Source organism: Spirosoma utsteinense, from assembly GCF_014282275.1.
Taxonomy (GTDB): domain Bacteria; phylum Bacteroidota; class Bacteroidia; order Cytophagales; family Spirosomataceae; genus Spirosoma; species Spirosoma utsteinense.
Genome location: NZ_VFIA01000017.1, coordinates 57672 through 115342, shown reverse-complemented (window position 1 = coordinate 115342; position 57671 = coordinate 57672). Strand labels below are relative to the sequence as shown.

Genomic DNA, 57671 nt, shown 5'->3' with positions numbered 1-57671 from the left:
GTAAGTTCGCAAGGAATACGTGTACTGATTGCGTCGCTGGTGCTGATGTGGGCCTGCGATCGGGACATACAGCTGCAGACCGATTAACCTTCCGGAGCACGATTCGGAGCAATCAGAGTACAAGGGAGGTGGTCGTTAACTCACCTATTTTCACGTTTCTGGAGGCAGCAATGGGTACGCGGGTGCTGGTGCCTGATCGATTTGCGGTCTCTTAGTCGGGCGTAATAGGCTGGGACAAATCAATTACAGCTAGATCTATCTAGTTGATTCTGTGACGTATATACTCACTGAAACGAGTGCTAAATTTGGGTCTTTTCACCGGTCACTGATGAAGAAAGAAAGGTTATATGATCAAATCATTAAATTATGGGTAGACCGTGTAGCACTGGCATCGGTATCGAAAGGGGAATACTCTACTAAAATTGTAGAAAAAAATAAACACAATTAATTATCTCTATAAGCTAACATTCACAGGATCAGCAGGTGGCATGGTTTTAGTTAATAAGATGTGTAAACTCAACAACTAACTTTAAAACGATACGATTATGGCAACTTTCGGAGAGCGCATCGCAAACTTTTTTGGTGGAACCGATACGGACACACGTGAAGGCTTGCATGGCTTATTTGTGACGGAGTTAAAGAACATTTACTACGCGGAAAGACAAGCAATTGACGCGTTGGGAACACAGGCAGATGCGGCAACGACCGATGAAGTACGTAACGCTCTCTTACAGCATCAGGAAGAAACCCGTGGTCAGGTAATGCGGCTCGAACAGGTGTTCCAAAGCCTGGGTCTGGATGCAGACGAGGGTGCATGTGCCGCTATCGACGGTTTAGCCGACGACGCAGAAACTATTATTTCGGCTACTGAGTCTGATTCGCTTACCCGCGATGCCGGGCTGATCATTGCTGCTCAGAAAGTGGAGCATCACGAGATTGCTTCTTATGGTTCAGTTGTTACACTGGCGCGGGTAATGGGTCATACGGAAGTTGCCCGCCTGTTACAGCAAACACTGGAAGAAGAGAAAAATACAGACCGCAAACTGACGCAGTTAGCTGAGTCGTTCATCAATGATCGGGCTAGCGACGAGTCAGGCGATATGGGCTCTGACAACATGAACCAGAATTCATTCAACGATTCCACCGTGAACGCCGACGGCACCCGTTACGCTGATCGGAGCAGCACGGGTCAATCGACTTACCAGTCAGGACAGTCTTATAGTGGTACCCAAACGGGCAGCAACGATGCCACAACAGGTGGTACGCTGGGTATATAAACGACCTGAACTGCTTAAGATCCAACTTATTTCGAACGTTCCTTTACAAAACAGGCACCACCTTTAAGAAGTGGTGCCTGTTTTGTAAAGGAACGTTCGAATTTATGCTAGAACTAGTTCGATCCGGAGTCAAAGGCTGGATCGACCTGTTCAGGGTCTGATTCAGTTCCGTCGTTATTACCAAGGGTATCGCCGTTTCCGTAGTTGAGGGTGTCAGGTTCCATATTAGGACTACCTGAAGCCATTCCACTACCATCACTACCCATTGCCGCTTCCTCCTCATCAGTCAGTGTAGTTGGCAATGTGTTTGCGTTGCCAGAGAGGTCGGTTGGATTGTATTCTTCGTTTAGCATCGTATTCTGGTCGGGGGCTTGTATAACGCCACCGGTATCGGGACTAAACGTCTTCGATTGTTCATTGAGCATTGCATCCTGATTTGGGCTTTCCATACGGTTGAGTTTTAGCGTTGTCGTTTCAAGATCTTGGGTTAGCCTCTGGTAAATACTTCCCAGAGCTGATTGTAAAGTTTGGCGGCATACGTTTTTACGTCGAGGTGTGAGGCATGGATGGTAAAGGGCGAAAACTGGTGATCGGCCGAGGGTAGAGGTTCTACCCGGATGGTGCGCCCGGTTGTCCACCGTCCCGCCAGTCGGCGAACCGATCCATTCAGCCGTAATCCTGCATCGATAAGGTCTGCCTCACACGTTTCCGGATGCTGGGTCGTAGCTAATGTCTGCGAAAACTGTTGCAGCCTGCTGGCATCAAACCACGTCAGCATAGGTATATGAAGATGACGGTCATACCGGTCAGTGTGGCACAGGAAACGCAGCGATAACAGGGAACGGCCCATTGTTCGACGGGTCGATACCTGTAGGTCAAGCACTTCTACTGGTGCCGTTTCAAAAGAAGTAGCAAGTTCTATGTTCATAAATGATGAAGTAGGGTAGAATTAAACTATGTAGGTATTAAACCCGACAAGGAAGGCTGATGTTTGCACCGTTGTGGACTTGTTGGCGAATGCGCCCGAGCCGGAACCGTATTCGCCAGCAAGTCCACTGCTATATTCAGAGATAGAAGCCGTTAGACATAGATCATTTTAGCCGTCATACCCCCGTCGACGGTAAAGTTTTGGCCCGTAATGAACCCGTTTTCGGGAGCAATCAGGAAGAGGATCATGCGGGCAATGTCGTCAGCCTGTCCAACACGACCCGCCGGGTGCTGGGTATGGTCTTCGGGCCGGAGGTCATCGGGCTTGGCTTTCGCTTTCTTTCGTAGAGCCGACACATCGATCCAGCCAGGGCTGATAGAATTGACACGAACATCGGGTCCCAGACTAACGGCCAGTGAATGGGTGAGGGCTAACAGGCCACCTTTGCTGGCTGAATAAGCGAAGGTATCCGGTTCTGACTGAAATGCGCGGGTCGAACACATGTTGATGATCGTACCCTTCTGGGCTGCAATGTAAGGGGCGGTATGTTTGGCACACAGGAAAGCCCCTGTCAGGTTGGTGCCGATAACCCGGTTCCATTCTTCCAGCGTAAGCTTATCGAGTGATTTCTCGATCATAACGGCAGCGTTATTGATGAGCGCATCGATCTGCCCGAAATGGCTGATCGTTTGCTCGGCAGCCTTGCGAACATTGGCCTCGTGCGAGACATCGCAGGAAACAAATAGAATCTGGGCCGACGATGCCTTGAAGGCTTCACGCAATTCGGCAAGCGCGTCGGTATCGGCCTCCCAAATGGCCACTCGGTAACCGTGAGTCAATAAATACTGAGTTGTAACGCGGCCGATGCCTTGCCCTCCGCCGGTGATAATGGCTGTTTTCATGTATACTGGATAAAGCGTTCCAACCACAAACTACAGGGTTTGGTAACACAAGCCCTCATCCGTGGGTTACCTAATCTCGAATCCTTATCGAACGGGACGCCCTTGAAACGCCCGAACCGTTACATGCTCCAGATTGCTTTTTCGCCGGTTTATCGGCTCCGGTTGCCGGAAGGCCACCGGTTTCCAATGCTAAAATATGAGTTGATTCATGAGCAGTTGCTTTACGAAGGCACCTGCACTGATGCCAACTTCTTTGCTCCTGCTCCCGTCGATGATCGCTATGTATTGGGCGTGCATACGGCTTCGTATGTACAGGATCTGAAAGCGATGACCGTTGACCCGAAGATGGTACGCCGGATCGGGTTTCCGCTAACGCCTGATCTCATTGAACGGGAGTGGATAATCACGCAGGGTACGATCGATTGTACATCAAAAGCCCGGCGCGACGGGGTGGCCATGAACATAGCCGGAGGAACGCATCACGCCTTTCCCGATCGGGGTGAAGGCTTCTGTATTCTGAACGATGTGGGGGTAGCGGCTCATTATCTGCTCGAAACCGGCCAGTCGAAACAGATGCTGGTGGTCGATCTTGACGTACATCAGGGAAACGGCACGGCTGTTATGTTTCAGCATGAGCCACGCGTGTTTACGTTCAGTATGCACGGGAAAGACAACTACCCACTCAAAAAAGAGCAGTCAGATATTGACGTGGAACTGCCGACAGGCGCAGAGGATGATCTTTACCTGAACAAACTGTATGATGTATTGCCCGGATTGATTGACCGCGTCCAGCCCGATTTTCTATTTTTTGTGTCTGGTGTCGATATTCTTTCTTCCGATAGACTAGGAAAGCTGAGTGTTAGCCGGGAGGGTTGCAGGCAGCGCGATACGTTCGTGTTTGAGCAGGCTATCCAGCGCGGCTTACCTATTGTCGTGTCGATGGGGGGAGGCTACTCCCCCCGCCTGACCGATATTGTCGAAGCCCATTGTAACACGTTCCGGATAGCGAACAGCCTGTTTTTCTGATCGTCGACATCAAGTGTCGAGGCTATCTGTATGCACGGTTAAACTGGCCAGGCGGACCAGGAGTGGCTGGACTTCTATTGTTTTTGTGGGAAACGGTAAGCAAGCGCAGGTACCTCGTTGGTTCTTGTCAGGGCACCGGTCGTAAATGACTCAAAAACAAATCCGGTCGGTCTGATGCTTAATCCACTCGTTGGCGATTCTAAATTTGGGTTTTGCCGATGAGTCGATACGGGTTCGGTGACTAACACGGTAGTTTAGCTTCAGTATCCTTCCTGAAAAGGTAGCCGTTTACCCTCGTTGTCGAGGGCGTATATAGGCCTGAACGAATCACTCCGTCAGACATAGTGACTCCGGCATTCTTCGGGTACCGGCCCATAAAGCGCCATTGGGCGTTTATCCGATAGCCTGAATCTCTCCTTTGCCAATGGTTGTCGTGTCTGGCTCATCGAAGCGGTAATTACTGAAGTGCGCTCTATCGAAGCGATTCAGGCTCCAGGCCCAGACAAACCCACGGGAATCCTTTCGTTTGTAAGCGCAAGACTTTTGGTAATTCGATCTGTTAAAATGAGTAGAATAAGGCATTTACGTTTCGTCCTGATGGACAACTAGTAAGGGTTATTTGCTTTTTCCTGTTCAATCAACAATCTTACCACCTCATTGCAGAGCGTTACTACTAACTGCCTGCTTACAACCCATGGCATGAAGCAGAATATTATAAAAACCCGTCTTTTAAACAATCAGCCCGTTTTAGGTATCATTTCAAACAGTACTGATCCAACCGTAGCTGAGTTGTGCGGTTTCTCGGGACTGGATTTTTACATGATCGATGGCGAACACAGTGCTGTCACGACCGCTCAGGTTCAGGATATCGTGCGTGCCTGTGAAGTAAGTGGTATCACCCCCCTGGCTCGCGTGCGCAGCAACGATCCAAAGTTGATTTCCCAGTTTCTGGATGCGGGCGTAATGGGTTTGATGATGCCGGGTATAAAAACCGCCGATGATACGGACGCCTTGGTGCAGGCTGTGATGTACCCGCCGATGGGGTCGCGTAGTTTGGGGCCTGTCCGGTCGGCTGATTACCTACAGGGAACTATGAGTCAGAGTGAGTACGTACAGTTTGCCAACGAACAGCTTTTGGTATTGCCACAGATCGAGGATAAAGAAGCCGTAGAGAACCTGGATGAGATTCTGGTGGTAGCTGGTATTGATGGTTTTGTGATCAGCCCTCGCGACTTGGCCATGAGTATGGGTTATTACGATGGTCCCGGCCATGACGAAGTAAAGAAAACAATTGGGAGCGTGGTTGAGAAAATAAAAAAAGCCGGACTCATTGTTGGTACAACAGCTGCCACCGGAGATCAAGCCAAAGTATTGGTGGAGCGGGGCGTCTTATTCTGCCTCAACTCATTTGCAGGTCTGCTCAAATCGGCCGCCGGGGATTTTATGAAAGGTCGGTCTTAAACCCGTTGTTGGCAGAAGTTTCCGGCTGGCCGTTACAAATTGGAAGTTACTTCGTCAATATATAGCATGCCTGAGGTCACTCTCGAATAGCCAATAAGAGTCACACCCTGCTTTGGACTGCTTTTCACGTATAGTCTGAAATTGGCGGGTCGTTTAACAAGTTTAAACGCTTTTGAAAAAACTTTGCTCTTAGTTATCAATCTATCCAATATAGGTTAATTGGTTGATTTTTAGTTTTATATTGTATCGTTTTCAGTGATAGGGCCTACTTTTTCTGGGAACATCATCCTGTAAGGGAGTGGCTGGACAGATGATAAATAGAACAATGACTGTGTTGGCGGAGTTAGCGCGTTGTCGACAGGCACTTTGAAGGCAGCCAATCCAACCAAGAGACCGTATCAGGATAACAACTGTAGATGATGCAATCACAAAACGACACAGGCAAAGAAAGTCAGCAAATTACTGCACCTTCTATGGCTCGTTTTTTGCGTAGCAATTACAAAAACTGAACGGCTGCTACAGTCCTGATAAAAAAGCCAATTGATAGAAAGAATACTAAAACGGGATGTAGCGTACAGGAATGGGTTATCCGTGAAGTTAACGTAGATAACAATAATTTTTATATCCCTGTTTAATCACTATCATTGGCAAGCATTTGAAGCCAAATGAAATTACAAACTATGATGAAGGCAGATAATCGGTATGATGGTGGCAGCACACTGACGGCTGTTCCGATCGACCGCCTATCGGGCAAGACACATGCATGGAATGCTGTATAGTCTCTGTTGCGGGGCAATGAGTCACAAAAAAATCTCAATGAGATAGCAGGACTTTTGCAAATCGCCGTTAACATTGCAAAAAAAATGAGAATCAGAGGGTCTAATAAGCGATATGCCAGAGCCGATAGCTCAAAAGAGTAGGGAGCTAGCTTATCGCTTTTGTGCAGAAAAAGCCCTTTTTAGTACGAATCTGCGCTACGTTCGTGATGAAGCCCGAAAAAATAGTGGATTAAAAAAACGCCACCATTCCAACCCGGAAGCACTCACAGAATCCTATAGCATAGACGGTTGACTAAGGAAGTGAAAAAAAACACCGAAATGGTGGATTGACCGTTCCCTAAGTTTCCGGAGATGCGTTTGGGAGAATTACAGTTTAGTTAGAAACATTGCGTCAAAATTAACTCAATAAATATGCGAACATTTATCCAACAACACCCCGCACGGATGCTGGCTGGACTCGTGTTGCTAGGTTTTGCAATGCCCTCCGTTAGCTTTGCTCAACAAGCTGACACGGTCCGATCGGCCACAGTTCAACAAACTTCCCCAGTTCAACAAGGCACCTCGACTACAACAAGAAGAGAAGACCCACGTGAAAAGATTTATCGCCTGGGCAAAGGGGTTTACACCGACACACTACGCCGGGACGAGTTCAAAGCCCAAGCCAGCGATGTAGCTGAGCTTGATGACTGCGACACAACCTTCCAGACGTTTATTCTGGTCCGTCGCCTTTCTCCGTGGCGTATCGGTTTGTATGCTGGCCCTAACTTTGCATATTGCGGAACCTGGGAAAATACGTTTGGACCAACCCGTCGTGACAATACGCTTTATAACGGAGCTGGTTTCAACATCACAGGTAACGTCGATTATTATCTGACGCCTGCTACCCGTCGCCTTCGTTTCGGTTTGGGAACAGCGTTTGGTTATCAGAACTACGTTACACGTGGTGATTACCGGAACTACCTGTACGGCCTGGCCGCAGCCCGCACACCGAGCGTAGGTCGCGATCAGGTAACAATCAAACAGCGTGCTTCGGAAGATATGTTCCTGACTGTTGGACCGGTTGTTCAGTTCACACTGGCCCGTAGCCGTCGCAATCCGGATGCCAGCACGTTCATCGAATTAGGCCTTCGTGGTGGCCTGTTCCGTACGGAAGCAGCTACAATTGCCGCCTTCATCCCGTCGCAGGGTACTATTGCACCAACCGGTTCGCTGGTAACAGGTGGCGCGTTGATTCGGTCGGTTAATCCTAGCGCCAGCCTTTATCATCCAGGTGGTCTGTTGTCGCTGGGTGTTTTCTTTCCCTTGCGCAACAACTGGAACATTGGTGTACAGGCACAGGGTTTCTATACCCAGTTGAACTACATCATTGTCAACGGTCAGCAGGATCAACTGTATGAATTCAAGCGTAAACACGGTGGATTCAACGCTGGTCTGGCGGTTCGGAAAGGATTTGTTCAGAAGAAGCTGATCCCGAAAACACCAACGGTTTGCCCAACCTGCGATTCGATTCCTCAGTTGAACGTACAGTTTAACAACGCATCGCTCAAAGGTGCTTCACTGGCTTACGTTGACAGCACAAGTGCACAACAGACGGCTCCAGTCAATACGGGCGCAACGGCTCCGGTTATCAGCTGGAAGAGCACGACCCCGAATCCGAAGAACGAAACCTTTACTGCTCGTCTGTACTACCGTGCCGATTCAGTAGTTGCTGGTAACACGGATCAGGTAATTGCTCAGTTGGAAAACACGACAGACACGACGCTGACGTTCCCAACAGCTTTCTTCTCGAACGGTCAGATAACGCCTGGTTTCTATTACGTAACGGTTCACAATCAGCAAACAGCGAAGTGTGGTACCTGTATGAGTGAAGTGGCAACAACCAGTTTCTCTAGTGTTCGTCCTGCGAAAGTGCTCCCAGATTGCCAATATCGTCACAAACTGGAGCGTCTGGAAGTTTACTACCGCACTCCATACACGCGTGAAGTGGCTAACGTCTGCTACTGTAACGGTACAATTACTTCGGTTGGCGACACGACGACCCGTCTGCGCTACCGTGGCTTGAACCGTAGCTTGGCTACGAGCACGGTCGAGTTCGATACGAACACGGTTATCCTCAACCTGCGCGATCTGCCAGGTGGTCTGGCTCAACAACTGCAGGCTGAGAAGGCTAAAATCGAAAGCGGTAACGCAATTCGCTTCAAAGGCCGTCGGGTTCGCCCACAAGTACAGTACTTCCGCGCGGTGTTCACCGTTACGAAACTGCCTTGCAACGGTCAGCCTGAACAGCAAGTTGGTAGCTTCAACACGACGATTAGCGACAACAGCTACTCGATCACTGATCTGAAGCCCCTGACAGACGCTCAACGCACGAAACTGTTAGCTCCACCAGCACCCGTTAAGAAGAAGTCAACCCGTCGTCGGGCTGGCAACAGCGGTCGCCGTTCGGATGCACTGTTCGGTGTAGAATAAGCGAACAACACAACACAAAAAAACCGGGGGCCAACGCTCCCGGTTTTTTTGTGTTTATGTAGTAAAGAGGAAACAAGGAGCAGATAAGGTTAAACTTATGCAAAAGGGATGCGTAGTAAACCTATGATCTAACAATAGCCTTACCTACTACCGTTGGTTTTAGCCATCAACCGTTAGAAAGGCGTTGCTATTGATCAGATCGCAGACGCGGGATCACAAGCCTGGTCTGGAACGCGTAGGAAAGGAAGGTGTAGCTGGTGATTACCCTTTCATAACGGTAAACGAAGCAATTCCTTCATAGGACTTCACCCGTTCTGGTTGGGCACCTTTTGGTTTGGCAAACAACAGTAGAGTCGAGTTACCGCGTTGCGGTACGGCAATGGTGAGCCGATAGGTTTCGCCGGAACGCTGAACGCTTACCGGAACGGTAGTTGACTCGGCACCACCGACCCGACCAAGGGCACACATAAACTCAACATCCTTCCCGTTCCTTAACGTCAAAGTCAGCGCATCGCTGGCGCGAATCAATCCGCTTTTAGGGAAGTTGTTATCGAACCCAAGTCGGAAATAAGCGTCGTAAAGCTTCGGGAACTGATCGAACTGTGCTTTGCTGACAGCCGTATCCAGCAATTGCCAGCGTGGGTCGATCGGGAAATGGTTGGCCGAAAACTCAACCGGTTCGGTAAGGAAGAAATAATCGTTGGGCTTACCCCCTTTGGCGGTTGTCTGAGCCCAGGCAATATCCAACAAATACCAGTCGCCATCGAGACGAACGGCATTCCATTCGTGATCGACCCGCTGGATAGGGTGCCCGGCTTCACTGTCGAACGTTCGGGCGTATCCTTTTATATTGGCGACCTCGATGCCTGCCGGTTTCAACAGGTGTTTGAAAAGGAGGGCGAAGCCCGTACAGACCGCTCTTTGACTTCGTAACGACCGAGTGGCGTATTCTACTTCAGACGAATATTTTTGACCACTGAATGCCTGTTCATCATAACGGATATGTGATGTGATCCAGGCGTAAACGGCGCGTGCTTTAGCCAGATCAGTTTTGGCCGGGGAGGTCAGATAAGCACTGAGCGTAGTCAGCGAACGAGCGGCTGATGCCGGTGTGCTGCGGGCATATTTATCGATCTCGCTATAGTCGATTTCAACGTACTTCGACGGGCGGGGGATTTGCTGACTAGTAGGCACCGATGGTGTCCAGGCAGCACTCAAAAATAAAAAGAAAAGAGCCAATACAGGCCGGGTCATTGCTGGTTGGATTATGTAGTTTCGCATTCCTCAATTCAGTTTCACGAATTCATAACACGGATGCACATTCTTTTATTGCTGACTCTATTATTCTCGTATATGAACACTCCTCCAAGTTCTGCTCAACCTGTTACTATTCCTGTGGAGGCTGTTGCTGCGCCCATGCAAACGTATTCATTCCGGCTTCGGCCGGGTCAGGATTTGAAGGCTGAACTTGACGCGGTGGTAAAAAAGCAGCGTGTTGGAGCAGGTGCTGTACTGACTTGTGTGGGTAGCCTGACCGATGTGAGCCTGCGATTGGCGAACCAGGATGGGCCAAGTGTCTGGAAGGGATATTATGAAATTGTATCGCTTGTTGGAACCTTGTCGGCTAATGGGAGCCATGTCCATTTATCGGTGTCGGACTCGACGGGACGGACACTGGGAGGGCATCTGCTGGAAGGTTGTAAAATTTATACAACGGCTGAGATCTTAATTGGCGTTATGCCCAGCCTTGACTACGTCCGGGAAGTGGATCCGACCTTCGGCTACCGCGAGCTAGTTGTCCGGAAGCGCAAACTAAAATAGGTTGAACAACAGAAGCCGCTCGACTTGAGCGGCTTCTGCTGGTAAATGGATATAAACCTGATTGATTAATTACGCTTACTCATTTCGTCGCGAATTTTAGCGGCCCGTTCGTACTCCTCATTGCCGAGGGCTTCTTCAAGCAGTCGCTGTAATTCTTCTGCCGACGAATTTTTCAACTGGTCGCCGAAAGATTTTGCCGATGGACGATTCGATGAACGTACTAACTCCTCCTGTTCATCTTCTTCTTCACTTCCACTGGCTGTAATGCCAGCTTCTGACAAAATCGATTCATTGGTATAAATCGGTACGTCGAACCGAATGCCAATGGCAATGGCATCGGATGGCCGGGCGTCGATAATTGATTCCCGAACGCCGTCGAAGCATACGATTTTAGCGAAGAATATACCTTCACGGAGGTCGGAGATCATGATCTCACGAACCGTGAATTTGAATTGTTCGGCAAACTGCTTGAACAAATCGTGTGTCATTGGCCGGTTCGGCACAATCTTTTCTATTTCAATGGCAATGGCCTGCGCTTCGAACATACCAATGATGATCGGTAACCGACGGTTGCCGTACTCTTCTCCCAGCACCAGCGCAAACGAACCCGATTGCGACTGGCTGGGTGACAGTCCTAATATTTCCAGCTTAATTTTATCCACGGCGCAAATTTAGTCGTAAGTCGTAAGTCAACAAGTTGTAAGTGAAAAATAGGCGTAGTCACTTACGACTTACGACTGCTACAACTTACAACTTTTTACAGAGCCTGTGCCGCTTTTGTCAGCCGCGGCAGCACGTCGAATACATCACCAACAATGCCATAGTCTGCCGACTTGAAGAACGGCGCATCAGGGTCTTTGTTGATAACAACAATTACCTTCGAGGAGTTTACACCAGCTAAATGTTGAATAGCTCCCGATATACCCGCTGCGATGTATAAATTAGGGCTAACCTTAATGCCGGTTTGACCTACGTGTTCGTGGTGAGGGCGCCAATCCAAGTCCGACACCGGTTTTGAACAGGCTGTAGCAGCATGCAAGGCGTTGGCCAGGTCTTCTACGATACCCCAGTTTTCGGGGCCTTTAAGCCCACGACCAGCTGAAACAACAAGGTCTGCTTCGGGCAGAAGAATGTCGCCGGTTGCTTTCTCGGTGCTTTTTACGTTGACAACAAAATCGGCGTCGTTAAGTGTAGGCGTGAAATTCTCAATGGTAGCGGAAGCCTCTGTTTCTTCGGTTACAATCGTATTTTTCTTGATTGCCAGAATCTTTATATCAGCTTTCAGATCATTGTAAGCAAATGCTTTGCCGGTGTAAATGCTGCTCTTAACGCGAAAGCCAGTCGATAAATCCGGTAGCTCAATAACGTTGGCTGCCAGACCCGCCTTTAGCTTTCCCGCCAGTCGTGCCGTCATGGCATCGGCTAGTGAGGACTTGGCCAGCACGATAACTTTAGTGCCTTCCTGCTGAGCCGCAGCTGCCACAACGGTAGCATAAGCCATACCATTGGGCTCATTCAGTTTCGTGTCGGTAGCATGGAGAACTTTAGCCGCGCCAAAACGACCGGCCAGGGCCAGTTCGCTATCATCGGCCGCGCCAAGTACAATCGCAGTCGCCGATGTTCCCAGCATACCAGCAACCTTGGCACCGTAAAATATAGCTTCCTGTGAAGATTTTTTAAGTTTACCCTCGTCTAATTCAGCAAAAATAAGAACGGACATAATATCGATGTTAGTGAGTTGGTTCAATAATCAGGTAAAGCCCTTAAGATATTGGTCAGTTAACGAGATGGCCACCGCGTGTAAGCAGATAGTTATGCTTACTAATATGGTAAGCTCCTGACTCACCAGCTGGCAAGGTCGTTAACGGCGCTGATCAGATAACTTTTGCTTCGGTGCGGAGGAGCTGGATCAGCATTTCAGCGTCTTCGGCCTTAATCATTTTAACGGCTCCCCGTGGAGCTGGAAGTTCATAACTACCAACAGCGGTCAGCGTTTGAGTGCTAACGGGTTCAACTATTCTAAGCGGTTTGGTGCGGGCAGTCATAATACCACGCATGTTCGGTATTTTCCATTCCGCAATTGGCTCCTGACAGCCTAATACGAGGGGCAGCTTCGCTTCGAGGCTCTCCTTACCACCTTCAATTTCGCGGGTAATACTGGCGGTATCCCCATTGATATCGAGTAGCATGACAGGGGAAATCGATGGCATACCGAGCATTTCGCCCACAATGCCATGGACCTGACCACCATTATAGTCGATAGACTCCCGGCCCATCAGAATAAGGTCGTAATTGGTTTCTTTTGCAATAGCCGCGATTTGTTCGGCTACAAAATAAGCATCGGTCGGCTCTGCGTTAACCCGAATCGCATCATCCGCGCCAATTGCCAGGCATTTGCGAATCACAGGTTCAGCATCGGCACCCCCTACGTTCAGGACAGTTACGCTGGCTCCAAGCTTTTCTTTAAGTTCAACGGCCCTCGCCAGAGCATAGTCGTCATAAGGGCCGGTAATGAACGTTACACCGGCTTTGTTAAGTTTGGTGTTATTGTCCGTGAAGGCGATTTTGGTGGTGGTGTCGGGCACACTCGTCACACACACTAAAATTTTCATTGGTTATGTGGTTTTAGTTCGTGGAAATCGGGTCGTTACCGACCAACTTTACGGCGCAAAAGTACAAAATTCACCTAGAAAGTATGCATGCATACTATTTTTTCCTGCGCGTATGAATAACGACCGTATCCAACAATTAATTCGATTTGTACAGGAAGAACCCGGCGAGCCTTTCAATGTTTACGCCCTGGCTATGGAATTCATAAATGGCAGGTCCGAACAGGCACGGCCGTATTTTGATCAGCTACTAACCGAACATCCTGATTACCTGCCAACGTACTATCACGCGGCCGCCCTATACGCTGAACTGGGCGAACGTGAACGGGCGGCTGAGCTATACGAAAAAGGGATTGTGCTGGCAGGAGCGCAAAATAATGCCAAAACAGTACTGGAGCTGGAACGGGCGCAGCGTGCTTTTGAAGAAGATGCCTGGTGAGCGGTATAGCGTTACTATCGCCGTTTTTTCTTGTTCTTAACAAGTTCCTGTTTAAAAAGTAACGGGACGCTGGCCTGCTCGGGTACTGTATATCTGATGGCCAAATACCGGGCTCCCAACACTTTGGGAAGGTAGACAAATCCGCGAACCGACTCACCGGAAGCGAGAGCGTTTTCGCGTAGAGCCAGTTCGCGCCACCGGTATTCTTCATAATCATAGCGTTGCATACGATTGGAAAAGGTGCTGTGGTCAATGACCCGTTTGGCCGCAATAGCCTGATAGGCAACATCGTGGGAAACACGTTTTGCCGCCCATTCGCGATAAGAGCGGCTGCTGCTCGTAGCAGAAACGTCTGAAGCTACTGCTGCCACCAGAAGGATCGTATTGATTACTTTTGCCCGTTTCAGTCGCTTCTCTTCAAGTTTACGCTTCATTCCCATACGACCCATTTCATAAGTTGGGTTAGCCGCTGTACGGGCTATGAGCAGACCGGTGCTGTTCGAATTTTTGAGCGTATCCTGCATAGCATCAAGTGCGGTAAAGTGAAAATCAGCCGGATTCACGTCAATAGAATGAGAAGTGTGGTTTTTGACTTCGACGTCAAGAACCACAAAATCCATGTCCTCTCGCTCAAACGAAGCAACTACCCCTACACCATCACGTTCGGCTTTGGTAACGACCCGCCCGTCGATCGTCGCCAGATCACCTGATATGGGTTCGAGCCGGTGGGTCATAACTGTTGGCACACAGCCCGTCAGCAGGCTGGCTGGCAGTCCGATTAGCAGAAGAAAAAGAGGTAGAGATGAAGTCTTCATAAACGAATTGACTGTCAGGGCTTAGCGTGCGTTCGCCGATGTAAATATACAGGAATAGGGGTTTGATAATCGAAGGGTACGGTTACTTTTTACGGCTATATCAACAAGTTGTTTTGGGCCAGCAACCAGATGCCGACTTCGTCTTCCGGTTACTGGCCCCGTTGACGTTTACACCGGTATGGTCTTTAGAGTAGGCGAAGGAGAAGAGAATTTTAATCGATCTGTTTTTGTGGTCTGGCAAGGAAAATGTAACAACTTTATTTAAAGCTGAAAAAAGTTACTTGCCGGATTCGGTGCGTCTAAGATTGCATTGATCCTATAGTGTTCGATTCTTCTGTGATACCAATATGCCCACCTATACCCCGCCAGATCACACTTGTTATTCTATCGAAAACACTGCCTGTTCCTCTGAGCTGGTACCGGTTCGCAAACGGGTTATCAGCTTGTTTCTTACCCTTCAGTCTTATGATGCGTTTATTCGGGACGTACTTCAGGTAGCCCAGCTACGGCGCTCTGCTTATGTTTGCTGCGCTAATGCGCACATGGCAGTAGAAGCTGTTCGTGATCCTGCCTTTGCCCGTTCGGTCAATAGTGCCACTTGGGTAACAGGTGACGGTGTGCCGCTACTTTGGGCATTGCGGGCTCTTTATAAAGTACGTCAGGAGCGCATAACGGGTCTGGATGTACTGCCCACGCTGCTGTATGAAGCGGCTCGTATGGGGCTACCCGTTTTCTTCTATGGTAGTACCCCCTCTATTTTGAAACGGTGTTCGGCCTTCTGTGCTGAACATCACCCCACGCTTCAGGTAGCAGGCCTGATTTCTCCCCCGTTTCAGCCGCTTACGTCTGGCGAAGAGGCCCACATTGTTGACGCTATCGTCTCGTCGGGCGCTGGCCTGGTGTTTGTTGCGCTGGGATGCCCTAAACAGGAAAAATGGATGGCCTCAGTTTCTGGTCGCATTCCGGCCGTTTTGCTGGGTATTGGGGGGGCGCTTCCCGTACTGGTTGGCGAGCAGCGACGCGCGCCCAACTGGATGCAACGAGCTGGGTTAGAGTGGCTCTTTCGATTTGTACAGGAGCCCCGCCGGCTGTTTGGTCGGTATGTTACTACGAACTTCTGGTTCATTTGCCACTTTTTCAGACAGTTGTATTCGCACTACATGCATCCCTGATCCTGCCATATGGCCGGTTGGATTTGCTGCCTCCACTTACTTCTTCACGTCATGCCTGCCCCCGTAATTCTTTTTGCTTTTAAACGTGCTTTGGAATTAAAACAGACACTGGCCGCTCTACAAGCCAACTATCTGGCCCCCCAAACCGACTTATACGTATTCGTCGATGGCCCCCGTCATGCCGACGAGGTTTCCAAAGTAGAAGCCGTTCGGGCACTAGTGGATGATGTTAAAGGCTTCAGTAGAGTTCATACGTCCTATAGCCCTACAAACATTGGTTGCGCCAATTCCATCATAGCCGGAGTAACCCAGGTTCTGAAACGACACCCGTCGGTGATCGTACTCGAAGACGATGTCGTGACAACCCCCAACTTTCTGGATTTTATGAACCAGGGATTGAATCAGTTTGGTCATGAACCAGCCGTTTTTTCGATAGGGGGATATACGCTCCCGCTTAAACGGCCCGTCGATTATATACCTGATGGCTATTTTTTTCAACGAACCTGCGCCTGGGGTTGGGCAATCTGGGCCGACCGATGGCAGCAGGTCGATTGGGGCCTTCGAGACTTTGATGAGTTCATGAACGATCCCGGGGCTCGCCAACGGTTCAATAGAGGAGGAAGTGACCGGGTTCGGATGCTGAGACGGGCAAAAACACGGGAGATCGATGCCTGGGATATTCGGCTGTGTTATAGTCAGTTCAAATCGGGTGGTTATACACTCTACCCAACTGTTTCTAAAACCATCAATATTGGAGTCGACTCGCCTGACTCAACTACCGAAGTTGTCTACGACCGCTACCAGCCAGTTTTAGACACCGGCAGGCAACGGCTCTTTACATTTCCTCAGACGGTACAAACCAATCCACGGTACGATCGTCAGTTCCGCAGGAAGTTTAGTGTTCCCGTTCGCATCTGGAACAAACTTCTGACGTATGGTATGACTCTCTTTCGAGGGACAAAACTTGCCTGAAGAATTGTCATTTATTCCATTTCAGCCATAATCCTGTTTATTATCCAACCCAATCATGCGCCTATTACTACTACATAATTATTACCAGCAGGGGGGCGGAGAAGATACTGTTTTTGAACACGAATGTGATTTACTTCGAGACAATGGAATTACGGTAGAAACCCTGATATTCAACAACGACAGCTTTGATGGGACGCTACTGGGTAATGCCCGTTCGGCAGTTCAATCCCTGTATAACCTACAGTCGGCTAGTCGGCTTAATCAGGCTATCGATCGATTCAAACCCGATATTATACACATTCATAACCTGTTCTATACGGCGTCGGCATCGGTTATCAGGGTCGCTAAGAAACGACAGCTACCTGTTGTAATGACGTTGCACAATTACCGGTTAGTGTGCCTGAATGGCCTGCTCATGCGTGAAGGGAAAGTATCCTGTGAAATATGTCTGACCCAGACATTGCCGTTGGCTGGTATAAGAAATGCCTGTTTTCGTGATTCCCCGGCTCAATCGGCTCATCTAACAGCAATTACGTCGCTTCATAAACTGACTGGCATCTGGAAACTTGTGGATCGCTTTATCGTGGTGACAGACTTTGCCCGACAGAAAATCCTCAGTTCATCACTGAAATTACTACCGGAACAGGTAACCGTTAAAGCCAATTTTGTTGCCGATGCCGGATATACCCGGCCCGACGAACGAAGTGATTTTTTCCTGTATGCCGGGCGGCTCACAGTTGAAAAAGGAGTTGGTGTATTACTGATGGCTGCCGAAACAGACGGCTTCCCTCTTGAAATCATAGGTGATGGGCCTTTAGTACCCGATGTGATACGGGCATCTGAACGGACGCCAACCATTCGCTATCGGGGAAAACAACCTCGTGCCGTTGTGCTCGATGCCTTAAAACGATGTCGTGCGCTGATTGTACCATCCCTCTGGTATGAGGGGCTTCCCACGGTCATTCTGGAGGCTTTTGCTTCGGGTACGCCCGTTATTTGCTCGGACCAACACAATCTCAATCAGATTGTACGAGATGGGGATACAGGCCTTTTATTCCGAACGGGTGATAGTCTCGAATTAGGCCGAACGATCCGTATTTTTAACCACGATTCGCTAGGGCGGCATCGATGGGGACAACAAGCCTATGGGGAATTTCAGGCTCGCTACACGAAAGACGTTTCGCTACAGACGACGCTAACCCTATACAGTGAACTAATCGGAAAACAAGCGCTTACCGATCCATTGCTAAAGTCGCTTTGATCTGCCTGATTACATAGCCACCAATAATTCGAAGCATGTCAATCCCAATATAGAGGTAAGGGAAAGGAGCGTGTTTCAGGGCAAAGTGGTGTCGAACTTGATAGTTGATAGGTGATTTAATGGCCGATAAGGCTTGCCAAAAAAGCCGTAGGGACATGGGTTTCGACACATCTACGCCGGTTGCATCACTATACTCATAGACTACACTGGCTGATGAAATAAGCAAAGGAAAACCTGCCTTACGGGCACGAATCGAAAAGTCGAGGTCGGCCATATGGTGGCAGAACCGACGGTCATCAAAGACACCAATGGCCCTGAAAACCGGTATAGGTACTAACATACCTCGGCCTGGCAGACTATCTGAGCCAATACACGAGCTGTTTTGGAGCAACGAAGCGTACTTATTAGTGAAACGGGTAGTGGCCTGGTCCTCAATTTTTGCAACAAGAAAATTGTGGCGTGTGCCAGCGTAAAGCAATGCGTGAGGTGGCTTTACATCGACCGATACTGATCCGATCAGGCAACGCTGGTTGGCCTTAGAAGCTATCAGCAGGTTCGCCAGATAACCTGAATTAATGCTTATGTCGTCGTTCAGGGTGAGAATAAAATCATCTGCATCAGGGTCCAGCGTGTCGAGCACATACCGAACGCCCAGATTAGTAGCACCCGCCCACCAAAGGCTGCCGTTGCCCGTTAGCACCACTACATCAGGAAACTGTTTCCTGACCTGTTCACCGGTACCATCGGTAGACCCATCGTCGACTACAATTACCAGCCTGTCCGTAACCGTTTGCTGGGCCAGACAGTGTAAACAACCCAGCGTGAAGGCTTTACGATTATGAACCGGAATCACAATATAGATCATGTCGTCTGCGGTTGTGAATCCGCCGGATGGCGATTGAAAAATTTCACCAGAGCAAACAGGCCGTATAGATAGAGCAGGACGCAAAGACACCCCACCGTCACAGAACTCTGGCCAAAAGCAGTTAGTACAAGTAGGCCGAAGATCGTACTTAGAAAAAGTAGGCTGGACTTTTGGGACACGCATACCAATCGATACGAGAGGTAGCTGATTAACCATCCGAAAAGGATCATGAACAGCAGGCCATAAAAGCCGTAAGCAAAGTATAATTCAGACGTGAGACCGGTGCGTATACCCAGCGTGTTTTCGCTGTCGAAGAGCTTCATGAACGTATACGCACTGTCTTTATGTACCAGTTCGGATTTATCGAAACCAGCCAGCTTGAGCAGGAATGAATTAGCAAACGCACCTACCGTGCTTGATGCCAGATCATATCCAGGAATCTCTCCGGGTTTAAATTCATTAACGGCACGAATGTATTCACGAAATTCAGCCCCCAAGGGAAAGCCGTCGCGCTCAAAGGGGGAATCCGTAGCGCTGCCCAGTCGAATGTTCTGGAGACCTACATATAAGATTACACCACTGATCATGAGTAGAATCGTTTTCGTATTGATGGTCAGCGAACCAGCCAGCAATTTGTCATAAACGAATATGGCAAGCAGTGATACCAGTAAATACAGCCGTTTGCTGTCGGCGGACATAATCAGTATGATCAGTAGCAACATAACCAACCACAACGCTTTGCCTGTCCTGGAAGGGCACCGAAGAAATCGATCGTAAATCAAAACCGCTGACAGGCAGTTAAAAAAACCAAAGTTATAGACGTAGCCATAGTTGAGGCCATACATCGTATCGGTAACGTCACTGCCCGAAAAAATAGGGATAAAGCCTACGTTACGCACAAAATCGGCAAGCCAGATCAAGGGGAAAGCCAGCAGGAAATACTCCAGCCAGCCCAGGTCGTCGTAAAGTGGTCGACCGATGGCTTTGTCCTCGGGCGACGGTATAGGTATGCGGGTGTTAGTGTCATGAACGAGCATACCTATACTCATGAAAATCAAATAGATATTGTAGATTATACACCCTTCGTCCATGGCTATATAGTAAGGGTTAATGGCGTAATAGGTCAGAATTTTTAGCTCGCCAACATACAGCCAGGCTATCCAGATGACTAAAAAAGCTTTGCTATAGCGATTTTTGAGAAGAAACAGTACGATAATCGGTATACTGAGCAAGGTATGGCTCAGCATTGACGGATAGATATAGTATTCGCCATATTCGAACAACGTTTTGTAGGCTACCGGCGTCAGTTGAGCCAAGGCACAACATACGAGCATTAGTAAGTTTTTACTCATGGACAGATGGATCGTCAAGAAGTCGAAGAAATTTAGCCGGATTTCCCCCCCATATCTGGTTGGGTGGCACATTTTTTGTCACGACAGAGCCAGCCGCAATAACGGCGCGCTCACCAATAGTCACACCTTTCAGGATGGTTGCATGGGAGCCAATAAAGGCGTGAGCCTGAATAAAAACCGGTGCTGTCCTGGCCAGGTGATTATCCTGGAAGCCAACGCGCCTGCCCGAATTGAGCGAGTGAAAGTCGGTATCATAAATTACGGTATTGCCTCCAATCGTTACATCATCGCCAATTGTAATGGCGTTATGACAAACCAGTGCGGTACCACTCATGCCAACACGGTTACCAATCTGGATTGTACCGCCCAGATCGGCAATGAAAAAGCAGGGTTGCTGACGGCCTATCCGGTTATGATTTAGACCGTTGTTCATGCTAAAGGCTGTCCCAACCGTCATTATACAGCCCTCATTGATATCTACTACCGGTATGCCACAACTCTTCATGCCCGACCCATACGCCACCTTATTCAGATAAAACATAATCCGGGTAATAACTGATTCGGCTGCTCGCCGACTACGTCGCCAGCCAAATCGAATAAGACGGAAAGTGAGTCGAATCGTATTGAATAGCATCGCGTTATCAATAAAGGATGGGCGGGGGACGAGCGTTAGAGCTGGATTCAGTTGCTGGCGCTTATTGGGGGCATGTGCTGTACGATTCTTCTGTATTCTACCACACATACCAGCAGTAGGGCTATATTCCAGACTGTGCCTGCAATGACGACGCTGGTGGGCCCTGCCTCAATCCAGCGAAACAGTAGTGTGGTTAAGGCCACATAGAGAATTACGCCGATGAGCGATGCGTAGACCAGGACCCGAACTTTACCCGTTCCGTTGATAAAGGAATTATAGTTACTCAGGAAGATGAAGCTGATTACATAAAGCATAAGCGATACAGACAGCTCTGTGGGAACATAGACTTGAGGTCCAATCCAAACCTTAAAAACAGCGTTAGCGGCTAGTAGCATAAGGCCCGCTAGTATGGCCATACCGGCGCTGATGCGATTTAGCTGGCGTAACGTATGGTTGATCCAGGCTGTATCCTGCTTCACATAAGCATCAGTAAAAGCCGACCAGTAAGGAGTAATGACAATCCCATATAAGACCGTGACAACACTAAAGTATTTATTTGCGATGCTGTAGGGCGTCACCTTGTCCGATCCCAGGAAATAAGAAATAAATAACCCACCTGACGTAAACACAAGTACACTGACCAGTTGAAGTACAAAAAATTGCCCGCCCAAACTAAATAACTCCCGGCTTAGAGAAAGGTCGATTTGAGAGTAGCGCGGGGCAATACTGGCGTAGGGAACGAAAAAGAAATACAGCGATGCTGAACCGAGAACGCCTAAAGGGACCAGGTTGTAGATATGAGCCACAAGCATCAATGATTTGTCAAGGTGACCGGTTCCGAAATAAATGATTGCAATGATCAGCGCATTGATCAGTAATAGGAGCCATCCTGCCAGCGCTGCTTTCTGGTCGGCAAGCAGTATAGAATGAATGGGTTTCAGTACTACCTGAGCACTGAAACTAACCAGTGTGTAGGTGATAATGCCATTGACCTGTTCTGGATTATCGCTCCGGATATTCAGCAACGATGTCCAGTTCAGGTAGTGCCCGATAACTACGAAGGCGATCGCGAGTAACAGCGCCACTCCCACCGACAAGAAATACAGCGTACTGACGTATTGCTGGGCTGTCCGGGTATCGCCCGTGTTGAAAAAAACGACTAAACTGTTCCGTAATCCGTTTCCAAAACTAACGTCGACCAGACTGAACCAGGAGGTGAGGAAGGTTATGGTCATCCAGATACCAAAATCGTCAACACTTATGTAGGTAAGCGTGAGCGGAATGGTAAGGAAGCCAATGAGTATGCTCAATCCTTTTATGAAAACGGATTGAAATACATTTTTATAAACGATCAGACTACGAGCGTCGACGCTCCCTGATCTGCTGAGTTTAGCAAACAATAAACCTAATTTCGTCGGCATTAGAAAGCATCCGTGTTTCCTCTCATCATAGAAATCAATGTTTGCAGGCAAATCGAAATATCCAGCCACATGGAAGCTTTCTGAATGTAAAATTGATCGTACATCAGGCGATGTTTCATCTTGAGGGGGCTTCTGGTTTCTCCCCTACAGCCACAGGCCTGCGCCAAACCTGTAATTCCGGGTTTGACCTGATAGCGATGTGGATAGTTTGGGAGGCTGAACCAGAATTCCGCATCGAGTTGGATAGGGTGGGGGCGTGGCCCTACAATACTCATATGGCCTACCAAGACGTTCAGGAACTGGGGCATCTCATCAAGGTTAGTACGTCGTAAAAACCGACCGATTGGCGTTACCCGCGCATCATCTTTCAATGCCTGGGTAAAAGGGCCTTTGCTGGCTGACCAACGCATGGTACGAAATTTATAGCATGTGAAGTGTCGCCCGTTCAAACCTGAGCGCGTCTGCATAAAAATGGCTGGACCTCGAGAGGTAAGCATAATCACTATCCCGACGAGTGGGATCAGCCAGCTCAGCAGAAATACAGTAACCAAACCAGCTACTACTAAATCGAATACACGTTTGCCGCCATAATCGATACGCCTGATGAGGATAGGGTGCTTGATGCGAGCCTTTATATGATGGGGGTCCAGCGCATTAGAGACCATGATGGAGACAAATTAAGAGTTAGATCGTAACCGGCTCAACAACGTTTTCTTCTTGCCATCGTCGGTGCCATAGGCATAGCCTTTATGGCCATAACTGTAATAGTTTGGCTCACCGTCGCCTACGCCGTTGAGTACTATGTTGAGTTTGTTGAAGCGCTTTTCCCGGTGTAGCATTTCAACCATTTTCAGGTAATTTCTGGGGGTGACGTCATGGCGAACAATATAAAGTGTTGCATCGGCGAAAGGAGCGATCAACTGCGCGTCGGTCACTAACCCGACCGGCGGAGCATCAATGATGACATAGTCAAATCGCTCCCGCAGTTCAATGATCAACTTCTCCAGCAGGCTACTGCTCAGTAATTCTGACGGGTTGGGTGGTAAGGGACCGCTGCGTATGATGTAGTAGTTCTCGTTGTCGTCAATGGGCTGAATCAGGGCATCAACGGCGCTTTCTCCAATCAGGTAGTTGCTTAGTCCAGGTCCGTCGGCCAGGTCCAGTGAGTTGCGAAGCTGTGGTTTCCGAAGGTCCATTTCCAGAATCACTGTGCGTGATCCGACCAGAGCAAGGCTGGCACCAAGGTTCAGGGAAAGAAACGATTTTCCCTCGCCATTGATACTGGAGGTAAACAGGAGTACCTGGCTCCCGGTGCGGCTTTCGCGAAGGAAACTGAGGTTGGTGCGAAGCGCCCGAATCTGCTCTGAAATGACTGAATGCATTCTGGAAGACACGACCAGTGAGTCAGGAGACCTTTTTCGAACAATCTCGCCAAGGATAGGGGTCTGTGTTTGCTCCTCTACGTCAGTCCGCCGGATTACCCGATTGTTGACTACGTCGCGTGTAGCCATGAAGCCGACGGGAATTATCAAGCCGATCAACAAAAACAACAGGTAGGTAAGGGGTTGGTTCGGTTTGGCTGGCTTGATGTCACTGCGCGCAACGTCGATCACTCGGGAGTCGGATATGGTAGAAGCAAAGGATACGGCCGTCTCTTCACGTTTGCGCAACAGATAGGTGTATAATTCATTTTTGATCGCCTGCTGCCGGGTTATATTCAACAGTGCCCTTTCTTTGGCTGGAATGGTTCGGATAGTGCCTTCAATCTTTTCGTTCGTCTGGGCAAACTGACGTTGAGCCGTGGTAAGCATGGTCCGCATCGTTCCTACATTTTCAGCTATATCGGCCTTGACAGACCTGATCTGCGCATTGATGGTGCGAAGAAGGGGGTTTTGCTCCGGAACCGTCTGTGCCAGTTCGTTGCGCTGAACTTCTAGTTTGGTTGCTGTTTGAATAAGGTTGATGAGGGTAGGGTCACTTAGTCCTAACGTAGCCGGCGTGCCGTTCCGATTACCGGGTTGTTGCTGTATGTATTCTTCGATATCGCGTAACGTACCCAGTTGTATTGACACCTGACTAAGCTCGGCATCATTCCGCTGTACAGTTTCCAGAAATCCCTGGGCCTGGGTAGTTAAATCGGTGATACCCTGAGCAGATTTATACCGTTCAACACCTTTTTCAACGGTCTCCAGTTCACCGGCCACCAGCTGTAAGCGCTCTTCAATGAAATTCAACGTATTGGACGCAACCCGATTCTTGTCCAGTACAGCTGCTTCGTTATAAACGTCGATGAGCCGATTGAGAATAACTTCTCCTTTGTCTGGAACGCCAGTCTCAAGCGAAAGCATAATTACCGTCGATGCTTTACTGGTTGGCTCGGCCTTAAGGACCCTCAGGTAATCGTTAACCACCTTGACGTGGCTGAAAACCTGTACGTAAACGGGCTCGGTAGCTACAGAAATTGGTTGTCGTGTAAAAATCCGTAATCGTCCGTAAGGCGTTTGAACGCTGCTATTGATAGGACAAAGTTGATCGTCAATACGTACCGTAGTCGTATTGACGAACGAAATTTTAAGTGGTTTATCCGCGACATACAAGCTGGATTTAGCCTGTTCGACAATTAGACGGATGGGTGACTGATTAAATATCTCCCGTTTTCCAAACGGAGTGTCTCGCCAGTAAACGACATCGAGATGAAGCTGCTTCACTACCCGATCCATCAGCGTGTATGACTTTAGTACTTCGATCTCGTTTTCGACTACTTTCTTGGGAGCAAAAATTTCCAACTCTTTAAGCATGCTCTCCGAATCCAGGCCTTTCTTTTCGTCTTTAACCAGTAAGCTGGCCTGACTTTTATAGGTAGGCTGCTGGTAGCGTAGATAAAAAAACGCGAGAGCGAGCATCAATCCGGTCGATAAAATGAACCAATACCAATGGCGGAAGTAACGTAGCAGTGTGGCCCGTAGGTCAGTGCCACCCATGTCCATGACCTGATAAGGCACGTACGAATAATTTGATGAATTTGTTGCCATGATCAGTTCAGTTACGACGGGTGATTATGATGGCGAGGAACGATAGAGCGCTTAAGATTGCCGGTACGAGTTGATAGAACTGGTCTGCATTGGAGACACGCGCTTTTCCCGGTTCTACGTATACTATATCGTTCGGGTGCAGGTAGTAGTAGGGGGAGCGGAAGAGGTTACGCTTTGTAATATCAATACGGGCAAATGTCTTCTGCCCATTTTCTTCCCGTACAACAAGTACATTATCGCGCCGTCCGTAGATGGTGGCATCGCCCGCTAAGCTGATTGCTTCAATTAACGTAATCTGGTCATTGGGAACGGTGAAAAGTGAAGGACGTACCACTTCTCCAAGTACCGAAATACGAAAATTCAGGTTTCGTATATTTACGGTTGGCTCTTTGAGGTATGTCTGTAACTTTTGACGGACTTTTTCTTTTAGTTGAGTCACTGTTAACCCTTTTGCCTGGATTAGTTCGATGAGTGGTAGCTCAATTTCACCATCAGGCGATACCAGATAACCCTCTATCGGGGGAAGACCGTTGGTATTAGTGGGTTGGGCAGTACGGCCACTGGCAAGCGTCATGGGTGCATAGGGGTTAAAAAACGTAGTAGCCTCCGGGTTGAGACTGTTAACCTGGATAGATAAAACATCACCCACTTTGATAGTTGGTACGTAAGGCGCTGCCATTTGAACTGTATTGCCGGCGTCAGTATCACTTTGAAAATAAACTATCTTTTTGGACGACACGCACCCAGTTGCTGCGAGAAACAAACCAAGACTAACGCCAAGAATGCTCCTATTGAGCCATATGAGTTTGCGATGGACTGTTTTATTTATTACTACAGACTGACTATAAATAGCGTAATTCATAGAGTGGGAGAATCGTAAAAGCAAATACCTGACCGTGAAGCACTGGATAGCGGTTTTAGGTTATGTAATTGATCCATACAGAGAGACTTAACCCAATTGATTTAGTCGTGTACGTATGTATACTAGGAGGGGTGAATTGGGTAAGCACCTCAACGTTCACAAAAGCTACCTTTAGCTTACTTCCAAGGAAAATACTCATTGTCTGACGCTTCATCATGAGCATAGTAACTCAATCTGAGTATAACTTTTACACGAATAACCATCCCACTTTTATGGTTTAGAGTTATTTTCTGCTGAAATAGAACCTATTAGCTAGCACTTATTAGGTGTGATTGATGATGATTCGCACCATAAGAAAGGTAACCAATGTCTTGTATCAGGATGAATTTGCTGACGAATAACTTTTACATCATTCGTGCCAGACCAACCTAAAGATTGCCTTGGCTCATCAATTCAAAACAATTTTTTGCAATTAACTCTAGTGTAATATATTGACTATCAACATTGTATTTATAGAGATAATATAGGCTGTTATACAGCCTATATTATCTATCAGGCTTATTTCGTCTATATTTTGTCTCTCATCAGAGACAAATCGCTTATAACTGAGTGTAGCTAGGCAGGCATTTTGTGTTTAGCAATGTCAAGTCTGATACCGGCTGAAAACAGGGTTGATCAAGTAAGGAGGGCACAAAGAAAAAGTCAGGTTAACCATTGTCCGTACATAGACAATGGCTAACCTGACTCTAAGTAATAATACGTAACGGACTTTGTTTCTTAGAAGGCAAGCCACAGGTTTCGCAACCCTAGAAAGGCGGTAACAATCACAATGATCAGCAGGGCTATATTTTGCCACAGGCGATTTCGGGAGGCCTTGGGTAGCAGCGTCTTATTATTCACCGCCATAAATAAGAAAATAGTCACTACAGGTAATAAGAGGCCGTTAGCTGCCTGAGCCAGTACAATTACAGGTACCGGCTTGACGCCCAGTAATCCGAAGGTGAGACCAATGCCCATTACAAGTAGCCAAACGGACCGGTACGCAGTAGACCCTTCAGGCCAGTCGAGTAGACTCTTGGCGGTAATGGCCGCTGCTAATGGCGCAGTCAGGGCAGACGTAAAACCAGCAGCAAATAAACCGAAGCCAAATAAGGCACCCGCCCAGGTACCCAGCCGCGTTGTTAGGGTCTGAGCTACGAGTTGAAAGGAAAAGTCACCCGTCACCAGGGTGCCTGCTATTAGAATTGCCATCGAGATAAATCCCCCGATAAGCACAGCCAGACTAATTCCCCAGCGCATCTCAGATAAGGATTGAGACTGGCCAATGCCAGAGCTTAAGAATAGGTTGTAAGGAACGATGGTTGTACCAATAAGTCCAATAGCCAATACGGTAGAGTCGACCGGAAGAGAAGGTACAACGAGCGCTTTCGCCAGTTCAACGGGGTTTGGTGAAGCACTGGCTGCTACGTAAGCGAAAGCAATGCCCATGACAAACACAACCAACCCCAGAAAATTGGCAATCAGTCGGGTAGATCCCTGCCAGAGTAGAGCCAGACACACGGCACCTACCAGTATGGTCAGTAATTGGGGGGATGGGGCAGTCGTAACGTTGGCCGTCAATAAGGTTAAACCTGCAACGGTACCAATAATGTTACCTGCCTGATAGGCAGCACACCCCAGTGTAACGGATACGAAGAGGGCAATTAGTATCCATCGGATACGTGACCCGTACGTTTGTCTGAGAAGTTCACCAATGCTTAATCCTGAAGCAATCGTAACGCGGGCGGCTGCTTCCTGTAAGACAATAGTACCGATGGTAGAAAACGTCAGCGTCCAGATCAGGTTAAGGCCAAAGCGGGAGCCGGCCATAGCGCAGGTAGTGACGGTGCCTGGACCAATAAAGGCGGCTGAAATAACCGACCAGAATAAAACGCTGCTGAGCCCAGAGCGGAAGGAGAGAGATTTGGCCACGTAAGTAAATACTGAATTATAAATGATGAAAGTAGGCCAAACAGGGCACACTTTCATCATTTATAATTCAGAACTTCTCACTAAGACAGGTATTTGCGTAGCATCCACGCCATTTTTTCATGGGTCTCCATAAGGCCCGTCAGGAAGTCAGCTGTACCAGCATCATTCAGTTCTTCGTCGCAGGTATCTACATCGCCACGAAGTTCCCGAGTGATCTGCTCATGGTCAGCCAGCAGGCGCTCAAACATATCGAAGGTTTTAACCTCGCCACTTTTATCTTCTGCAATGCTGGTTTCTTTGATGAAATCAGCCATTGTTGAAAGAGGCTTGCCGCCCAGGGTCCGAATGCGTTCGGCAACCTGATCGATAACTTCCTCAAGCTCTTTATATTGCTCTTCGAAAAACTCGTGGTACTCTTTGAAACTTGGTCCTGCCACGTTCCAATGATACTTACGGGTTTTGATATAAAGAACGTGGAGGTCTGCCAGGTAACCATTCAGCAGTTCATTGGCTTTTTTGAGCGAATCTTTTTCAAGACCAATATTAGGTTGAATGTTCTTTGGTTCCTTGGTTTGGGTCTCTGGTTTGTTCAGATCAGTAGGCATAACAATGAGTGTGTAGGTAATACAGGAATAACCCGATCCTGTCTAAATTGTTGCCGGTCGGCCGGTAGGTTTTTAAATCAAACCCGTGAATACCTTCTCCGCGTACTTGATATTTTGTTTTTGGGCTTCTACCGGTCCCATGGTATTCGGAGAGCCTTTTTCCAGACACTGTTCCAGAACCAGCAACGGCCGGACGTTTTGATTTATCAACGCACCGGTAAGGCGCTTATAGTCGATGTCGCCTTCTGAAAAGGACTCTTGCCAAATACCGTCTTTCGACTGCCGGATGTGCACCTCCACAATTCGCTTGCCGTAGAGCCTGACCACATCGAATAGCGCCAGCTGCGAATTTCCGGACCCGCGGTATACCCAGTGGGCATCCAGGCATAACGACACGTTTTTTGGGTCGGAAGCCAGCAGCATATGGTGAAATTCACGGGCTGCCTGACGGTGTTCGGGGGCGTGGGTGTGGTAGGCGAGCGTGATGTTGCGTTTCCGGAGTTCAGCACCCAGCCGGTCGAGGTTTCGAGCCTGTTCCGCCAGGTCGGCATCCGTTTTGTCCTCATCGCTACCCCACCGGATTGGATCAGGGTTAGTCACGATAATGCGGGTGCCCAACGGTTTGGCTGCGTCGGCAATGGCCAGTACAGAGTCAATCGACTTCTGCGCGTCATTGATTCGGTGCAACGTACTATTTACATACAACGACGGCATTGACAGTTGATACTTTGCTAAGAATGGAGCCAGTTTCATCACCTCATCAGCTTTATTGAACGAAGGCTCGTACGATGTCAGGCCCGATTTCACATAGTCTGTCAGCGATGCATCAGGATCGGCCATCCACTGCTTTTTCTCGCGATCGTAAAAAGTACTCCAGGTGTAGGCATTACAGGAGACAGGAAGTGGCTTCGCGGCAGGACCGGCCGCTCCCGTTTGTTCAGTCGTCAGGATCGACGCCCCGCCGAAGGCGGTGAGTGAAGCTAGAAAATGGCGTCTGTTTAAGTACATGGAGCCGACGTGAAGAAATCATGAACCTTATCGCTTATACACACATTGCGACTTGTCCGATTCGGTATAGTGCAATTTGTAATTCGTTGCTTTTGGGTCCATACACCCCTTCAGATTGAGGAGTTCAATATGTCGGAAATCTATTGGATGACTTTCGCTCTGAAGGGCAATGTAGCCTGACGCTAAGGGTGTTCCGTCTTTTTTTGCCCACTCCTGAGGATTGGGCACGTTTGCCTGCACAAAGTCATAGTCTTTACTAACGTAGCCCCCGCCAATCTGGGCCTTCTGGTAGGCGAGTACCGTTTCACCATTGATCAGGTGCCGGATCGAGTCGCCCAGAACCACGACCTCAACAGCTACCCATTGATCGCCATCGTAGGTTTTCGACGAGGACTCGATACAGTGAGCCGTTGTGAGTTTCCCCGCCATGTATACCTGCGTGCCGGGTGTACACAGGTTGGCCGTAGGCCGGGCTCCTTTACCCAGACCGCCCAGTACCTGCACCTCCAGAGAGATCGGAAAATCCTGCTTCAGCCCCATGCTCGCTGCTGACTGTGAGTGGATCATAACTCCGCTGTTGCGCACGTTCCAGGTGTCGCCCCCTGGCACCTGATTGCCCGTAAAGCGGTATTCGAACTTCAGAATATAATGCGAGAAAGGCTTGTTGTAGTACAAATGCCCGTATTTTTTGTCGAATCGGCCGTACTGGTCATAGGCAATCCGGAGCATGCCGTTTTCAACCCGGAATGTGTTCCCAACATTTTCGTTCAAGGGGTACCCGGCGATTTTCGTATCCCAGCCGGTCAGGTCTTTCCCATTGAACAATTGAAGCCACTCCTCTTTAGCGGGCGCTTTCTGGGCCTTCGTTTGCAAAGGCACGGCCAGCGCTATCAGAAATAGAAAGGCTGAAAAAAGCAATTGGGGGCGAGACGTGTTCACGACTGTCTGGGTTTAGGAGATACCCCTACAAACGAGAAAAGCGGGTGTGTTTACCCTAAACAACCGATATGATTTGTGAAAAAAGGTAATCGAAACGGCATTTCTCCTACCTTTCAACCAAGATGACAACGCTACTACGGAGATTGATTAGGTAAGGCATTTGTATGAAAACGGGTTCAGAACAGCCTGTTGAACGGAAAACGGGGGACAGGGATTGACCCATTATGAAGAATAAAGAAGTAGATTAAACCGGCAAGAACCAGATAGCTGAATGCCAGCCACTTCTTCTTTTGCTCGAACCCAGCAGGGTGGTGGTAATAATCGTAAATCATGGAAGCCGATAAACCCATAACCATCAAAAAGAACGAGAAGACACCGAAATCTGTTCGGTAGGTGCTCAGAGAATGCATGAACCGGGCACCTGATACAATATAAAGTAGCCAGGCACCGAAGCCCGCCCGGTATAAGTAAACGCTGAGACGCCGATCGTTTTTAAGGTCGAATAAGTCGTCGGTGAATTTCTCGGACATGGGCTAATTTGATTTGTGCGCAGCCACACCGCCAGTATGCGGGGCTGCCCGGGCAGTGAAACTACGAACTCTTAGGTATAAACGCAAAAAAGATGATGCTTGATTCACAACCGGTTGCGACCGATTCGGAATTTAATACAATGCAGGTAGAACTTGTTCGTGTCGACGATGCTTTCCATTTCGAAGCCGTGGGCTTATCTGGTGTGGCTCAGCACATTGATGCCGCTACCAATATTGGTGGACACAATGCTGGTGCCCGGCCAATGGAGATGCTGTTGATGGGGTTGGCAGGTTGTTCAGCCATCGACGTAATCCTGATTCTGCAAAAGCAAAAACAGGTGATCGATGATTTTCGGATGACGGTCGATGGATTGCGCCAGAAAGATGTTACGCCCTCGCCGTTTCAGAAAATCCACATCACCTACAAACTGAAAGGAACATTAGACGAGGGCCGTGTAAAACGGGCCATCGACCTATCGATGGATAAGTATTGTTCGGCTACGGCTCAGTTCCGACCTACGGCAGAGATTACGTATTCGTTCGAGCTGAACCAGTAATACTATATCGCCTTACTATAGCTAAAGTCATACGCTTATCCCCGCTGGCTGCCTTCTCATGAGAAGGCAGCCAGCGCTATTGTTTTTGCCTATCTGCCGAAGACTTGCGACTTTTGGCGTTCCAACGTCTTCTCCATGCAACAGTACCACGATCTCCTGCGCCACATTCTGGCCACCGGCACCCGTAAAACCGACCGTACCGGCACCGGCACCATCAGTGTATTCGGCTATCAGATGCGGTTCGACCTACAGGCGGGTTTTCCCCTGTTAACGACAAAAAAAGTCCATACCAAGTCGATTATTCATGAACTGCTGTGGTTCATCAACGGCGATACAAATGTCAAGTACCTGAAAGACAATGGGGTGAGCATTTGGGATGAGTGGGCTGATGCAAACGGCGATCTGGGCCCCGTTTACGGCAAACAATGGCGTAGCTGGAGCGCCCCTGACGGTCGCGTGATCGATCAATTGAGTGATGTGCTGCGTCAGCTCAAAACGACTCCCGATTCGCGACGAATGATTATCTCGGCCTGGAATCCGGCCGATGTACCCAGCATGGCGTTGCCGCCTTGTCATTTGCTGATGCAGTTTTATGTAGCCGACGGCAAACTTTCGTGCCAGTTGTACCAGCGCAGTGCCGATGTGTTTTTGGGCGTCCCGTTCAACATTGCGTCCTATGCCCTGCTAACAATGATGATAGCGCAGGAATGCGGCTACGAAGCCCATGAATTTATCTGGACCGGGGGCGATACCCATCTTTACCTGAACCATCTGGAGCAGGTAGAAACACAGCTCGCCCGCGACATTCGTCCGCTTCCAACCATGCGCCTGAATCCCGATGTACGGTCGGTATTTGAGTTTACCTACACTGATTTCACGCTCGAAAATTATACTCCCCACCCCGCCATCAAAGCACCGGTAGCGGTGTGAAAACAGTCGGTGAGTTGGTGAGTCAGTCTGTTGATCAGTTAGTGAGTCAGAGAGCTATAACTCACCAACTGGCCAACTCACCAACTGACTGACTCACCAACTGGCCAACTGATCAACTCACCGACTGATCAACCGACTGACTTACGGAGCAACTTCTGGTATTCCTGCTCGGCCATGTTGCGTTCGTTACCGAAGAAATTATAGACACTCACATAATGCATGGCCAGGCCAATGCCCCAGCCGAGCATGGGGAACAAGGGCCACGGGAAGTGCTGGGTGTTGAACGAAGCGTCACTGGCAAAGGTGGAGAAAGCCCAGATCAGCCAAAGGCCAGCGTTGATGATCAGGTAGGAGCGAAGATGCATCCGAAAGCCGACACGGGCTTTGGCCTGTTTCCAGAGGTGAGGGTCGCGTTGGGGTTCCATCGTTTTATGTGGTTGACGGTTAATAGATACACTGATTTATTTATACAAAACGCTATTCTAGTGACGAATTAGTCAATAGCCGCTCCTTGCTGATTGGTCCGAGAAACCTTGCTTTGTTTCGATTGATAAGGTAGCTGCCAAGCCCTGTTGTTAGTCCCGTTGCCAAAGCCACAACAGGCCAGAATTGCTGCATCGGAAAGAGCCGCACCAATGATTCGGCCCAGAAGGCTGCATAGAGGCCGACGACCGACCAATTCATGAAATAGTAGTGGTACGACTTCCAGTCGGGAACATGCTGCCTGAGCAGAACAGGAGCCATGCCGCCTATAATACCCACACTGCTTATGATGGCCGCGATATGAAACGGCCCGTACGTACCGAACAGGCGGTAGATCATAAACGCTGTTACGTTCACCGAAACCATGGCGGCTACGTAAACGTAACCAACACGTTTGTGGATGGTAGTCCCTTTCGACAGCAGAATGACTGCTCCGCCCAGGAGCATAACCGCCAGAGCAGAGGCCAAGTGAATGACGCCGGTTGTCGAATGGAGTAAGTTGGTAGTCATACCATTAACTGGGTTTATGATTTAAAGGTAAAGGACTACTCACCTTTGCCACCCGCCAAATCCGACCAATTGCCTAATTTGCGGAGTAAACTTCGTTTTGCTGATGACTAATGCTGAAATTGTTGACCTGCTCGAACTAACGGGCCGGTTGATGGAACTCCACGAACAGGATGCTTTCCGTACGCGCACATTCACCGCTGCCGCGTTCAACCTCGATAAATCGACTGCCGACCTCGCTAATCTGCCCGTTGAGGAATTGGTGAAACTACCGGGTGTGGGTAAGTCGCTGGCCGGTAAAATCCGCGAAATAGCCGAAACGGGCCGTCTTACCGAACTCGATGAGCTGCTGGCCCAAACCCCGTCGGGCGTGATGGATATGTTCCGTATCAAAGGGCTGGGTGTAAAGAAGATCGGAACCCTATGGCGTGAGTTGGGCATCGAAACTATCCCTGATCTGCAGCAGGCCTGCGAAACAGGAAGGGTTGCCAAAATCAAAGGGTTTGGTGTTGGCACGCAGGATAAAATTCTGGCGGCACTGGAGTTTTTACAGGAGCAACAGGGTAAGGTGCGCATGGATAAGGCCGCTATGCTGGCCAACCTGCTGCATGACCTGCTGGCAGAACACTTCGACCGGGTCGAAATTAGTGGACAGGTGCGCCGGAAAGCCCAGGAGGTGGATACGGTACAGCTTCTGGTGCAGACCAGCGATCCTGTTTCGGCTATGCTCACCCTGAATAGCTTACCAAATCTGGAGCAGAACAAACCCAACTCGTCGCCGTTTGCGTGGCGGGGCCGCCTGAAGGGGTTTGATGTAGGCGTCGAATTGCTCCTGAATTCAGCGGAGCAGACAGACCGGCAACTATTTATTCAGACAGCCGCAGAGCCGCATTTGCAGCAGGTAGGTGCCGGCGGTATGTCATTGCTTCAGGCAGCTTACACCAGTCAGGATGCATCCGAAGCCGCCATTTACGAGCGGGCTGGCCTCCCCTATATCGTTCCTGAAATGCGGGAAGATGACTTTGCTTTTCGCTGGGCGGCCCGCTACCATGCCGATGACCTTGTGACCTGGGACGATCTGCGCGGAACGCTCCATAACCACAGCACCTGGTCGGATGGCAAACAGTCCGTTGCCGACATGGCCAACTACTGTCGCGAACTGGGTCTGACTTATTTCGGTATCGCCGATCATTCCAAAACAGCATCTTATGCCGGTGGCCTGGACGCAGAACGCGTCAGACAGCAGCAGCTTGAAATCGACCAGCTGAACCTGAACTACGGGTCCGATTTCCGGATCTTCAAAGGCATCGAATCCGATATTCTGGGGGATGGGTCGCTGGACTATGACGAAGCCACACTCGCCACATTCGATTACGTCGTAGCCAGTGTGCATCAGACACTGACCATGTCGATCGAAAAAGCCACTTCGCGGTTGCTTAGAGCCATTGAGAACCCGTACACGACGATTCTGGGCCACCCGACGGGGCGGCTACTGCTGGCTCGGGAGGGGTATCCTATCGACCATAAAGTGATAATCGATGCCTGTGCCGAGCACAACGTCATCATTGAAATCAACGCCAGTCCCTACCGGCTCGACATCGACTGGCGCTGGATCGACTACGCCATGCAGCAGGGAGTGATGCTAAGTATTAATCCTGATGCCCATGACTTCGCCGGTTTGCTGGACATGCACTACGGGGTAGCTATTGGACGAAAAGGCGGCCTTATAAAGAAAATGACATTTAATGCCTTAACGTTGAGTGAGATAGCCAGTTATTTTCAGGAACGACGGGCCCAGATAGGGAAGAAATAGCCTGAAGTTGCTTTTAGCCTAACTACATGATTGTGAACGGGGCATATCGTCCGGGACAAAAGCAGTTCCGGACGATGTGCCCCATTTTTATTAGGATGATTTTGTATATTCGTTCATACATGGTACTGTAAAATTACGGGTGTTCTTTCCTTCCTTTTTCCTTATTTATGCACGGTAGACTTTTACTGATTTTATCGATTTGCCTGCTCAACGGAGCGATGGCTCAACAAAGGAAACCGCCCGGCGAACAACGGGCTTTTTCGGCAACAGGTTACGTGCGTGATGCGAAAACGGGGCAGCCCATCCAGGGTGTCAACATTGTGGTGATGAACGTATCGAAAGGCTACGTGACAGCCAAAGACGGTTTTTACGTAGTAACCATGCCTCCGGGGGAGTATGTTCTGAAGTTTACACACGTTGGTTACCGGCCCAAACTGGACACGATCTCTTTACAGAAACTTCTGTTTCGCGAAGTTACCCTGGAAGACGACTCCAAAGATCTGGAGGAAGTTGTTGTAACGAGTGAAGCCCCCGATCGCAACATCCGTAAAGTGGAGATGGGCGTTTCGCAGCTAACCATCCGAAGTATCCGGCGCATTCCGCCTTTATTGGGCGAAGTCGATGTTGTGCGGAGTTTACTGCTGCTGCCCGGTGTGACAACGGTGGGTGAGGGGGCTCCCGGTTTCAACGTCCGGGGCGGTAGCGCCGACCAGAATCTGATCCTGTTCGACGGTGCGCCTGTATTCAATTCAAGTCACCTGATGGGCTTTTTCTCGGTGTTCAATCCCGACGTGGTACGTGATGTGACGCTGAACCGGGGGGGCGTGGCGGCTGCTTTTGGTGGCCGGGCATCATCGGTGCTGGACGTGAAGATCAAAGAGCCGGATGCCGAAAAGTGGAGTATCAATGGGGGCATCGGGTTGATCTCGAGTCGTCTGGGTGTTGAGGGACCTCTTATCAAAAACAAACTGTCTATGCTGGCGGCTGTGCGGGCATCGTTCAACGATTTTCTCTTTCGGCTGGCTCCACCGGGCCTGACCGGCACAAAAGCCAATTTTTATGACCTGACGACCAAGCTTAAATACCAGCCTTCCGAGAAACATACGATCACGCTAACGGGCTATGTCAGCACCGATGTATTCAAACTGCCTTCCGATTCATTGTCAGGGCAGGAGATCAACGCATCGTCGACCCAATTTAATTACCAGACCCTCAATGGAGCCCTTCGCTGGAATTACTTCGTTGGCCGGCGCGTCAACCTGGCTACGTCGCTGATTTTAAGTCGGTATCAGGCTGACCTGTCGGCAGCAGACTCGGCCAACGCATTTGTATTGAAATCGGGGGTGTGGCACCGGCAACTGAAATCGGATCTGACCTTTACGCCAAGTGAAAAACACCAGTGGCAGGCTGGGGCGAGTGTGATCGATTACTTCGTTCAACCCAATACTCGCACGCCTGGACCCAATTCCAACGTATTGCCCGTTGACCTGGCCCGTGAGCAGGGATATGAACTCTCCGCCTACCTACAGGACGAATGGAACCTGAATGCGGCCGTATCGGTGTTGGCGGGTCTTCGCTATTCGGCACTGCTTAATCGGGGGCCAGCGAGCGTACGGACCTATCAGGAAGGTCTTCCCCGGGAAGATGAGTCGATTGGGGCCGACCAAACTTATGCGGCCGGCAAAATCTATCACTCGGCGGGCGGCCTCGAACCCCGTCTGGCCATCCGCTGGTCGGTTGGTGAGGGGCGTTCTATCAAGGCTGGCTATAGCCGACTTCGTCAATATATCCAGCAGATAACCAACACGACCGCTGCGCTGCCCACATCGCGCTGGCACCTGAGCGATGTGTATACCAAACCCCAGATTGCTGATCAGTGGTCGCTGGGGTATTTCCATAATACGACAGACAATGCCGTGGAAGCATCGGGAGAAGTCTATTATAAGACACTGACCAACGCTATCGATTACCGCGACGGTGCTGAACTCCAACTGGCCGAAGCGGTGGAGACGCAGATCGTTCAGGGCAGCGGACAAGCCTACGGTTTTGAAGGATTGCTGCGCAAGAACAAAGGCCGCTGGACAGGATTCACGAGTTATACCTACGCCCGCACATTCCTGACGATGGATAGTCAATTCAGTGCCGAGCGGGTCAATAACGGCCGCGCTTATCCTGCCAACTACGACAAACCCCACACCTTCAACGCGCTGGCTACCTACCGCCCAACGGCCTGGTTCAGTATGTCGCTGAATTTTACGTACAGCACGGGGCGGCCTATTACGCAGCCCTATGCCCGCGCCCGCATCAACGGCGTTATCGTTCCTATATACGTCGACCGCAACCAGCAGCGCGTTCCCGATTATCACCGGCTCGATTTTTCGATGTTGTTTGAACAGAACCCCGTCAAGAAAAAACGAAATCAGAGTAGCTGGGTATTCTCGATCTATAACGTTTATGCCCGCAAGAATGCTTATTCGATCTTCTATCGGTTGAGTTCGCGGTCGGGTTCGGATGCGTACAAACTAGCCATATTCGGCACGGCTTTCCCGTCGCTGACCTACAATTTTAAATTTTGATCATGATCCCGTTTCGATCTGTTTTATTCCTGATATTCTTGCCAACGCTGGTTTTATCGTGCGTAACCGAGTTTCAGCCCGACCGGGTCAGTTTACCGTCGGCCCTGGTGGTCGAGGGGCAGATCACCGACCAGCCCGGTCCTTATACGGTTCGGCTCACCCGCAGCGCCGACTACAGCTATACGGCCATCAACCTGCTGGAAACGGGGGCTGTGGTGAGCATCGAAGACAACCTGGGCAACCGCGAAACCCTGCGTGAGCAGGCACCGGGTGGGGTCTACCAAACCCGCCCCGACGGAATTCAGGGGGTGGCCGGGCGACGATACAAGCTGATTGTACAAACCCAGTCGGGCACACGCTATGAGTCCGAACCGGAGGTGATCACGGCGGCCCCGCCCATTGTGAAGCTGTATAGCGAGTATCGGAGTGAGCTGGTACCGGGTACAGCGATTCGGAAGCAAGGCTGGGATGTATTTCTGGACACAAAAGACCCCGAAACGACCGGCAACTACTACCGCTGGGAGTGGACACACTACGAGCCCATATCGGTTTGCCAGAAAACGCAGTTGCGGTCAGGGGCATTCACCGGCATAAGCTGTTGCACGGAGTGTTGGGACATTGCACGCTGTTACGATTGTATCAGCGTAAACTCCGATGCTGAGATCAACGGAAAGGCTATCACTGGCCAGCTCATCATGCGGGCCCCTTATACGTCTACAACGCCCTACTATGTAGAGATAGAACAGCAGGCCCTGAGCCGGGGGGCTTATCTGTTCTGGAAAAGTGTTCGGCAGCTGGTCAACAACACGGGTGGACTGTTCGACGCAGCCCCGCAAGCGGTGCAGGGGAATATCCGCTGTACGAGTGACCCGAACACAGCGGTTTACGGCTACTTTGGGGCAACGGGCGTATCGCGGTTGCCGTTTTACGTCGATCGAAGCCAGGGGCAGGGAGTTCCGGATCTGGAGCCACCGGTAACGGTTCCCTTTCCAACGAATCCACCTTGTGTGGTTTGTGAAAACAGCCTCTACCGGACGCGAATTAAACCCCGTGGGTGGGTCTATTGATGAAGCCAGGGCTAAACGCATACGGCAAAGGAATGGCAGTTCTCTACAGGGCTCAGTGGCTCGGTGCGCTGGTAACTGTAGGAGCCAGCGTCCTCTCGTGCGTAACCGAGTTTCAGCCCGACCGGGTCAGTTTACCGTCGGCCCTGGTGGTTGAGGGGCAGATCACCGACCAGCCCGGTCCTTATACGGTTCGGCTCACCCGCAGCGCCGACTACAGCTACACGGCCATCAACCTGCTGGAAACGGGGGCTGTGGTGAGCATCGAAGACAACCTGGGCAACCGCGAAACCCTGCGTGAGCAGGCACCGGGTGGGGTCTACCAAACCCGCCCCGAGGGGATTCAGGGGGTGGCCGGGCGACGATACCGGCTCGACATTCAAACCAAAGCCGGTATCCATTTTACGTCAGAGTCGGAAGCGCTGAAGTCTGCTCCCCCCATTCTCAAACTCTACACGGAGTATCGGAATGAACTGATCGCCGGTACCAGCACGCGGAAGCAGGGATGGGATCTGTATCTGGACACGAAGGACCCCGAATCACCCGGCGATTATTACCGGTGGGAATGGACTCATTACGAACCAGCCAGCGTGTGTCAGCGAATAGGAACAACATCGGGTGTGGTGGGTATTCCCTGTTGCTCATCCTGCTGGGATATTGTCCGCTGTTATAACTGTGTTACGATCAACTCAGATCTGAACATTAATGGCAAAGCTATCAGTGGCCAACTGATTATGCGAGCCCCGTATACCTCCACCACTCCATACTATGTAGAAGTGGAACAACAGCAGTTGAGCCGGGGAGCCTATGTGTTTTGGAGAAGTGCCAGGCAGTTGATTACTAATACCGGTGGGCTGTTCGACGCGGCTCCACTGACAATTGGAGGTAATATGAAATGTGTCAGTGACTCTACGATACCCGTATATGGTTATTTTGGTGCCACGGGCATCACCCGGGCAGCCGTTTACATTGACCGGAGTCAGGGGCAGGGCATACCGGATATAGATCAGCTTATTACCCAGTATGGGCCCTCCTGTATTGCCTGCGTAAATAGTATATATCGGACACCCAACAAGCCTCGCTGGTGGGTAAACTGACGCATGTCTTTCAATGTATTCCTATATACGCATCTCCGTTTCAGGAAACCTTGCCGGGACTATCAAACGGTTTGGCGACCCCATATAATTGCGATAGATTTGCATAAATGTCCTCGTCATGGCTGCCCCGGTCAAAATTCTCTTATTACGCTTCTCATCGATTGGCGATGTCGTACTGACGTCGCCCGTTGTGCGGTGCCTTAAACAGCAAGTACCGGGTGCCGAAGTGCATTATTGTACGAAACGGGAGTACCAGCCCATCGTAGAATACAATCCGTATATCGATAAGCGGTATTATCTGGAAGGAAGTCTCTATAGTCTGATTCGTCAACTGCGGGCTGAACACTACGATTACGTTGTAGACCTGCAAAATGGCTTCGTCGCTACGCTGATAAAGTCGATGCTGGGCGTCCGGACCTATAGCCTAGGGAAACCCAGCCTGCGTACCTGGCTGTACCTGAACTGGAAGATCAACACCCTCCCTACCCAGCACATTGTCGATCGCTACCTGGAAACGGTGGAGCCCTTAGGCGTAGAAAACGATGAAGAAGGGCTGGACTATTTTATTCCGTATAAAGATCAGGTTGAAGTCGACTGGCTCCCGGTGACGCACCGTCATGACTATGTGGCATTTGTAATGGGGGGACGACACATGACCAAGCGTTTGCCGCTGGCGCGGATGATCGAACTTTGCAGGAAGATCAACCACCCTGTCGTTTTGCTGGGCGACAAAGAAGATCGGGTTACGGCCGATGCCATTGCGCTTGAACTAGGAAATCAACTGATTTTCAATGCCTGTGGGTTATTTAATCTCAATCAGTCGGCGTCGCTATTACAACGGGCACGCGTGGTGTTTAGCCATGATACCGGACTTATGCAGGTGGCAGCTGCGCTGAAAAAGAAAGTTTATTCGATCTGGGGAAGTTCGACTCCTCAACTGGGTGAGTTTCCCTACAAGACCCCATATGTACTGCTTGAGAAATCAGGACTTGCCTGCCGCCCCTGTTCAAAAACGGGCTTCGGCAATTGCCCCATGAAACATTTTCGGTGCATGAACGAGCTCCCGTTCGACTTCGAAGTGAAGGAACTACGGCAGAAGAAGAAGAATTTCGAGTGAATTACGCAGGCTGTTGTGCGTCAAGCAGCCGCCGTACCCGTTCTGCTACCTGCTCCACCGAAATATCGTTCAGGCAGGCCAGGTCACCCCGCCAGCAGGGTACGTTTCCAAAGACGGAACAGGGCCGGCAGGTCAGCACATTGGCAGGTACCTGGATGATCGCATCGTCGGCCTGCCCCCACGGCCTGAAACCAGCGTCCGGATGGGTGGCACCCCAGATCGACAGGACGGGTATTCCACTTAAAGCCGCCAGGTGCATATTGCCCGAATCCATACACAACATGCCCGTCAACCGGTGAATCAGGGCCAGCTCGGCCGCCAGCGATAATTGCCCCGCCACGATGACCACCTGCGGAAAGCGTTGCCGCAACGTTTCAAGCCGGGCAATTTCCTGAGCACCCCCGCCAAAAAGAAAAATGCGAACGGGGCTGTAGGCATATATTTTTTCCAGCAACGGGCCGAATCGTTCGAAAGGCCACATTTTCTGGAGGTGTTGCGCAAACGGGGCTATACCCAGACAGGGTTCATCGAGCGAGATGTGGCGTCGTTCCAGAAACGTGAATAATTCCGTTTCGGCTGCAGGACTGGGGGTAAACGAAAAAGAGGAAGCTGGCTGAACCGCAAAACCGGCTTTTCCAAACAACGTCGCGTATCGCTCGATACTGTGGGGCAAGGGACGCCTGATCTTATCTTCTTTTCGGGTAAGAGCTTTTTTGTCGGCCCGCCCTTTGTCGATCGTCACCGACAATATCCCTGCCATACGAAAGAGCCGTTTCAGTACGGCCGAGCGCAGGTTTTCGTTTGCATCGATGAGCAGATCGAACACCCCAATTTTTCGAAGGTCCTGAAACAGCCTGAAGAGGCCCGCCAGCCCTTTATGCCGCCCATTCACGTCGAGTTCAACAACGCGGACATTGGGAAACTGAGCAAAGAAAACGGCAAATTTAGGGCGTGTCACCACCGTGAGCCGTGCGTCGGCATAGCGGCTTACAAACGATTCAACAACGGGTGCCAGCAGGGCTACGTCGCCCATTGCCGAAAAACGAAGGAGGAGCAATTGCGTCATGCTCCGCTAGGGTTGACGTTGGGCTGGCTGACCGTAGAGGACAGGATTGAGCGTAGGATCGTTGTACATCTTCATCTGCCGGTAAACCTTCATATAACGGTCACCGTTCCGGATATCTCCCATCAGTTCATCGAAACACTGAGCCAGATCCTGCTCCTGTTCGAGTAACACATTGAGTTTGAACTGTGCTTTCAGGCGGTGTTCATCCGGGGCATCGGGCCGTTCGGTCTGTTCGCGGAAGTGATACAATTTAAGTTGCAGGATCGACATACGGTCCAGGAGCCAGGCCGGGGTTTCAGAATTCAGACGGGCACCGGATTTCGGGCTTATAGTCCGGAATTGATCGAAAAACCAGCCGTCAATTTGTTCGACCATATCCGTCCGGTCCTGATTCGACTGGTCGATACGTCGTTTAACGCCGACGAGTTCGTCGGGCCGGATCGTTGGACTGCGGATAATGTCTTCGAGGTGCCATTGTACGGTATCTATCCAGTTTTTCTGATACAGTAATGACTCTATGGCATCGGCAGGATACAGGTTGTCGATAGGCGTGTCGACGTTGTCGGTACGGTGGTAGTCCCGAATGCTCTGGCGGAACAGGTCGTTGGCAATGGTAGCGTTCATAAGTAATCGATCAACCGCAAAGATACACACTTTGCTTCTTTTGGCAGAACGCCTGGAATTGTGCTGCTATAGGGGTCAGGTGGTTAGTTGCGTTCTGCGTTTGCCAATGATTTGGTCAGGCTACTTGCAAACGAATAATCTCCACTTCTGCCCCTTTGGCTACAGCATCTTGAGCCTGTGTCAGCAAATGTCCTGTAATGGCCGAGTCAAAGTACTTCTCTCCGCAGTTTGGGCAAATTTGAGCTGGAACATTCTTGAACACAACGATCGTATCGCCCTGCTCCACTGTCACTGTAGTAAAGCCTGACTCCGGTGTTCCTATCTTACAGGTTAGACAGATCATTTTTTCTTGGTTCTAAAGATAGCATTCTCCATCGCTACTTTGCGCAATAACAATATGGATAGGCCGGGCGTCTACAAAAGCAAAATGTAATAGGCTTGGATAAGGTTTAGCCATCGGATAAGCAGCAATAGCTTCGCCGTGCTTAATGACATGTTCAACCTCTTCCTGAGTGATAGCTCGATTGAACATTTGCTCAACCGCGTGCAGTTTATAGGTGATTTTGGTACAAGTCATCATTCCCCTACGCCACCTTACACGTCACGCCTTCCATCGCTTCCAGCGCCCGCATGAGGGAGTTGGCGGGCGAAACCTTCAGCGTCCTTGACTGCAGGCTGATATCGATGCGCTCGTCGCGGTCCATGACATGCAGATGCAGGGTGCAGGTACCCGGATGGGCATTGACGAGTTCATTGATCTTGCTGACGAGTTGCGCGTTCAGGGCATCGAGTGTCAGCGATACGCGGAGTTCTTTGCAGAACTTTTCGCGCATGTCGTTCAGCAGCCGGATGCTGGTAGGTTTGAACTCCAGCTGCTCGGAACCCCATTTGTTCTGGGTTTTGCCCGTAATATGCAGGAAGCGCCCTATCTCGATGTACTGCACCAGCCTGACGTAGTCGTCGCCGAACAGGGCCATTTCGAGGGATGAGTTATAGTCTTCAACTTTGAATATGCAAAATGGATTACCGCTCTTGGTTACCCGCATCTGAACGGCCGATACAATACAGCCAACTTTAATCTCGGGTTGTTTGGTCTCGAAAATAGTGGCCAGTGTACAGTTACAGAACCCATCCATTTCAAGCTTGAACTCATCGAGTGGGTGGCCTGTAATATAAAATCCAACAACGTCTTTCTCGAATTTCAGCTTCTCAATCTGGTTCCATTCCGTAACCATTGGCGCTTTGGGGCGTGCCAGCATGGGTTCGCCACCCATCATAGCACCAAACAGCGACTGTTGGGCCGCAGCTTTCTCGGCGTGGTAATTGTTGGCATAACGGATGATCTTGTCCAGGAACGGCGACGTATCGATGTCCGACATCTCGAAATACTGGGCCCGGTGATACTCGTCGATGCTGTCGAACGCGCCGGCATAGGCAAGCGATTCCCAGGTTTTCTTGTTCACCGTCCGCAGGTTGACCCGAATGGCAAAATCGAAGATGTCCTTGAAAGGACCACCGGCTTTACGTTCGTCGATAATGGCTTCTACCGCTGCGTCGCCCGCGCCTTTGATACCGCCCAGTCCGAAACGGATTTCGCCCTTCTGGTTGACGCCGAAGAACCGCTCCGATTCATTTACGTCGGGACCGAGAACGGGAATGTTGATGTTCTTACATTCTTCCATGAAGAACGTAATCTTGTCGATCGTGCCCAGGCAGCTTGTCAAAACCGCTGCCATATACTCAGGCCGGTAATGGGCTTTGAGGAATGCCGTTTGATAGGCAACGAAGGCGTAGCAGGTAGAGTGCGACTTATTGAAGGCATAAGAGGCAAACGCTTCCCAGTCTGTCCAGACTTTCTCACATACTTTAAGTGGAAGGTTATTGGACGCGCAACCGTCCATAAACTTCCCTTTCATTTTGTCGAGCGTGGCTTTGTCTTTCTTGCCCATCGCCTTTCGCAGTACGTCGGCGTCGCCTTTGGTGAAGTTGCCAAGTTTCTGCGACAGAAGCATCAGCTGCTCCTGATAGACCGTAATGCCATAGGTGTCAGCCAAATACTCTTCCATTTCTGGCATGTCGTACTTGACTTCTTCGCGCCCGTGTTTCCGGTTAATGTAGTTGGGTATATAGGCGATCGGTCCCGGCCGGTAGAGAGCGTTCATAGCAATGAGGTCACCGAAGCGGTCAGGCTTCAGGTCTTTCATGTGCTTCTTCATGCCGTCAGATTCAAACTGGAACACGCCATTGGTTTCCCCCCGCTGGAAGAGTTTGTACGTCTCTTCATCGTCCAGCGGAATGTCATCGATGGCTGTTTCTACGCCATTGATCAGGAAACCGCCATGATTTTGTCTGATGAGTCGAAGACACTCCTTGATGATGGTCAGGTTGCGCAGACCCAGAAAGTCCATCTTGATGACGCCCGCATCCTCAATGACCTTACCCTCATACTGGGTAATGATGAGGTTCGTATCCTTCGAGGTCGATACGGGCACAATGTCCGACAGGTCGCTGGGCGCGATGATGATCCCGGCTGCGTGCAGGCCTGTGTTACGAACTGTACCTTCGAGTTTACGCGCCTGTTTGAGTACCGCCGATACTTTCTCGTAGTCGACAATCCGCATGGCCTGAGCCGCGCTCTTGTCGCCCGATTCGAGCGCCCGCATCCGCTTCACGTTGTCCAGTTCTTCGGGCTGAATGACGCTCGCTAAACCGCCCGGCCCGTCGAGGGGGTCTTCGAAGATACGCTTGAGCGTCATGTTATACGTCGGCTTATCGGGCACGAGCTTAACGACCGCGTTGGCGTCCTGCAACGGCAAGTCCATAACCCGTGCTACGTCTTTTATCGACGATTTGGAGGCCATCGTACCATAGGTCACAATCTGTGCAACCTGCGCCTTGCCGTACTTCTGCACGACGTAATCGATCACTTTCTGACGGCCTTCATCGTCAAAGTCCGTGTCGATATCGGGCATCGATTTCCGGTCGGGGTTCAGGAACCGCTCGAACAGTAAATCGTATTTGATAGGGTCGATATTGGTAATTCCCGTACAATACGCCACCGCACTGCCCGCAGCCGACCCACGCCCCGGTCCGATCATCACGCCCAGATCGCGTCCGGCCTTGATGAAGTCGGCCACGATGAGGAAGTACCCGGCAAAGCCCATTGTCCTGATCGTGAACAACTCGAAGTCAAGGCGCTCCTGGATGTGGGGCAGAATATCGACATAGCGTTCCTTGGCACCCTCGTAGGTGAGGTGACGCAGGTATTCCCACTGATTCAGCACGTCGTCGGTATGCTGCTGGAACTCCTTCGGAATCGGGAAGTTGGGCAGCATGATGTCGCGCTTCAGCTTCAGCGTTTCAACCTTACCCACAATTTCGTTGGTATTGTCGATGGCTTCGGGCAGGTCCTTGAACAGCGTGGTCATCTCCTGCGTGTTCTTGAAGTAGAACTGGTCGCTGAAGAAGGCAAACCGTGTGTTTTTAGGCATCACGTCGTCGTCGCTGAAATCCTTCATCGACGGGGTGCTCTGTTTTTCGTTGGTATTGACGCACAACAGGATATCGTGCGCTACCCAGTCGTCCTGATCCACGTAGTGCGAATCGTTGGAGGCAATGATCTTGACGTTGTATTTCCGGGCGAACTTGATCAGGACCTCATTGGCTTTGATCTGATCGGGAATTTCATGGCGCTGGAGTTCAACGTAATAATCTTCCCCGAAGCGGTCGAGCCACCATTTGAACTCTATTTCGCCCGCGGCTTCTCCTTTCTTAAGAATAGTTTTTGGTACGGAAGCCCCAATGCAGCAGGTGGAAGCAATCAGCCCTTCTTTGTATTTATCAATAAGTTCTTTGGTAACGCGGGGGTACTTGCCGTAAAGCCCCTCCATGTAGCCCAGCGAACAGAGTTTCGCCAGATTCTTATACCCCTGTGCGTTCTTTGCCAGGAGCAACTGGTGGTAGCGAACGTCCTTTTTCTCTTTCGTAAACTGTTTTATGGTGTGATCTTCCACGACATAAAACTCACAACCCACAATGGGTTTGATACCCTGCTTGCTGGCTTCGGCCACAAACTCGAATACGCCGAACATATTGCCGTGATCGGTAATAGCCACGGCGGGCATGTTGTCGGCTTTTGCCTTCTTAATCAGCTTCTTAATGTCGGCCTGACCGTCGAGCAGCGAGTATTGAGTGTGGCAGTGGAGATGTGAAAATTGCATAGGTTCCGCGTATTACTGGCTTAAAAATAACCCCTTTCAGCGGTGATGAGGTAAGGATGCCCGAAGAATTTCAGAAAGAATCTGGTAAAAGGCTGATGGTGAAATAGCTGGCAGACCTTCCCCGGATCAAGGAAACGATCAGTCATTTATTCGTCAACGTGAATTCGGGATTAGCTTTCATTTGTTGTGGCCCGTCAGGGCCTTCACAGCGCAGCGATGGTAGAAAAAGCCCCCAAGTGTAGAATAGGTGTGCCTTCAGGTACACGACCGGTATGTAGCTGACGGCACATGGCCTTGTAAAACCGAATTTTTCTACCGTTCCGGCGTCCCGGCGACGCTGCGCTATGAAGGCTCTAACGGGCCATTTATAATTTCGAATTCATGCTGTTTAGGCTTACTGGCAGGACGTGGTTGGTTGTAGCCTGGACGGCCACGTCCGGGTAAGCTTATTCCCAGTTCACTCCCGGACGTAGCCGTCCAGGCTACTACCGACCGCCTGGCTGAATAAAACACGGGCCAACGTGAAATGCTACACCCTTCTAAACAACAGAAGGTCGATCAGGAAGCTCGTCAGGAGCGGAAAAATAGTTCGGATCATAAAATAGATGCTCCCGACTACGTCTTCCGCTTCTTTTTGCGGGCTGATGGGAACAGCACATTGTTCAGGATGAGCCGGTAGCCGGGCGAGTGGGGGTGAAGGTTCAGATCGGTGGGGGTGCGGAAATTGCCCCCGCGTGTTCCTTCCGGGTCATGACCGCCGTAGAATGTCCATTGTCCCCGGCCCACCTCGCCATAAATGTAACGGTCCGATGTTTTGCCCTCGCCCATAACCAGGGCACTTGGTTTGACGGCCGTTTTGCGAAAAGCCGTTGTCTGCCCGAAGAACTCTTTAATAATAGGCTCGTGGTTTTGGGTGAGCATGGCCGGAATAACATCCCACTTGGCCGAAAAATTAAATAGTTCAAAGAAACCGGCTGGCTGGTCGTACCCCCGCCCGCCCGACGAGTTGATGTCGGAAAACGTCGAGAAGCCCCGGTAACCGTTGTCCCCTTCGAGGGTGAAGTTTTCAAAGGCCAACGTCTTCGTAAAGTCGAGCTTCGACTGGGCGTCAGAATCCACGCCGTCGCCGTCATAGCTGCTGCCCACAATGTCGACACCTTCTGCGGCCAGCGCAATGTCGAGGGTTTCGGCGGCCGAGCACATGGCAAAGAGGTAGCCACCACCCGCACAGAATTCCCTGATGCCTTTGGCAACCGCTAGCTTCATCTGCGACACTTTGCCGTAACCGTATTTCCGGGCAATGTCTTCCTGCACCTTAATATCGGTGAGTGTCTGTCGATGCAGGTTGCGGCCATACTGTCCTGTGAAATCTTCGTGGTGGAGGTGCAGCCAGTCATATTTCGGTAGATCACCTTTTAAAACCTCTTCATCATACACGATCTCGTAAGGTATTTCGGCATAGGTGAGTACCAGCAGTACCGCATCGGTGTTTTCGAATTCGGCAGGACTGACTTTTATGGGCGAATAGACGATGATCTTGGCCGCTTTCTGAAGCGTCACCACGTCCATATTCAGATTGGGGTCGGCAAGTTGCTGCTTTAAGGCAGCTGCTTTGGTTTCACTCAGTGACTCGAATGAAACGCCCCGCACGCGGCACTCTCGCTCAAAAGCTGGTGTTTGTTTGATCATAAAGCTCCCGCCCCGGTAGTTGAGCAACCAGTCAACATCCTGACCGTCTTTCAGCACGGCATAGGCAATGCCATAGGCTTTTAGGTGATTGGCCTGCTGGTCGTCCATGGGGATAAGGATGGCATTGGCGTAGCTCACCGTGCCGATGGTGAGACTAATTGCCGACAGTAAAAGCAGTAAGGTTAGGTGCCGTTTCATAACTTGCGTTCGTTCGCTATTTCAGTACACATTCATGTTGAAATTTATCGGTTACGGCCTTCTTGGTGCTTTCACTGTGATTCTTCTTTCCTGTAGTCGTAAAACGAGCCTACTGGCTCCCCCTCCCGTCGAAACGGGTGTGTCGCAGGTGCTGGCTAAACACCGCAGGCAAACCCTGAGTGATTTGGTTTATGCTCTTAAGTTCGACATTCCGGAACAGAAAAACCAGCCTATCCCCGCCCACGAAACGATAACGTTTTCGTGGAACGCATCGGCTACCCCCTTGCAACTCGATTTCAAAGAAGAACGTACTCATTTACAGACTGTTTCGGTTAACAGCGTTGTCGTGTCGATTGTTTTTGAGCACGAACATCTGCTTATTCCGGCGAAGGCGCTCAAACCCGGTAAAAATCAAATCGACATTGATTTTACAGCGGGCAATCTATCCCTGAACCGAAATGACGATTACCTCTACACACTGCTCGTTCCCGACCGGGCCAGAACGGTTTTTCCCTGCTTCGATCAACCCGATCTGAAGGCTCGGTTTCAACTGACGTTGACCATTCCGGACCAGTGGCAGGCGATGACCAATGCCCCTCAGCAGGACTCTACCGTAGCCAATCAGCGTAAAACGCTTCGGTTCGGGTTGTCGGAGCGCATCCCGACCTACCTGTTTTCCTTTGTAGCGGGGAGGTTCATTCCTGTGACTCAGGTGCACAAGGGGCGCACGATGACGTTGCTGCACCGCGAGACCGACACCACGAAGATTCGGTTAAGCATAGACCCTATGTTTAGTCTTCATGCCGACGCTTTGCAGTTTTTGGAAGGCTACACAAACATTCCCTATCCATTCGGGAAGTTCGGCTTTGCGGCTATTCCCGATTTCCAATATGGCGGTATGGAACACGTAGGAGCCGTCGATTATAAAGCATCGAGCCTGTTTCTCGACAATGGAGCCACCCGCGATCAGAAACTAAGCCGGGCTACATTAATTGCTCACGAAACGGCACACATGTGGTTTGGCGACCTGGTTACGATGCGCTGGTTCGACGATGTGTGGCTGAAAGAAGTATTTGCCAATTTTATGGCCGATAAAATCACGGAGAACTCGTTTCCGGACGCCAACTACGATCTACAGTTCCTGGTCGATCACTTCCCAACAGCCTACGCGGTCGACCGTACCGAGGGGGCCAATCCTATTGGGCAGCCACTAGCCAATCTACAGGAAGCCGGAACGCTTTATGGCGGTATTATTTACCATAAAGCGCCGATCATGATGCGGCAACTGGAGCGTCTGATCGGTAAAGACACGCTACGCGATGGCCTGCGGGAGTACCTGAACACCTACGCGTCTGACAACGCAACCTGGGAAGATCTGATCACTATTCTGGATAAAAGGAGTGCTGCCGACCTCAGGCTATGGAGTCGCATCTGGGTAAATGAAACCGGACGACCTGTGTTTACCCATCAGCTGGAAAAGGAGAACGGGCGTATTCGTCGGTTTACTATCGCGCAAATGGGCGAAGATGGCTCCCGTCGCGTCTGGCCACAGGCGTTTGAAATCGCCCTGGTTTACGCCGATCGGGTAGAGATGATAACCGTGAACATGTCTCAGGCAACGGTCGATCTGCCAGCCGCTATTGGTAAATCTGCTCCCTTGTTCGTTGTGTTCAATGCATCGGGTCAGGGTTACGGGCGCTTTCCGGTCGATTCAGCCATGCTGCCAAACCTGGCTACGTTGAAAGACCCTGTCATGCGCGCTGCGGCCTATATTAGTCTGTATGAAAATATGCTGTCCAAAACAGGAGTTTCTCCGTCGCAGTTGGCCAGTGCCTATGGCGCTTTATTGAAAACGGAACATGAAGAGCTTACACTTCGGCTGTTGACGAGTCAGCTATCGGATCTGGTCTGGACATTTACGAAGCCCGGCGAGCGACTGGCGCTGGCAGCGGCCATTGAGCAGGATGCATGGCAGGCAATGGAAGTAGCAGAAACACCCGGTCTGAAAAAGCTTCTGTTTCGACTCTATCAGCAAATAGCCCTGAGCCAGGGGGCAAAACAACGGCTGTATGCTATCTGGAAGGAGCAGCAGGCTCCCCGGGGAGTGATACTGACAGAAGATGATTATACCGCGCTGTCCCTCGCCCTGGCCGTTCGCGACTACCCCGTTCGCGACCTGTTGGATCAACAGCTTGCCCGGATAAAGAATCCTGACAGGAAGAAACGACTGGCGTTTATGATGCCGGCCCTGTCAACGAGCGTGGCTGAGCGCGATCAGTTCTTTGCCTCGCTGGCAACCGAAGCCACCCGCGACCATGAAGCCTGGGTAACAGCCGCGCTGGCTTACCTCCATCACCCGCTGCGGGCCGAAACATCGGCTAAATACTTACCCAAGAGCCTTGATCTGCTGGAGGAAATTCAGCGAACAGGCGATATCTTCTTCCCCGAGCAATGGCTGCGATCGACGCTAAGTGCCTACCAGACAGCCGACGTAGCCAGTCTCGTTCGAGCGTTTCTGGCCGATCGGCCGGGTTACAATGCACGTCTGAAGGCTAAGCTTTTACAAGCTGCCGACGCGCCATTCCGGGCCAGTAAGATCTTGTATTAAGGATGGTCACTCGCGCAGAGCAAGGAATCAAAAATGCCAGAAGCCAGACATTGTCCGGCTTCTGGCATCAAATTTCTGTAAGGTAACAGACTGACTAGCTTGCAGATTCGGCAGCCGCTATAGCAGCCGCTGCTTCAGCAGCCGCAATGGCTGCGCTGTTCTTCTCGCCGTACTCATCACGCTGACGCTCAAAGTGGGCAAAGATTTCGGTAACTGCATCGACGTTCTCGGCAATCTTGCTGTGCATATCGCTCAGGTTCGTCTCTAGGTATGAATCGTTCAACCCGTTCATGTTATCGACTTCGATATGGCCGATTTTCGTGATCAGGGCGTTTTGACTGTTCTGAAGATCTTCCAGTTCACGAACGATTTTGTTCATCAACTCAAACTTCTGTAACTTATCCATAACGGTTTAATTTGGTAGTATGAATACCTAACGTGTTAGCCGCCGAATGGTTTAACTAATTACGTCATATCGTCATCATTGTCCAACCCGTACGAGCAGACTGATATGCCCCCACTGGTCGACCAGCGCATTCACAAACTCGGCGCTACGAAGGTGCTGAGTAAACGTCAACTGTGCGTTTTTAGAGGCAATAACGCCACCAACATCGATTTGTCCGTAAAAATGCTGTAGCTCAACGGCGGGTAAGGCATAGAAATTTTTAGCGCCATTCAGCCAGCCACCCTGTAGTAATGCATTGTCCAGAACAGCTCTGAAACCAACCCTGGTGAACGCGTAACACTGAAACTTGCGGGCTGATGTTCCCCCGGCGTTGTACATGCTGGTTGGATTCTGAAAGTAATCGTTGAAAAGGCCAACGCGTACCGTACCGCCCATACCTGCCAGGTTCATCAACGAGCCAATTGTCCCTTCAACGTCGCCGATGACATCGAAAGCAGATGAGAATTTAGGAATGGCCCGCCCTTCGTAGCGTACTGAATAACTAATAATCGGGTCGTTTTTCATTTGTGCGCCCCAGCCGACCGGTACGTGCTGGCCAAGGGCACCATGAAGCCATTCCTGCACATCGGCCGCTCCGGAAACAGGACCGATCATACCCAGCGTCAGGGCCGAGGTCAGCCGTCGGGCCCCAGCCGGATCGGTAGTGGTTAGCCCCCAGGAAGCGTATAAATAACCAGCGTAAGGCCGGTCGTTGGGGTAGAGGGGACGCCTGGCGATCTTGGTATTCCTGGGCGTATAAATCTCCTGCCCAATGACGAAGCTATATAAGGAATTGTAAGTGTCGTTCCTCGTTGAATGTAGCTTGAGTAAGGCATGACGCGATGGCCATTTCTGCCAGAAGTTGCTCAGGTGCGCCACACGAATACCATTGCTGTAGTAACGATCGGTAACACTTCTTCGCCGTATCTGAAACGCATCATTCTCCCAGTCGACTTGCACAAAAGACCCAACCCGTGTAGAATCCTGAGAAAAACTTGGATTAACGTTAATAATAAAGAGAATAATTATCAATAATCGCATACACAGAGTTTATTTAAAGCAAAAATCATTTATCTAGCTTGTAAAGCAAGCGTGATGCTTTAAATAAAAGATGCATGGGTTATTTTGGTGAGAGGCTTCGTAGAATCTTAAACTGAAAGCGCTTTCTGATTCAGTGAACGGGGTTGTATCCTGGACGGCCACGTCCGGGCGAGAAAATATAACCTTTTCTCGCCCGGACGTGGCCGTCCAGGGTACAACCCCGTTCATTTACTTCCTTCGTCCTAATCCGATCAGGCAATCAGCGGTGTGTCCAGTTCTGCCAGCGACTCCAGAATTTCGGCCTGCGTCACTTCGTGCTCAACCAGCTTACCGGATAGATACTGGTCATAAGCTCCCATGTCGAAATGACCGTGACCGCAGAGATTGAAAAGGATGGTTTTGGAAACGCCTTCTTCCTTCGCCCGGTTCGCTTCCCGAATTACCGTTGCAATGGCGTGGTTGGCTTCGGGGGCCGGGATAATACCTTCTGTTCGGGCAAACTTGATACCTGCCTCGAAACACTCCAGCTGGTTTACCGACTGGGCCTCAATTAGTCCGTCCTTAAGCAACTGGCTTACAATGGCACCCGCACCGTGGTACCGGAGTCCGCCCGCATGGATGGGTGCCGGGATGAAATTATGACCCAGCGTATACATTGGCAGGAGCGGTGTCATTCCCATTGTGTCACCGAGGTCGTAGCGGAACACGCCCCGGGTCAGTTTGGGACAGGAAGTTGGCCCTGCTGCAATACAACGGATTTTTTTGCCTTCGGTCAGGTTATGGCGCAGGAAGGGAAAGCCGATGCCGGCGAAGTTAGACCCACCCCCAAACGGTGCCACGATAATATCGGGCATGTCGCCTGCTTTTTCCATCTGCGTGATGCTTTCCAGTCCAATGACGGTCTGGTGCATCAGCACGTGGTTCAGCACCGAGCCAAGAGCATATTTGGTATGGTCGTCCTGCATGGCAAGTTCTACCGCTTCGGAGATGGCAATGCCGAGGCTTCCCGGCGAGTCGGGATTTTGGCTCAGTATGCTACGTCCGGCGTTGGTACGATCGGAGGGGGAAGGATAGACCGTAGCCCCCCAGGTGTTCATCATCATTTTACGGTAAGGCTTGCCGTCATAGCTGGCGCGTACCATATATACTTCGCATTCTATGCCGAACAGGCCGCAGGCAAAACTCAGCGCGCTGCCCCATTGCCCGGCGCCTGTTTCGGTCGTGATGCGCTTGACGCCCTCCTGCTTGTTGTAATAAGCCTGCGGAATGGCCGTGTTAGGCTTGTGTGAGCCGGCCGGGCTCACGCCTTCATATTTGTAGTAGATTTTCGCGGGTGTATCCAGGAGCTTTTCCAGTCCGTAAGCCCGGAACATGGGCGTAGGCCGCCAGATTTTGTACAACTCACGCACTTCGTCAGGGATGGTGACCCAGGGATCGGTCGATACCTCCTGCCTGATCAGTTCCATCGGGAACAGCGGTGCCAGCATCTCGGGGCCAATCGGTTCATGGGTGCCGGGGTGTAGCGGGGGCAGTGGCTTGTTGGGCATGTCGGCCACGATGTTGTACCACTTTTCGGGGATTTCCGCTTCGGTGAGGGTAATTTTTTTTTGGTTTGTCATGGGGGTAAAGGAGTAAGTTACTGTGGGTGGTCAAGTTAACGCAAGTTCGGCATGATGCCAGCGAGCCGAACAAAGAATCAGGCGTCAGGCTCTATCTTTACCCCGCCGTCCAGGGGTTGCTACTCACAGGCTTCAACGGCTACTCATATATACAACCAGCACCAACGGTATGACAACCATTGAGAATGATTTGTTACGCGTTACAATTCGTCCACAGGGGGCTGAACTAACCAGTATCTTCCACAAGCCGACGGCCACTGAACATCTCTGGCAGGCCGACCCAACCATTTGGGGCTGGCATGCGCCTAACCTGTTTCCTATCGTTGGCGGTCTGAAGAACGACCAGCTTCATATTGACGGCAAAGCCTATCCCATGAAGCGCCACGGTTTTGCCCGGCAGTCGGTATTTGAGGAAACAGAATCCTCCGATTCCCATGCCATTCTATCCCTGCGCGCCAATGACGAGACGCGGGCGGTATATCCGTACGACTTTGAATGTCAACTCATCTATGAACTGACGGATACCACCTTGAGCGTTACCTACCGGGTTGTCAATGAAGGCGGGACCGCTATGTATTTCTCAGTTGGTGCGCACCCGGCATTCAACGTGCCCTTCAACCCCGGCGAAGCCTATACAGACTACGTCCTGGCCTTTGAGCAGGACGAGCCGCTTGTGACCCATCAACTGTCGGACGCGGGTCTGTTTTCCGGCGAAACCCGCCCGGTGCCCACTGTCCAGAATCAGTTGGCGTTGACCGAACACCTGTTCGATCAGGATGCGCTGGTGTTCAAGAACCTCAAATCCCGGCGTATCACCCTTCGGCACAAAGACCGAAACGAAGCCGTAACCGTATCATTTCCTGACTTCCCGCACCTGGGTATTTGGGCTAAACCCGGTGCTGCTTTCGTGTGTATCGAACCGTGGCTGGGTTATGCTGATGCCGAAGGAGAACCGACACCTATCGAACAGAAAGAAGCCATGCAGTACCTCGCAGCGGGTGATGTTTTTATGGCTACGTTCACGATATCCATTGGTTGACATTGCGCAAGAAACGGGTTTTATACCCAGCTGATTGGGTGGACCTTTGGTGCATAAAACAGCAACAGCCATGAACACAACCGACAGCTACCCGTTCCTGAAAATTACGCAGGCTATCGACCACCTGAGCACTCATTTTCGAGATCAGCCCTCACTGGCCGATCTCGCCAGCCAGGTCAATCTAAGCGAGTTTCATTTTCAGCGGCTCTTTACCGAATGGGCGGGGGTGAGTCCTAAAAAATTCAGTCAATACCTGACACTCGACTACGCCAAGCAACAACTGCGTAACGGTGCCCCACTGGCCGATGCAGCCTACGAAGCCGGCCTTTCGGGTACGGGTCGCCTGCACGATTTGTTCGTTCGGATAGAGGGCGTTACACCGGGGCAATTCAAACAGGCGGGCGCAGGTCTGTCGCTGGTCTATGGGGTGTTCAACAGCCCGTTTGGGGCGTATGTGCTGGGTGCCATAACTGGTAAGTTAGCCGTCATACACTTCCTCGATGATGCCGAAAATCCTCCGGCAATCCTGACAGCCGCCTGGCCCGGTATTACCCTCCGACACGAGCCAGCAGCAGTACAGTTTCTGGCCGATCAGGTCTTCCCGGCTACCGGTACTACCCGATCGGCCGAACCGGTACCTGTATTGCTGCGTGGGTCTGCCTTTCAGCTCAAGGTGTGGGAGGCTTTGTTGAAAATTCCGGAGGGGCGACTTGCCAGTTACGACCAGATTGCGAACGCAATTGGTCAGCCTGCGGCCTCACGGGCAGTTGGTACAGCTATTGGTAGCAACCCGGTGGGTTACCTGATTCCCTGTCACCGGGTTATCAAAAAAACAGGCCTCTTCGGCGGGTACCGCTGGGGTTCGTCCCGCAAGCAGGCTATGCTGGGTTGGGAAGCAGCACGAGTTGGTCAAAGGGGAGGAGTGATGAGTGATGAATGATGTGGTGCATTTCTTTTGTGTGCCAGGGAATTTTTAGGGAGTGATTATGTCGCTTTATTTTGGAGAGGAATTGATTTATACTGTTTTGAATTTGTAGAATTAAATTACTAAATAATTGTATTGATCGCTGCGTTGACTAATCATTTAAACGGGTTGATATGTAACGATAATGTGATCTTATTGGAAGCGCTTTTTGCCTGGATTTGCTGAAAAAACAAATTTTCCGGAAACGGGTTTACTGTCTATTATTACTATTTACTACGGGTAAAGTATGACAGTTATTGGTGAATTTATAAAAAAAGCAATTGACGTTTACGGATTTGTAACCTCCGAACCTGACCCAGTAAAGGCTCAGAACGAGGTGCTTAAAAAGTTGATCGACACGGCCAAACTAACGGCGTTTGGCAAGAAATATAACTTCAGTAAACTCCTGACGAGTACTAATCTGGTCGAAGCTTTCCAGCAGGAAGTCCCTGTCCATGACTACGACAAGATGTACGATGAGTGGTGGCATTACTTGCTGGAAGGGCATCAAAATGTTACCTGGCCCGGTGGCCAAAAGTATTTTGCGCTGAGCAGCGGCACAACCAGCACCAGCAAATACATCCCCGTGACCGACGACATGGTTGATGCCATTCGTAAGTCGGGCATACAGCAGGTGATGAGCCTGAAAAACTTTGATCTGCCCGCTGATTTCTTTGAGAAGCAAATCATGATGCTGGGCAGCAGCGTCAACCTGATTCAGCAGGACGATCACCAGGAGGGAGAGATAAGCGGTATCAGTGCCGCCAACATACCAGCCTGGTTCAGAACGTACTACAAGCCGGGAATCGATATTGCGTCGCTGACCGACTGGGACGAAAAGGTGCGACGTATTGCCGAGGAAGC

Annotated in this window: 52 protein-coding genes (1 of these 52 only partly in view); 20 read left to right on the top strand and 32 right to left on the bottom strand. The window is 50.4% G+C overall.

Features of this window, described 5'->3' with window-relative positions:
- The first annotated feature begins 545 nt into the window (after positions 1-545).
- The gene (locus FH603_RS15170; RefSeq protein ID WP_186738376.1) at positions 546-1277 is read left to right on the top strand and encodes a YciE/YciF ferroxidase family protein; all 732 of its coding nucleotides are present in this window, start codon (positions 546-548) and stop codon (positions 1275-1277) included.
- Positions 1278-1390: 113 nt separating this feature from the next.
- Here the strand turns inward: FH603_RS15170 and FH603_RS15165 are convergent, their stop codons facing one another.
- From FH603_RS15165 to FH603_RS15155, 3 genes are all read right to left on the bottom strand, one after another.
- Entirely contained in the window at positions 1391-1726 is a 336-nt protein-coding gene (locus FH603_RS15165; protein ID WP_186738375.1) for a hypothetical protein, read from the bottom strand.
- A 38-nt stretch (positions 1727-1764) separates the two neighbouring features.
- Positions 1765-2205: a hypothetical protein gene (locus FH603_RS15160; RefSeq protein WP_186738374.1), complete on the bottom strand. Its 441-nt coding sequence runs from the start codon at positions 2203-2205 to the stop codon at positions 1765-1767.
- Positions 2206-2357: 152 nt separating this feature from the next.
- Entirely contained in the window at positions 2358-3107 is a 750-nt protein-coding gene (locus FH603_RS15155) for an SDR family oxidoreductase (protein WP_186738373.1), read from the bottom strand.
- A gap of 123 nt (positions 3108-3230) precedes the next feature.
- Here FH603_RS15155 and FH603_RS15150 point away from each other — a divergent pair, with 123 nt between their 5' ends.
- A complete protein-coding gene (locus tag FH603_RS15150) occupies positions 3231-4133 on the top strand; it encodes a histone deacetylase family protein (RefSeq protein WP_186738393.1) in 903 nt (300 codons plus the stop codon).
- A gap of 393 nt (positions 4134-4526) precedes the next feature.
- Here FH603_RS15150 and FH603_RS15145 read toward each other — a convergent pair whose 3' ends face one another.
- Positions 4527-4715, bottom strand: a complete 189-nt coding sequence (locus tag FH603_RS15145) for a hypothetical protein (RefSeq protein ID WP_186738372.1) — start codon at positions 4713-4715, stop codon at positions 4527-4529.
- A gap of 117 nt (positions 4716-4832) precedes the next feature.
- Between FH603_RS15145 and FH603_RS15140 the strand changes: the two genes are divergently transcribed.
- Together FH603_RS15140 and FH603_RS15135 are read left to right on the top strand one after the other, a co-directional pair.
- Positions 4833-5594 carry an HpcH/HpaI aldolase family protein gene (locus FH603_RS15140; protein ID WP_186738371.1) on the top strand — a complete coding sequence of 254 codons (762 nt, stop codon included), beginning with the start codon at positions 4833-4835 and terminating at the stop codon, positions 5592-5594.
- Positions 5595-6817: 1223 nt separating this feature from the next.
- On the top strand, positions 6818-8842 hold the full coding sequence (locus FH603_RS15135) for a hypothetical protein (protein WP_186738392.1): 2025 nt from the start codon (positions 6818-6820) through the stop codon (positions 8840-8842).
- Positions 8843-9103: 261 nt separating this feature from the next.
- Here the strand turns inward: FH603_RS15135 and FH603_RS15130 are convergent, their stop codons facing one another.
- Positions 9104-10123, bottom strand: a complete 1020-nt coding sequence (locus FH603_RS15130; RefSeq protein ID WP_186738370.1) for a transglutaminase domain-containing protein — start codon at positions 10121-10123, stop codon at positions 9104-9106.
- A gap of 72 nt (positions 10124-10195) precedes the next feature.
- On the opposite strand from FH603_RS15130, the gene FH603_RS15125 reads away from it, so the two are divergent.
- Complete coding sequence (locus tag FH603_RS15125; RefSeq protein ID WP_235985248.1) at positions 10196-10663, top strand: PPC domain-containing DNA-binding protein; 468 nt, start codon at positions 10196-10198, stop codon at positions 10661-10663.
- Between the two features lie 65 nt (positions 10664-10728).
- Here the strand turns inward: FH603_RS15125 and FH603_RS15120 are convergent, their stop codons facing one another.
- The 3 genes from FH603_RS15120 to FH603_RS15110 all read right to left on the bottom strand — a co-directional run bounded on the left by FH603_RS15120 (position 10729) and on the right by FH603_RS15110 (position 13275).
- The gene (locus tag FH603_RS15120) at positions 10729-11325 is read right to left on the bottom strand and encodes a bifunctional nuclease family protein (RefSeq protein WP_186738369.1); all 597 of its coding nucleotides are present in this window, start codon (positions 11323-11325) and stop codon (positions 10729-10731) included.
- 95 nt (positions 11326-11420) lie between these two features.
- A complete protein-coding gene (locus tag FH603_RS15115; RefSeq protein WP_186738368.1) occupies positions 11421-12383 on the bottom strand; it encodes an electron transfer flavoprotein subunit alpha/FixB family protein in 963 nt (320 codons plus the stop codon).
- Between the two features lie 154 nt (positions 12384-12537).
- Entirely contained in the window at positions 12538-13275 is a 738-nt protein-coding gene (locus FH603_RS15110) for an electron transfer flavoprotein subunit beta/FixA family protein (RefSeq protein WP_186738367.1), read from the bottom strand.
- Positions 13276-13387: 112 nt separating this feature from the next.
- On the opposite strand from FH603_RS15110, the gene FH603_RS15105 reads away from it, so the two are divergent.
- Positions 13388-13711 carry a tetratricopeptide repeat protein gene (locus FH603_RS15105; RefSeq protein WP_186738366.1) on the top strand — a complete coding sequence of 108 codons (324 nt, stop codon included), beginning with the start codon at positions 13388-13390 and terminating at the stop codon, positions 13709-13711.
- Positions 13712-13725: 14 nt separating this feature from the next.
- Here FH603_RS15105 and FH603_RS15100 read toward each other — a convergent pair whose 3' ends face one another.
- Positions 13726-14526: a hypothetical protein gene (locus FH603_RS15100; RefSeq protein ID WP_186738365.1), complete on the bottom strand. Its 801-nt coding sequence runs from the start codon at positions 14524-14526 to the stop codon at positions 13726-13728.
- 443 nt (positions 14527-14969) lie between these two features.
- On the opposite strand from FH603_RS15100, the gene FH603_RS15095 reads away from it, so the two are divergent.
- Genes FH603_RS15095 through FH603_RS15085 form a run of 3 tightly spaced genes read left to right on the top strand, consistent with a single transcriptional unit; the run spans position 14970 to position 17931 of the window.
- Entirely contained in the window at positions 14970-15698 is a 729-nt protein-coding gene (locus FH603_RS15095) for a WecB/TagA/CpsF family glycosyltransferase (RefSeq protein ID WP_235985247.1), read from the top strand.
- A gap of 51 nt (positions 15699-15749) precedes the next feature.
- The gene (locus tag FH603_RS15090; protein ID WP_186738363.1) at positions 15750-16670 is read left to right on the top strand and encodes a glycosyltransferase family protein; all 921 of its coding nucleotides are present in this window, start codon (positions 15750-15752) and stop codon (positions 16668-16670) included.
- Between the two features lie 55 nt (positions 16671-16725).
- Positions 16726-17931 carry a glycosyltransferase family 4 protein gene (locus FH603_RS15085; protein WP_186738362.1) on the top strand — a complete coding sequence of 402 codons (1206 nt, stop codon included), beginning with the start codon at positions 16726-16728 and terminating at the stop codon, positions 17929-17931.
- On the opposite strand, the gene FH603_RS15080 is transcribed toward FH603_RS15085, so the two are convergent.
- From FH603_RS15080 to FH603_RS15025, 12 genes are all read right to left on the bottom strand, one after another.
- Positions 17903-18796 carry a glycosyltransferase family 2 protein gene (locus FH603_RS15080; RefSeq protein WP_186738361.1) on the bottom strand — a complete coding sequence of 298 codons (894 nt, stop codon included), beginning with the start codon at positions 18794-18796 and terminating at the stop codon, positions 17903-17905. The genes FH603_RS15085 and FH603_RS15080 overlap by 29 nt on opposite strands.
- On the bottom strand, positions 18793-20148 hold the full coding sequence (locus tag FH603_RS15075; protein ID WP_186738360.1) for a hypothetical protein: 1356 nt from the start codon (positions 20146-20148) through the stop codon (positions 18793-18795). The genes FH603_RS15080 and FH603_RS15075 overlap by 4 nt, the downstream gene beginning before the upstream one ends.
- The gene (locus FH603_RS15070) at positions 20141-20782 is read right to left on the bottom strand and encodes an acyltransferase (protein WP_186738359.1); all 642 of its coding nucleotides are present in this window, start codon (positions 20780-20782) and stop codon (positions 20141-20143) included. The genes FH603_RS15075 and FH603_RS15070 overlap by 8 nt, the downstream gene beginning before the upstream one ends.
- A gap of 47 nt (positions 20783-20829) precedes the next feature.
- Positions 20830-22203, bottom strand: a complete 1374-nt coding sequence (locus tag FH603_RS15065; RefSeq protein WP_186738358.1) for a lipopolysaccharide biosynthesis protein — start codon at positions 22201-22203, stop codon at positions 20830-20832.
- Complete coding sequence (locus tag FH603_RS15060) at positions 22203-22868, bottom strand: sugar transferase (protein ID WP_186738357.1); 666 nt, start codon at positions 22866-22868, stop codon at positions 22203-22205. Before FH603_RS15060 ends, FH603_RS15065 begins: the two co-directional genes overlap by 1 nt.
- Positions 22869-22880: 12 nt before the next feature.
- Entirely contained in the window at positions 22881-25235 is a 2355-nt protein-coding gene (locus tag FH603_RS15055) for a GumC family protein (RefSeq protein WP_186738356.1), read from the bottom strand.
- A gap of 7 nt (positions 25236-25242) precedes the next feature.
- Positions 25243-26097: a polysaccharide biosynthesis/export family protein gene (locus FH603_RS15050; RefSeq protein ID WP_186738355.1), complete on the bottom strand. Its 855-nt coding sequence runs from the start codon at positions 26095-26097 to the stop codon at positions 25243-25245.
- Positions 26098-26874: 777 nt separating this feature from the next.
- On the bottom strand, positions 26875-28068 hold the full coding sequence (locus FH603_RS15045; RefSeq protein WP_317171186.1) for an Nramp family divalent metal transporter: 1194 nt from the start codon (positions 28066-28068) through the stop codon (positions 26875-26877).
- Positions 28069-28148: 80 nt separating this feature from the next.
- Positions 28149-28673, bottom strand: coding sequence for a Dps family protein (locus FH603_RS15040; protein ID WP_186738353.1), 525 nt, complete (start codon positions 28671-28673; stop codon positions 28149-28151).
- Positions 28674-28745: 72 nt separating this feature from the next.
- Complete coding sequence (locus tag FH603_RS15035) at positions 28746-29681, bottom strand: sugar phosphate isomerase/epimerase family protein (protein WP_186738352.1); 936 nt, start codon at positions 29679-29681, stop codon at positions 28746-28748.
- A gap of 27 nt (positions 29682-29708) precedes the next feature.
- A complete protein-coding gene (locus FH603_RS15030) occupies positions 29709-30620 on the bottom strand; it encodes a 3-keto-disaccharide hydrolase (protein WP_317171185.1) in 912 nt (303 codons plus the stop codon).
- 176 nt (positions 30621-30796) lie between these two features.
- Positions 30797-31150, bottom strand: coding sequence for a hypothetical protein (locus FH603_RS15025; RefSeq protein ID WP_186738351.1), 354 nt, complete (start codon positions 31148-31150; stop codon positions 30797-30799).
- Positions 31151-31245: 95 nt separating this feature from the next.
- Between FH603_RS15025 and FH603_RS15020 the strand changes: the two genes are divergently transcribed.
- Together FH603_RS15020 and FH603_RS15015 are read left to right on the top strand one after the other, a co-directional pair.
- Positions 31246-31707: an OsmC family protein gene (locus FH603_RS15020; RefSeq protein WP_186738389.1), complete on the top strand. Its 462-nt coding sequence runs from the start codon at positions 31246-31248 to the stop codon at positions 31705-31707.
- A gap of 135 nt (positions 31708-31842) precedes the next feature.
- Positions 31843-32637 carry a thymidylate synthase gene (locus FH603_RS15015; RefSeq protein WP_186738350.1) on the top strand — a complete coding sequence of 265 codons (795 nt, stop codon included), beginning with the start codon at positions 31843-31845 and terminating at the stop codon, positions 32635-32637.
- A gap of 128 nt (positions 32638-32765) precedes the next feature.
- Here the strand turns inward: FH603_RS15015 and FH603_RS15010 are convergent, their stop codons facing one another.
- Complete coding sequence (locus FH603_RS15010) at positions 32766-33062, bottom strand: 2TM domain-containing protein (RefSeq protein WP_186738349.1); 297 nt, start codon at positions 33060-33062, stop codon at positions 32766-32768.
- Positions 33063-33114: 52 nt separating this feature from the next.
- Complete coding sequence (locus tag FH603_RS15005; protein ID WP_186738348.1) at positions 33115-33630, bottom strand: DUF2306 domain-containing protein; 516 nt, start codon at positions 33628-33630, stop codon at positions 33115-33117.
- Positions 33631-33733: 103 nt separating this feature from the next.
- Here FH603_RS15005 and FH603_RS15000 point away from each other — a divergent pair, with 103 nt between their 5' ends.
- From FH603_RS15000 to FH603_RS14980, 5 genes are all read left to right on the top strand, one after another.
- A complete protein-coding gene (locus FH603_RS15000; RefSeq protein WP_186738347.1) occupies positions 33734-35440 on the top strand; it encodes a helix-hairpin-helix domain-containing protein in 1707 nt (568 codons plus the stop codon).
- 167 nt (positions 35441-35607) lie between these two features.
- Complete coding sequence (locus tag FH603_RS14995; RefSeq protein ID WP_186738346.1) at positions 35608-38016, top strand: TonB-dependent receptor; 2409 nt, start codon at positions 35608-35610, stop codon at positions 38014-38016.
- Positions 38017-38018: 2 nt separating this feature from the next.
- Positions 38019-39083 (top strand): DUF4249 domain-containing protein, encoded by a 1065-nt coding sequence (locus FH603_RS14990; protein ID WP_186738345.1) that lies wholly within the window; start codon positions 38019-38021, stop codon positions 39081-39083.
- Positions 39084-39115: 32 nt separating this feature from the next.
- Entirely contained in the window at positions 39116-40177 is a 1062-nt protein-coding gene (locus FH603_RS14985) for a DUF4249 domain-containing protein (protein ID WP_186738344.1), read from the top strand.
- A 118-nt stretch (positions 40178-40295) separates the two neighbouring features.
- A complete protein-coding gene (locus FH603_RS14980) occupies positions 40296-41294 on the top strand; it encodes a glycosyltransferase family 9 protein (protein WP_186738343.1) in 999 nt (332 codons plus the stop codon).
- A 1-nt stretch (position 41295) separates the two neighbouring features.
- Here FH603_RS14980 and FH603_RS14975 read toward each other — a convergent pair whose 3' ends face one another.
- From FH603_RS14975 to FH603_RS14950, 6 genes are all read right to left on the bottom strand, one after another.
- Complete coding sequence (locus FH603_RS14975) at positions 41296-42360, bottom strand: glycosyltransferase family 9 protein (RefSeq protein WP_186738342.1); 1065 nt, start codon at positions 42358-42360, stop codon at positions 41296-41298.
- A 6-nt stretch (positions 42361-42366) separates the two neighbouring features.
- On the bottom strand, positions 42367-42984 hold the full coding sequence (locus FH603_RS14970; RefSeq protein ID WP_186738341.1) for a DUF4254 domain-containing protein: 618 nt from the start codon (positions 42982-42984) through the stop codon (positions 42367-42369).
- A 115-nt stretch (positions 42985-43099) separates the two neighbouring features.
- The gene (locus tag FH603_RS14965) at positions 43100-43327 is read right to left on the bottom strand and encodes a type II toxin-antitoxin system MqsA family antitoxin (protein ID WP_186738340.1); all 228 of its coding nucleotides are present in this window, start codon (positions 43325-43327) and stop codon (positions 43100-43102) included.
- Between the two features lie 12 nt (positions 43328-43339).
- On the bottom strand, positions 43340-43561 hold the full coding sequence (locus FH603_RS29265) for a DUF4258 domain-containing protein (RefSeq protein ID WP_394366363.1): 222 nt from the start codon (positions 43559-43561) through the stop codon (positions 43340-43342).
- 7 nt (positions 43562-43568) lie between these two features.
- Positions 43569-47204, bottom strand: coding sequence for a DNA polymerase III subunit alpha (gene dnaE, locus FH603_RS14955; RefSeq protein ID WP_186738338.1), 3636 nt, complete (start codon positions 47202-47204; stop codon positions 43569-43571).
- Between the two features lie 615 nt (positions 47205-47819).
- Complete coding sequence (locus tag FH603_RS14950; RefSeq protein WP_186738337.1) at positions 47820-49091, bottom strand: asparagine synthetase B; 1272 nt, start codon at positions 49089-49091, stop codon at positions 47820-47822.
- Between the two features lie 34 nt (positions 49092-49125).
- Between FH603_RS14950 and FH603_RS14945 the strand changes: the two genes are divergently transcribed.
- Complete coding sequence (locus FH603_RS14945; protein WP_186738336.1) at positions 49126-51699, top strand: M1 family metallopeptidase; 2574 nt, start codon at positions 49126-49128, stop codon at positions 51697-51699.
- 94 nt (positions 51700-51793) lie between these two features.
- On the opposite strand, the gene FH603_RS14940 is transcribed toward FH603_RS14945, so the two are convergent.
- From FH603_RS14940 to FH603_RS14930, 3 genes are all read right to left on the bottom strand, one after another.
- A complete protein-coding gene (locus FH603_RS14940; RefSeq protein WP_186738335.1) occupies positions 51794-52105 on the bottom strand; it encodes a hypothetical protein in 312 nt (103 codons plus the stop codon).
- A gap of 75 nt (positions 52106-52180) precedes the next feature.
- Positions 52181-53185 (bottom strand): lipid A deacylase LpxR family protein, encoded by a 1005-nt coding sequence (locus FH603_RS14935; protein ID WP_186738334.1) that lies wholly within the window; start codon positions 53183-53185, stop codon positions 52181-52183.
- Positions 53186-53436: 251 nt separating this feature from the next.
- Positions 53437-54804 carry a TrpB-like pyridoxal phosphate-dependent enzyme gene (locus FH603_RS14930; RefSeq protein WP_186738333.1) on the bottom strand — a complete coding sequence of 456 codons (1368 nt, stop codon included), beginning with the start codon at positions 54802-54804 and terminating at the stop codon, positions 53437-53439.
- Positions 54805-54973: 169 nt separating this feature from the next.
- Between FH603_RS14930 and FH603_RS14925 the strand changes: the two genes are divergently transcribed.
- The 3 genes from FH603_RS14925 to FH603_RS14915 all read left to right on the top strand — a co-directional run.
- Positions 54974-55843: an aldose 1-epimerase family protein gene (locus tag FH603_RS14925; RefSeq protein WP_186738332.1), complete on the top strand. Its 870-nt coding sequence runs from the start codon at positions 54974-54976 to the stop codon at positions 55841-55843.
- Between the two features lie 70 nt (positions 55844-55913).
- A complete protein-coding gene (locus FH603_RS14920) occupies positions 55914-56783 on the top strand; it encodes a bifunctional transcriptional activator/DNA repair enzyme AdaA (RefSeq protein ID WP_186738331.1) in 870 nt (289 codons plus the stop codon).
- A gap of 271 nt (positions 56784-57054) precedes the next feature.
- On the top strand, positions 57055-57671 hold the 5' end (the start) of the coding sequence (locus FH603_RS14915) for a GH3 family acyl-acid amido synthetase (RefSeq protein ID WP_186738330.1). Its footprint extends 904 nt past the window's final position; only the first 617 of its 1521 coding nucleotides appear in the window; it begins with the start codon at positions 57055-57057; its stop codon lies off the right edge, out of view.

Bases quoted from the DNA above. Each gene is read 5' to 3' on its own strand.
- FH603_RS15070 (WP_186738359.1), bottom strand. From the start codon at position 20,782: ATGCTATTCAATACGATTCGACTCACTTTCCGTCTTATTCGATTTGGC.
- FH603_RS29265 (WP_394366363.1), bottom strand. From the start codon at position 43,561: ATGACTTGTACCAAAATCACCTATAAACTGCACGCGGTTGAGCAAATG.
- FH603_RS14945 (WP_186738336.1), top strand. From the start codon at position 49,126: ATGTTGAAATTTATCGGTTACGGCCTTCTTGGTGCTTTCACTGTGATT.
- FH603_RS14920 (WP_186738331.1), top strand. From the start codon at position 55,914: ATGAACACAACCGACAGCTACCCGTTCCTGAAAATTACGCAGGCTATC.
- FH603_RS15150 (WP_186738393.1), top strand. From the start codon at position 3,231: ATGCTCCAGATTGCTTTTTCGCCGGTTTATCGGCTCCGGTTGCCGGAA.
- FH603_RS15135 (WP_186738392.1), top strand. From the start codon at position 6,818: ATGCTGGCTGGACTCGTGTTGCTAGGTTTTGCAATGCCCTCCGTTAGC.
- FH603_RS15085 (WP_186738362.1), top strand. From the start codon at position 16,726: ATGCGCCTATTACTACTACATAATTATTACCAGCAGGGGGGCGGAGAA.
- dnaE (WP_186738338.1), bottom strand. From the start codon at position 47,204: ATGCAATTTTCACATCTCCACTGCCACACTCAATACTCGCTGCTCGAC.
- FH603_RS15155 (WP_186738373.1), bottom strand. From the start codon at position 3,107: ATGAAAACAGCCATTATCACCGGCGGAGGGCAAGGCATCGGCCGCGTT.
- FH603_RS15090 (WP_186738363.1), top strand. From the start codon at position 15,750: ATGCCTGCCCCCGTAATTCTTTTTGCTTTTAAACGTGCTTTGGAATTA.
- FH603_RS15065 (WP_186738358.1), bottom strand. From the start codon at position 22,203: ATGCCGACGAAATTAGGTTTATTGTTTGCTAAACTCAGCAGATCAGGG.
- FH603_RS15055 (WP_186738356.1), bottom strand. From the start codon at position 25,235: ATGGCAACAAATTCATCAAATTATTCGTACGTGCCTTATCAGGTCATG.
- FH603_RS14985 (WP_186738344.1), top strand. From the start codon at position 39,116: ATGGCAGTTCTCTACAGGGCTCAGTGGCTCGGTGCGCTGGTAACTGTA.
- FH603_RS15080 (WP_186738361.1), bottom strand. From the start codon at position 18,796: ATGATCTATATTGTGATTCCGGTTCATAATCGTAAAGCCTTCACGCTG.
- FH603_RS14970 (WP_186738341.1), bottom strand. From the start codon at position 42,984: ATGAACGCTACCATTGCCAACGACCTGTTCCGCCAGAGCATTCGGGAC.
- FH603_RS15105 (WP_186738366.1), top strand. From the start codon at position 13,388: ATGAATAACGACCGTATCCAACAATTAATTCGATTTGTACAGGAAGAA.
- FH603_RS15145 (WP_186738372.1), bottom strand. From the start codon at position 4,715: ATGCCTTATTCTACTCATTTTAACAGATCGAATTACCAAAAGTCTTGC.
- FH603_RS14930 (WP_186738333.1), bottom strand. From the start codon at position 54,804: ATGACAAACCAAAAAAAAATTACCCTCACCGAAGCGGAAATCCCCGAA.
- FH603_RS14975 (WP_186738342.1), bottom strand. From the start codon at position 42,360: ATGACGCAATTGCTCCTCCTTCGTTTTTCGGCAATGGGCGACGTAGCC.
- FH603_RS14965 (WP_186738340.1), bottom strand. From the start codon at position 43,327: ATGATCTGTCTAACCTGTAAGATAGGAACACCGGAGTCAGGCTTTACT.
- FH603_RS15170 (WP_186738376.1), top strand. From the start codon at position 546: ATGGCAACTTTCGGAGAGCGCATCGCAAACTTTTTTGGTGGAACCGAT.
- FH603_RS15015 (WP_186738350.1), top strand. From the start codon at position 31,843: ATGCAACAGTACCACGATCTCCTGCGCCACATTCTGGCCACCGGCACC.
- FH603_RS15035 (WP_186738352.1), bottom strand. From the start codon at position 29,681: ATGTACTTAAACAGACGCCATTTTCTAGCTTCACTCACCGCCTTCGGC.
- FH603_RS15100 (WP_186738365.1), bottom strand. From the start codon at position 14,526: ATGAAGACTTCATCTCTACCTCTTTTTCTTCTGCTAATCGGACTGCCA.
- FH603_RS15115 (WP_186738368.1), bottom strand. From the start codon at position 12,383: ATGTCCGTTCTTATTTTTGCTGAATTAGACGAGGGTAAACTTAAAAAA.
- FH603_RS14980 (WP_186738343.1), top strand. From the start codon at position 40,296: ATGGCTGCCCCGGTCAAAATTCTCTTATTACGCTTCTCATCGATTGGC.
- FH603_RS15000 (WP_186738347.1), top strand. From the start codon at position 33,734: ATGACTAATGCTGAAATTGTTGACCTGCTCGAACTAACGGGCCGGTTG.
- FH603_RS15110 (WP_186738367.1), bottom strand. From the start codon at position 13,275: ATGAAAATTTTAGTGTGTGTGACGAGTGTGCCCGACACCACCACCAAA.
- FH603_RS14990 (WP_186738345.1), top strand. From the start codon at position 38,019: ATGATCCCGTTTCGATCTGTTTTATTCCTGATATTCTTGCCAACGCTG.
- FH603_RS14940 (WP_186738335.1), bottom strand. From the start codon at position 52,105: ATGGATAAGTTACAGAAGTTTGAGTTGATGAACAAAATCGTTCGTGAA.
- FH603_RS14995 (WP_186738346.1), top strand. From the start codon at position 35,608: ATGCACGGTAGACTTTTACTGATTTTATCGATTTGCCTGCTCAACGGA.
- FH603_RS14925 (WP_186738332.1), top strand. From the start codon at position 54,974: ATGACAACCATTGAGAATGATTTGTTACGCGTTACAATTCGTCCACAG.
- FH603_RS15050 (WP_186738355.1), bottom strand. From the start codon at position 26,097: ATGAATTACGCTATTTATAGTCAGTCTGTAGTAATAAATAAAACAGTC.
- FH603_RS15075 (WP_186738360.1), bottom strand. From the start codon at position 20,148: ATGAGTAAAAACTTACTAATGCTCGTATGTTGTGCCTTGGCTCAACTG.
- FH603_RS15025 (WP_186738351.1), bottom strand. From the start codon at position 31,150: ATGTCCGAGAAATTCACCGACGACTTATTCGACCTTAAAAACGATCGG.
- FH603_RS15040 (WP_186738353.1), bottom strand. From the start codon at position 28,673: ATGCCTACTGATCTGAACAAACCAGAGACCCAAACCAAGGAACCAAAG.
- FH603_RS15010 (WP_186738349.1), bottom strand. From the start codon at position 33,062: ATGGAACCCCAACGCGACCCTCACCTCTGGAAACAGGCCAAAGCCCGT.
- FH603_RS15125 (WP_235985248.1), top strand. From the start codon at position 10,196: ATGAACACTCCTCCAAGTTCTGCTCAACCTGTTACTATTCCTGTGGAG.
- FH603_RS15005 (WP_186738348.1), bottom strand. From the start codon at position 33,630: ATGACTACCAACTTACTCCATTCGACAACCGGCGTCATTCACTTGGCC.
- FH603_RS15160 (WP_186738374.1), bottom strand. From the start codon at position 2,205: ATGAACATAGAACTTGCTACTTCTTTTGAAACGGCACCAGTAGAAGTG.
- FH603_RS15140 (WP_186738371.1), top strand. From the start codon at position 4,833: ATGAAGCAGAATATTATAAAAACCCGTCTTTTAAACAATCAGCCCGTT.
- FH603_RS14950 (WP_186738337.1), bottom strand. From the start codon at position 49,091: ATGAAACGGCACCTAACCTTACTGCTTTTACTGTCGGCAATTAGTCTC.
- FH603_RS15165 (WP_186738375.1), bottom strand. From the start codon at position 1,726: ATGGAAAGCCCAAATCAGGATGCAATGCTCAATGAACAATCGAAGACG.
- FH603_RS15130 (WP_186738370.1), bottom strand. From the start codon at position 10,123: ATGCGAAACTACATAATCCAACCAGCAATGACCCGGCCTGTATTGGCT.
- FH603_RS15060 (WP_186738357.1), bottom strand. From the start codon at position 22,868: ATGGTCTCTAATGCGCTGGACCCCCATCATATAAAGGCTCGCATCAAG.
- FH603_RS14935 (WP_186738334.1), bottom strand. From the start codon at position 53,185: ATGCGATTATTGATAATTATTCTCTTTATTATTAACGTTAATCCAAGT.
- FH603_RS15020 (WP_186738389.1), top strand. From the start codon at position 31,246: ATGCTTGATTCACAACCGGTTGCGACCGATTCGGAATTTAATACAATG.